Raw genomic sequence first — 56,530 nt, 5'->3', positions numbered from 1 at the left:
CGCTGAATCTGGGCAAGGCCAACAAGGCCTCCTATCAGATGGACCCGGCCAACAGCAACGAAGCCCTGCACGAAGTGGCGGCGGACTTGTCAGAAGGTGCAGACATGGTCATGGTCAAGCCAGGCATGCCGTACCTGGACATCCTGTGCCGGGTAAAAGAAGAATTCAAAGTGCCGACTTTTGTTTATCAAGTCAGCGGCGAATACGCCATGCACATGGCGGCGATCCAAAATGGCTGGTTGGGCGAAGGGGTTATCCTCGAGTCCCTGACCGCTTTCAAACGTGCAGGGGCTGATGGCATCCTGACGTACTTCGCCGTTCGTGCCGCTCAATTGTTACGAGAGCAAAAATAGCCCTCCCAGGAACATTCGATGAATACCGAAGTGCTCACTGAAGTTGCCGTAAAAGACGCTCAACCTGTGGTGGAGCAAGTCGACGAGACCCCGCCGGAGCTGGAGCCAGCTCCGCCCGCGGCGGTCGTCGAAACCGCCGTGACAGCGCCGGCGCCAGTGCTGGCCATTCCCGGCCTGGATGACAGCAGCCTGTACATCCACCGCGAGCTCTCGCAACTGCAGTTCAACATCCGCGTGCTGGAGCAGGCGCTGGACGAGTCCTATCCATTGCTGGAGCGGCTGAAGTTTCTGTTGATCTTCTCCAGCAACCTGGACGAGTTCTTCGAAATTCGTGTCGCCGGCCTCAAGAAGCAGATCACCTTCGCCCGTGAACAGGCCGGCGCCGATGGTCTGCAACCGCATCAGGCCCTGGCCCGCATCAGCGAACTGGTCCATGGTCACGTCGATCGCCAGTACGCGATCCTCAACGACATCCTGTTGCCGGAACTGGAAAAGCATCAGGTCCGCTTCATCCGTCGCCGTAACTGGACGGCCAAGCTCAAGACCTGGGTCCGTCGCTATTTCCGTGACGAGATCGCGCCGATCATCACCCCGATCGGCCTCGACCCGACGCACCCGTTCCCGTTGCTGGTGAACAAGAGCCTGAACTTCATCGTCGAGCTCGAAGGCATCGACGCCTTTGGCCGCGATTCCGGTCTGGCGATTATCCCGGCGCCACGCCTGTTGCCGCGCATCATCAAGGTGCCGGAAGAAGTCGGCGGCGCCGGCGACAACTATGTCTTCCTGTCGTCGATGATCCACGCCCACGCCGATGACCTGTTCCAGGGGATGAAGGTCAAGGGCTGCTACCAGTTCCGCCTGACCCGTAACGCCGACCTGGCGCTGGACTCCGAAGACGTCGAAGACCTGGCCCGTGCCTTGCGCGGCGAACTGTTCTCCCGTCGCTATGGCGATGCGGTGCGTCTGGAAGTGGCCGACACCTGCCCGAAACACCTGTCCGACTACCTGCTCAAGCAATTCAACCTGAGCGAGACGGAGTTGTATCAGGTCAACGGTCCGGTGAACCTGACGCGGCTGTTCAGCATTACCGGCCTGGACAGCCAGCGCGAGCTGCAATACCTGCCGTTCACCCCGCAGATTCCAAAACTGCTGCAGAACAGCGAGAACATTTTCAGCGTGATCAGCAAGCAGGACATCCTGTTGCTGCACCCGTTCGAGTCGTTCACTCCGGTGGTCGACCTGCTGCGCCAGGCCGCCAAGGACCCGCACGTGCTGGCGGTGCGCCAGACCCTGTACCGCTCCGGCGCGAACTCGGAAATCGTCGATGCGCTGGTGGATGCGGCGCGTAACGGCAAAGAGGTCACCGCGGTGATCGAACTGCGCGCACGGTTCGACGAAGAGTCCAACCTGCAACTGGCCAGCCGTCTGCAAGCGGCCGGTGCGGTGGTGATCTATGGTGTGGTCGGCTTCAAGACCCACGCCAAGATGATGCTGATTTTGCGGCGCGAAGCGGGTGAAATCGTGCGTTATGCACACCTCGGTACGGGTAACTACCACGCCGGCAACGCTCGCCTGTATACCGACTACAGCCTGCTGACCTCCGACGACGCCTTGTGCGAAGACGTCGGCAAACTGTTCAGCCAGTTGATCGGCATGGGTAAGACGCTGCGCATGAAAAAACTGCTGCACGCGCCGTTCACCCTGAAAAAGGGCATGCTCGACATGATTGCCCGCGAAACCCAGTTCGCCCTCGATGGCAAACCGGCGCACATCATTGCCAAGTTCAACTCGCTGACCGATCCGAAGATCATCCGCGCACTGTACAAGGCCAGCCAGTCGGGCGTGCGCATCGATCTGGTGGTGCGTGGCATGTGCTGCCTGCGACCGGGCATCGCCGGGGTTTCCCACAACATCCACGTGCGTTCGATCATCGGCCGCTTCCTGGAACACACCCGGGTCTTCTATTTCCTCAACGGTGGCGACGAGCAGATGTTCCTGTCCAGTGCCGACTGGATGGAGCGCAACCTCGACAAGCGCGTCGAGACTTGCTTCCCGGTGGAGGGGAAGAAGCTGATCATGCGGGTCAAGAAAGAGCTGGAGTTGTATCTGACCGATAACACCCACAGTTGGAGCCTGCAGTCGGACGGCCGTTACATCCGTAACACTCCGACCGGCAACCAGAACCCGCGCAGCGCCCAGGCGACATTGCTGGAGCGTTTGGGCAGTCCGATCCTGGCTGTTCGGTAACGACTGCAACCTGTGGGAGCGAGCTTGCTCGCGATGACGGTGTGTCAGGCAACGATGTGTTGATTGACCATCCGCCATCGCGAGCAAGCTCGCTCCCACAGGGGATAGTGGCGTTTGCAGAATCGCAGACAAAAAAAGGCCTTCCGAAGAAGGCCTTTTTTCAATTTCAGCGAGCGCTCAACACGATGTCGACCCGGGTCAGCCATTGCGCTTCGATTTCGAAGTCGGCCTGGGTCAGCTGGTTTTCGTCCAGCCAGTTCTCCGGGAACACCACTTCCAGGCTATTGCCATTGGCATTCAGTTCCACCTGGGGCATTTGCTGGGTGCCACGGATGTGGTGGAACAGGATCGCAAAGCGCAGCAGTACGCACAGGCGAATCAGCTTGATGCCGTCATCGCCGAAATCGGCGAACTTGTCCTTGGGAATGTTGCGTCGGTGGCCGCGTACCAACAGCGCGAGCATCAACTGGTCTTCGCGGGAGAACCCGGCGAGGTCCGAGTGCTCGATCAGGTAGGCGCCGTGCTTGTGGTACTGGTAGTGAGCGATGTCCAGGCCCACCTCATGGACCTTGGCCGCCCAGCCGAGCAGTTCGCGCCAGACGCCGTCTTCCAGATCCCAGTCCTCGGCCACCTGATCGAACGCATGCAGCGCCTTGCGCTCGACTCGTACCGCCTGTTCCTGGTCGACGTGGTAGCGCTCCATCAGCGAAGTGAGGGTGCGTTCGCGCACGTCTTCGTGATGATGGCGGCCCAGCAGGTCATAGAGCACGCCTTCGCGCAGGGCACCTTCGCAGTGATCCATGCGTTGCAGTTCCAGGGAGTCGAAGATCGCTTCGAGGATCGCCAGGCCCGCCGGAAAGATCGCCCGGCGATCCGGCTTGATACCTTCGAAATCGATTTTTTCGACGTCGCCCAGCTTGATCAGTTTGCGCTTGAGCCAGGCCAGGCCCTCGGCGTTGACTTCACCGGTGCCGTAGCCGCCAGCCTTCAGCGCCAGGCCGATGGCGCGGATGGTGCCCGAGGAACCGATGGCTTCATCCCAGGTCAGGCGATGCAGGGCATGCTCGATGCTCATGATCTCCAGCCGTGCTGCCGTGTACGCCTGGGCGTAACGGGCCGGGGTGATCTTGCCGTCCTTGAAATAGCGCTGGGTGTAGCTGACGCAACCCATCTGCAGGCTTTCGCGCAGCAGCGGTTCGAAGCGCTGGCCAATGATGAACTCGGTACTGCCGCCACCGATGTCGGCCACCAGGCGCTTGCCCGGGGTGTCGGCGAGGGTGTGGGACACGCCGAGATAGATCAGGCGCGCTTCTTCACGACCGGAAATGACTTCCACCGGGTGGCCGAGAATTTCTTCGGCGCGACGGATGAATTCGGCACGGTTGCGGGCTTCACGCAAGGCGTTGGTGCCCACGATTCGCACGGCGCCGGTGGGCATACCGCTGATCAGTTGGGCGAAACGCTTGAGGCAATCGAGCCCGCGTTGCATCGATTCTTCATTGAGGTGGCGCTCTTCGTCGATGCCGGCGGCCAGCTGAACCTTCTCCCCGAGACGCTCGAGAATACGGATCTCGCCGTTCTGGGCCTTGGCCACGACCATGTGAAAACTGTTGGAGCCCAGGTCGATTGCGGCGATCAGGGACAGATTCTTGGCTTTGGATTGCGGCATGGTCAGGGGTCTCGGTCGATAACCTCGACATCGTGCCACGATCAAAGGCTGGCGCCAACGCGCAGTGTTCAAAGCCTTGATCCAGTGCATGAAAACCGGTGACCGCTTCGCGGTCAATCGCGAGCAAGCTCGCTCCCACAGGGTTCCAGGGTGTTTCTAATCCCGCGACCGACGCAGGCCCTCTGTGGGAGCGAGCTTGCTCGCGATGACGGCCTCGCTGGCGCTGAAGCTCTGTCAGCCCACAGCTTCAACCGTCCCGATGAAATTCGCCAGCTCCGCCGTCTGCGGGTTGGCGAACAGTACTTTCGGATCCCCAACCTCATGCACCTTGCCCTGGTGCATGAACACCAACTTATCCCCAACCTCCCGGGCGAAGCGCATTTCGTGGGTGACCATGATCAGCGTCATGCCTTCCCTGGCCAGTTGCCGGACCACGCTCAGCACTTCGTTGACCAGTTCCGGGTCCAGTGCCGAGGTGATTTCGTCACATAGCAAAACCTTCGGCGACATCGCCAGTGCCCGGGCAATCGCTACCCGCTGTTGCTGCCCGCCCGACAGTCGATCAGGGAAGGCATCGAACTTTTCCCCCAGTCCGACCCTTTCCAGCATCTGCCGCGCCAGTTCGGCGGCCTTGGCTTTCGGCACTTTTTGCACCACTTGCGGCGCGAGCATGACGTTTTCGCCCACGGTCAGGTGCGGGAACAGATTGAACTGTTGGAACACCATGCCGACTTTCTGCCGCAGGCTGCGCAGGTCGGCGCGGGCGGCGTCGAGGTACTCGCCGTCGACTTCGATCACACCGTCATTGATTGACTCCAGGCCGTTGAGGGTGCGCAGCAAAGTGGACTTGCCCGAGCCACTACGGCCGATGATCGCCACCACCTGGCCTTCCTCGATGCTCAGGTCGATGCCTTTGAGCACATGGTGATCGCCATAGTATTTATGCAGGGCGGAAATTCTAAGCAGAGGCATGCAGTCTCCTTTCCAGGTATCGCGCACTGAGCGACAAGGGGTAGCAGAGCAGGAAGTAGCCGAGGGCGACGAGGCCGTAGACCATGAACGGTTCGAAGGTGGCGTTGGCGAGCATGCCGCCGGTCTTGGTCAGCTCGGTGAAGCCGATGATCGAGGTGACGGCGGTGCCCTTGACCACTTGCACCGAAAACCCCACTGTCGGCGCCACGGCGATGCGCAGGGCCTGGGGCAGGATCACATGGCGCAATTGTTCCAGCGGGTTCAGCGCCAGGCTCGATGAGGCTTCCCACTGACCGTTGGGAATCGAATCGACGCAACCGCGCCAGATCTCCGCCAGATAAGCACTGGTGAACAACGTCAGTGCAATCGCCGCGGCCATCCACGGCGAAATCTCGATCCCGGCCAACGCCACGCCGAAAAACACCAGGAACAGCTGCATCAATAGCGGTGTGCCCTGAAACAGTTCGATGTAAGTGCGGGCGAAACTGCGCGGCAAGGATTTTTTCGAGATGCGCATGACCATGATCAGTAAGCCAATCAGTCCGCCGCCAATGAACGCCACCAGCGACAGCGCCAGCGTCCATTGCAGGCCCGTGAGCAGGTTGCGCACGATGTCCCAGAAAGTGAAGTCGCTCATCGGCTGCTCCTTGCGATGAAGCGGTGGCCAAGCCAGTTCAGCAACTGACGGATCAGCAGCGCCATGCACAGATAGAGCAAGGTGGTCAGTGCATAGGTTTCAAAGGCGCGGAAGTTGCGCGACTGAATGAAGTTGGCGGCGAAGCTCAGTTCCTCCGTCGCGATTTGCGAACACACCGCCGAGCCGAGCATCACGATGATGATCTGGCTGCTCAGGGCCGGCCAGACTTTGCCCAGTGCCGGCAGCAGCACCACATGACGGAACGCTTCGAAGCGCGTCATCGCCAGTGCCGCTGCGGCTTCCAGCTGACCCCGAGGGATCGCCTGGATGCCGGCGCGGATGATCTCGGTGGAATAGGCGCCGAGGTTGATGACCATCGCCAGCACCGCCGCCTGCCATTCGGAAATCTGCACGCCCAGGGACGGCAAGCCGAAGAAAATGAAAAACAACTGCACCAGAAATGGCGTGTTGCGGATCAACTCGACGTAGACCGCGAAAATCCCCGCGAAAGGCCGGATGTTCCACGCCCGCACCAGCGCCCCGACGATGCCCAGCCCCACGCCGAGCACAGCGCCGATGGCGGTCAGCTCAAGGGTGAACAACGCACCGCGCAGCAACAGATCGGTGTTGTTCACCACCGGCAGGAAATCGAACTGATAAGCCATAAAACGTCTCCAGCGCGCCGAATCAGAGATCGGCCGGCAGCGGTTCTTTCAGCCAGGTCAGGGCGTTCTTTTCCAGTGCGCCGTCGCTCTTGGCGGTCACAAGAATCTGGTTGACCTTGTCCAGCAGCGCCGACTCGTTCTTGTTCACGCCGACGTAGACCGGTGAGTCCTTGAGCTTCACTTTCAGCGCCGGCACGCGTTTCGGGCTCTTCTCGCTGATGGCGACCATCACCACATTGCCGCTGGCGATCAGGTCGACTTGCCCAGCCAGGTACGCGGCAATGGTCGAGTTGTTGTCTTCGAAACGCTTGATGGTCACGCCTTCGGGGGCGACCTTGGTCAGCTCGATATCTTCGATGGCACCACGGGTGACGCTGATGGTCTTGCCCTTGAGATCGTCCAGGCCCTTGATGTCGGCGTCTGGCGGACCGAACACGGCAAGGTAGAACGGCGCGTAGGCGCGGGAGAAGTCGATGACTTTTTCGCGCTCCGGGTTCTTGCCGAGGCTGGAGATCACCAGGTCTACCTTGCCGGTGGTGAGGAACGGGATGCGGTTGGTGCTGTTGACCGGGGTCAGTTCGAGTTTGACCTTGAGCTGGTCGGCCAGCAGTTTCGCAGTGTCGATATCGAGGCCGCGGGGTTTCATGTCCGGGCCGACCGAGCCGAATGGCGGGAAGTCCTGGGGCACGGCCACCTTGAGGACGCCGCGCTTGACCACATCCTCCAGACCATCGGCGTGGGCGGGTGCCTGGCTCAGCATCAGGCTGGCGAACAAGGCTGCGAGGAGGGCGCTGTAACGCTGGGTCATGGCAAATCTCCGGATCGGCAAGAAGTGATTTCTGCGGATCGACAGAGCATGGGCCATGCCAACATGGGGTTTTGAGGGCGCCAGGGCACGGTTTTACTGGCGTCGCACGGTCTTACTGGTCTGAACAGTCAGGTTGCTTTTCGCACCCCGATGGCGCAGCCGTGAAAATCTCCGAACCCCCATGGGGCACGACTTGCCGGACGTCACGAATAGCTTTACAACTGAGCGCACATTGGCTGGTTCGTCTGGAAAACCATGAACTCGATCTCCCGCGCCGTACCTGAAGTGGCGCTGCAAGCCATCCGCAAACTGATTACCGAACAGGGCTTCGGGCCGGGGGATGCCTTGCCCTCGCAACGGGACCTGGCGGTGCAATTGGGGGTCAGTCGGGCGTCGTTGCGCGAGGCGTTGTCATCGCTGAGTGCGCTGGGGGTCATCAGTATCCAGCCGGGCAAAGGCGTATTCGTGCAATCGCCCGTGGAGCTACCGCGGGGCGATGCGGCGCCGGGCTGGCCGTTCGCGGCGCAGGCTTCGCCGTTGGACATCTTTCAGTTGCGCTATGCGCTGGAGGGTTTTGCTGCGGGGTTGGCGGCCGGAACCTTGAGCACCGACGAACTCGATGCGCTGGAAGACAATGTCGCCGTCATGCGCAATGAGCTGAAGTCCGGCGACTTCGAAGCCGCGGCCCGCCTGGATTTCGAATTCCACCGCCGCATCCTGCTGGCCAGCGGCAATCAGGCGATGCTGAGCATCCTGACCGCCAGCGCCGACATCTTCCTGGAAAGCCAGAAGCTACCGTTCATCCGGGTCGAGCGGGCCATGGAAACCTGGCAGGAACACCGCAAAATCCTTCGTGCGCTGGCTCGCCGAGCGTCTGGCGCCGCGCAAAAGGCCATGCAAGAGCACGTACGTAACGCCGCGTTGCGCACCGGAATCGCGTTCATCGCTCCCGCCACTTCATGACCTGAGCTATACCCAAACTCATGGATCACCATAGCGAGACTCAATCATCTGCACCTTCCTGAACGGGGGAAGGACCGCTATGATGGGCCACGTTTTTTTGCTTACAACCTGGAGAATTCCATGAGCAGCGATCTTATCAAACACGTTAGCGACGCTAGCTTCGAGGCCGACGTACTCAAGGCCGAAGGCGCTGTACTGGTCGATTACTGGGCTGAATGGTGCGGCCCTTGCAAAATGATCGCTCCTGTTCTGGACGAGATTGCCGAGACTTACAAAGGCAAGCTGACCGTTGCCAAGCTGAACATCGACGAAAACCAGGAAACCCCGGCCAAGCATGGCGTGCGCGGTATCCCAACCCTGATGCTGTTCAAGAACGGCAACGTTGAAGCGACCAAGGTCGGCGCACTGTCGAAGTCGCAACTGGCTGCATTCCTCGACGCCAACATCTAAGCGTCGTTGCAAAGTGTCCTGAAAAAGCCCCGCAAATAGCGGGGCTTTTTGCGTATTCAGGGCTAGACGCTCCTAAACTCAGATGGTACATTCGGCCCCGCACTGGTTTCTCCATTGCCCCCTGCTAGCCGTCGCCGACGCACTCCTTTTCGAATAAGTACGCGATCCTGTCGCCTTCTCCGCGGCGCGGCCTCATTAAGCCAAAAGCTTAATTTCCCCCCTCCATAAATGATTACGTCATTCCTATATGAATCTGACTGAACTCAAGCAAAAGCCGATTACCGAACTGCTCGAATTGGCCGAACAGATGGGCATAGAAAATATGGCCCGTTCGCGCAAGCAGGACGTGATTTTCTCCCTGCTCAAGAAGCACGCGAAAAGCGGTGAGGAAATCTCCGGTGATGGCGTGCTGGAGATTCTCCAGGACGGCTTCGGCTTCCTGCGCTCCGCTGACGCTTCCTATCTCGCAGGTCCAGACGATATCTACGTCTCGCCGAGCCAGATCCGCCGTTTCAACTTGCGCACCGGTGACACCATCGTTGGCAAGATCCGCCCTCCAAAGGAAGGCGAGCGTTATTTCGCGCTGCTCAAGGTCGACACGATCAACTTCGACCGTCCGGAAAACGCGAAGAACAAGATTCTCTTCGAGAACCTGACCCCGCTGTTCCCGACCGTGCGCATGAAGATGGAAGCCGGTAACGGTTCCACCGAAGACTTGACCGGTCGTGTCATCGACCTGTGCGCCCCGATCGGTAAAGGCCAGCGCGGTCTGATCGTTGCACCGCCGAAAGCCGGCAAGACGATCATGCTGCAGAACATTGCCGCGAACATCGCGCGTAACAACCCTGAAGTTCACCTGATCGTGCTGCTGATCGACGAACGTCCGGAAGAAGTAACCGAAATGCAGCGCACCGTGCGCGGTGAAGTGGTTGCCTCGACGTTCGACGAGCCGCCAACCCGTCACGTGCAGGTTGCCGAAATGGTGATCGAGAAGGCCAAGCGCCTGGTCGAGCACAAGAAAGACGTGGTGATCCTGCTTGACTCCATCACTCGTCTGGCTCGCGCCTACAACACCGTGATCCCGAGCTCCGGCAAGGTACTGACCGGTGGTGTCGATGCCCACGCCCTGGAGAAACCGAAGCGTTTCTTCGGCGCCGCGCGGAACATCGAAGAAGGCGGCTCGCTGACCATCATCGCCACCGCGCTGGTTGAAACCGGCTCGAAGATGGACGAAGTGATCTACGAGGAATTCAAAGGCACCGGCAACATGGAGCTGCCTCTGGATCGCCGCATCGCTGAAAAACGCGTGTTCCCGGCCATCAACATCAACCGTTCCGGCACCCGCCGCGAAGAGTTGCTGACCGCCGACGACGAGCTGCAGCGCATGTGGATTCTGCGCAAACTGCTGCACCCGATGGATGAAATTGCTGCCATCGAGTTCCTGGTCGACAAGCTGAAAACGACCAAGACCAACGACGAATTCTTCCTGTCGATGAAGCGCAAGTAACATCGCCCGTTGAGTTCAAGAGAATGGCGCCCCGGTGGGGCGCCTTTTTTTTGCCTGGGCCATGGGAGGTTTTTGATTGGCCAAGGTCAGTTGGTTAGCACTTCAACCAGCCGCGTTTGCAGTCATCTCCGGGGGCGATGCTCAAGCGCGCTGAAAATAACGATCTGACTGGTTTAATGCTTATGAGCTCACTGGCTTATCGAAGGGATATCGACGGCTTGCGCGCAGTGGCGGTGATCGCCGTCGTGCTGTTTCACTTTGGCGTTCCTGGGTTTACCGGCGGCTTTGTCGGCGTGGACGTGTTTTTCGTGATTTCCGGTTACCTGATCACGTCGATCATCTGGAGTCAGCGCCAGGCCGGGCAATTCAGCTTCGTCGATTTCTGGGCCCGGCGTGCGCGGCGGATTTTGCCGGCGTTGTTCGCGATGATCATTGCGGTGCTGGCGGTCGGCTGGTTTTTGCTGGCACCGAAGGATTACGAAGAGCTGGGGCGATCGGTGCGTTACCAGGTGATGTTCGTCTCCAACATCCTGTTCATGCGCCAGGACGGCTATTTCGATGTCGCCTCCGATCTCAAGCCTCTGCTGCACACCTGGTCGCTGGCGGTGGAGGAGCAGTTTTACATCGTCTTCCCGTTGCTGCTGACACTGCTGTCGAGCCGTCTCAAGCATTGGCGACTGGCACTGTTCAGCGTATTGCTGCTGTCCTTTGGTTTGAGCGTGTGGGCTGTCGCCCATCATCCGGAAAAAGCTTTCTTCCTGTTGCCTATGCGTGCGTGGGAGCTATTGGCCGGTGCGATGCTGGCGGTAGCGCCCAAGTCTGCATGGCGTCTCAAGCCGATGGCGGCGCAGTGGCTGAGCCTGCTCGGTATGTTGCTGATCCTGTTGGCGGTGTTCGGTTATGACAAGGCCACGCCATTCCCGGGTGTCGCGGCGTTGCTGCCGGTGCCGGGTGTGGTGCTGCTGATTCTGGCCAACGGTCATCGTGAAACCTGGGTTGGTCAGTTTTTGAGCAGTCGGATAATGGTCGGCCTCGGTCTGATTTCATATTCCTGGTACCTGTGGCACTGGCCGGTGTTCGTATTCTCCAGCTATGCCAGCGTCGGTGAAACGAGTGTTTTCGACAGTGCCGGGTTGATTTTACTGACGCCGTTGCTGGGTTATCTGTCCTGGAAATTCGTCGAGACCCCGTTTCGTGAGCGTCGCCTGCTCGCCGGGCGCCGGCAGATTCTGCTCGCTGGCGCCTGCGGCGTCCTGGTGCTCGGCCTGGCCGGACAAGCCTTGCGATGGACCGACGGCTTGCCATGGCGTCTGTCTGACCAGGCCCTGCAATACGCCAAGGGTCGCGAATGGCGGCCAGAGCTGATGGCCTGCCTGGCCGATGACAAGACGCCGGATGACAAGTTGTTCTGCCGTTATGGCGCGCAAAACCGCCTGCCCCCAGCGCTTGTCTGGGGCGATAGCCATGCCACGGCGTTGATTCCGGTTTTCGACGAGGGTGCCAAGGCCCATGGCGTCAATGTGATGCTCGCCAGTTCTGCTGGCTGTTTGCCTGTCGAAGGCCTGGAGCACGATGCGCGTTGTGCGCGGTTCAATCAACGCGTTGAGCAGGCCCTGAAGCCGCAAGCTGTCAGCGATGTGGTGCTGGTTGCGCACTGGAGCCTATACCTCTACGGCGATGCCAAAGGTGATCTGGGCCACGTTCTGAAAAGCCCTGACGGGCATTACGACCGCGCAATTGCCGAACAACGTCTGGCCGATGGCTTGCGTACCCGGGTCGCGCAATTGCGTGCCGGCGGGCATCGGGTCTGGTTGGTAAAAGAGGCGCCGTTGCAGGCCTTCAGCCCACCGTATCGCCTCACCCGTCTGGCAATGCTGGCCCGTTCGGTCGACGATGTCGGGCTGGCGCTCGCAGAGCATCACAAGCGCCAGGCATTCATCAGTCAATTATTCGCACAACTGGCGCAGGACCCGGCGGTACAGGTGGTGGACCCGGCGCCAAGACTGTGTGATGCGAGCGGCCTGTGCCGCGCCGAACGCGGCGGCTACTCGTTGTACACCGATGACAATCACCTCTCGGAAGTCGGTGCGCGGTTCGTGGCGCCGATCCTCGAACCGCTGTTTGTCAGCCTGCAAGCCAGGGCAAACCCGGGGAAACCGCAGGTGAATGCATCCAGATAAGCAGCGATAAGCTGCCAGCGGCTGGCAGAGCAGGTAGGATGTACGCCTATTTTTCGGGTGCCATCATCAATGAAATTCAAGGATCTTCGGGATTTCGTGCAGCAGCTTGAGCAGCGCGGAGAGTTGAAACGCATCCAGATCCCCGTCTCTCCAGTGCTGGAGATGACCGAGGTGTGTGATCGCACGCTGCGTGCCAAAGGCCCGGCGCTGTTGTTCGAAAAGCCGACAGGCTATGACATCCCGGTGCTCGGCAACCTGTTCGGTACCCCCGAGCGGGTCGCCATGGGCATGGGTGCCGAGTCGGTCAGCGAGCTGCGCGAGATCGGCAAGCTGCTGGCGTTCCTAAAGGAACCCGAGCCGCCCAAAGGCCTGAAGGATGCCTGGTCCAAGCTGCCGATCTTCCGCAAGATCATTTCGATGGCGCCGAAAGTCGTCAAGGACGCGGTGTGCCAGGAAGTGGTCATCGAAGGCGACGACGTCGACCTGGCCATGCTGCCGGTGCAGACCTGCTGGCCGGGCGACGTCGGTCCGCTGATCACCTGGGGCCTGACCGTCACCAAAGGCCCGAACAAGGATCGCCAGAACCTCGGCATCTACCGTCAGCAAGTGATCGGTCGCAACAAGGTCATCATGCGCTGGCTGAGCCACCGTGGCGGCGCGCTGGATTACCGCGAGTGGTGCGAAAAGCATCCGGGCCAGCCGTTCCCGGTTTCCGTGGCCCTGGGCGCTGACCCGGCGACCATCCTCGGTGCCGTGACCCCGGTGCCCGACAGCCTTTCCGAATACGCCTTCGCAGGCCTCTTGCGCGGTAACCGCACTGAGTTGGTGAAGTGTCGCGGCAACGACCTGCAAGTGCCGGCCACCGCCGAAATCATCCTCGAAGGCGTGATCCATCCGGGCGAGATGGCCGATGAAGGCCCATACGGCGACCACACCGGTTACTACAACGAAGTCGACAGCTTCCCGGTGTTCACCGTCGAGCGCATTACCCATCGGATCAAGCCGATCTACCACAGTACCTACACCGGCCGTCCGCCGGATGAGCCGGCGATCCTCGGCGTGGCATTGAACGAAGTGTTCGTGCCGATCCTGCAGAAGCAGTTCCCGGAGATCACCGATTTCTACCTGCCGCCCGAAGGTTGCTCGTACCGCATGGCCATCGTGACCATGAAAAAGTCGTATCCGGGCCACGCCAAGCGGGTAATGCTGGGTGTCTGGTCGTTTTTGCGACAGTTCATGTACACCAAGTTCGTTATCGTCACCGACGACGATATCAACGCCCGGGACTGGAACGACGTGATCTGGGCCATCACCACGCGCATGGACCCCAAGCGCGACACCGTGATGATCGACAACACGCCGATCGACTACCTCGACTTCGCCTCGCCGGTTTCCGGCCTGGGGTCGAAAATGGGCCTCGATGCCACGCATAAATGGCCGGGCGAAACTACTCGCGAATGGGGCCGGGTCATCGTCAAGGACGATGCCGTGACCCAGCGGATCGATGCCATCTGGAATCAGTTAGGAATAGATTGATGCGTGTAACCTTGCAGCCCTCCGGAGCAGTGCTTGAGATATTGCCCGGCGAGCGGATTCTCGATGGCGCACGACGTCTGGGCTACGAATGCCCGCAAAGCTGCCGCAACGGCAATTGCCACGTGTGCGCGGCGCTGCTGGTGGAAGGCCGGGTCGAGCAGGCTGGCAATGTGCGTGACCATGGCGAGTTCTACACTTGCATAGCGGAGCCGCTGGAAGACTGCATCGTGCTGTGGGATGGCGTGCTCGCGCTGGGAGAACTGCCGGTGCGCAGCGTGTCGTGTCAGGTCATTGAGTGCAAGGAGGTGGGCGGCGACACCTGGCGCGTGCGTCTGCGGGCTCCGGCTGGCAAACCGCCGCGCTACCACGCTGGCCAGTACCTGATGATCGAACGGGAGAACGGCGAAAAGTCCGCATTCTCCCTCGCCTCGGCACCGCATGCGGGACGCGACCTGGAAATCCACGTACTGGCGCGCGAATCCAGTGCGCTGAGCCTGATCGAACAGCTCCAGCGCAACAGCATGGTGCGGATCGAATTGCCGTTTGGCGATACCCACCTGGAGGAGTTGCCATACGGTCCTCTCGTGCTGATCGCCGCGGGTACCGGCATGGGCCAGATCCATAGTCTGATCGAGCATTGCCGGGCCTCGGGTTTCAAGCACCCGGTGCATCTGTATTGGGGCGTGCGTCGTCCTGAAGATTTTTATCAGATCGAGCATTGGGACGAATGGCTGAAGTTGCCCAACCTGTTCCTGCACAAGGTCGTCAGCGATCAATGCGGTTGGGAAGGGCGGTGCGGCATGTTGCATGAAGCGGTCTGTGAAGACTTCCCTGACCTCAAGCCGCTACACGTGTACGCCAGTGGCTCTCCGGCCATGGTCTACGGCACGCTGGATGCGCTGGTGGAAGCGGGAATGGATGCCCACCAGATGCGTGCCGACGTATTTGCCTACGCACCAAGATCCTGATGCTGCACACCCTGTAGGAGCGAGCTTGCTCGCGATGGGCCCAAGAACACCGCGGGCAGCCTGACTTCCCGCGTAATCGTTAACGACCATCGCGAGCAGGCTCGCTCCTACAGGTTATCCTGTTATAACTCTCTATATAGCCCATCGGTATTTATAAAATCATATAAATGCCGGTAGGTTATATGTTGTCCAGGCAATTCATTAAGAACTGTGCCATGGCATTTAAATTGCCTTAAAACTTATGTGCCTTATTGTTACAGCCGTGCGTTCTATTAAGTAATTCTTCACCCGCGGGGAGCTGAACGCTATTCGCCATGAGCGCCATTGAATCTGCTGTTTTGAATCTGGCTTACCCTCCGCGGCTCGATCTGGGGCCGCAGCTCACTCACGAACAACTGCTCAGCTCGATGCAATCGACCATGGCGCGCCACAAGGGCGGGCCGGTGTGGCTGTTTGCGTATGGCTCGCTGATCTGGCGCCCTGAATGCACGGCGGTTGAGCGGGTTCGCGGCCGGGTGCATGGCTACCATCGCGGGTTGTACCTGTGGTCCCACGAACATCGCGGCACCCCGGAAATGCCCGGCCTGGTGTTTGGCCTGGATCGCGGCGGTTCTTGCAGCGGTTTCGCCTATCGCTTGCCCGAAGAGCAACTCGAAGCCTCGCTCTACGCACTTTGGCAGCGCGAGATGCCTTTCCCTTCCTACCGCCCGCACTGGCTCAACTGCCGCCTCGACGATGGCAGCCAGGTTCAGGCATTGGGCTTTGTGCTGGAACGACACCTGCCCAGCTATGCCGGCAACTTGCCGGACCATGTGCTGAGCCATGTGTTCGAAAACGCTTGCGGGCGCTACGGTACCACTCGCGATTATGTCGAGCAGACCGCGCACGCCCTGCGCAGCCACGCCATGCCAGACCGGAATCTGGAGGCGCGGCTCAAGCGCTGTAAATCAAAGACCGATCAAGCGAGTGCTTCGCGGCCCTGACTGGCGATTTGTTTGTGCCGTAGTGTCGGGGCCAGGAAGGCCATCGCCAACAGGCAGGCACCGACCAGCAGCACGAAACCGCCGTCCCAACCGAAATGGTCCACGGTGTAGCCCATCGCTGCACTGGCCGCGACCGAACCGCCCAAGTAACCGAACAGACCGGTAAAGCCCGCCGCCGTACCGGCAGCTTTCTTCGGTGCCAGTTCCAGCGCCTGCAGGCCGATCAGCATCACCGGACCGTAGATCAGGAAGCCAATGGAAAGCAGCGCGATCATGTCGACCATCGGATTGCCGGCCGGGTTGAGCCAGTAAACCAGCGTCGCGACCGTCACCAACGCCATGAACACCATGCCGGTCAGGCCACGGTTGCCACGGAAGATCTTGTCCGACATCCAGCCGCACAGCAGCGTGCCCGGAATACCTGCCCACTCGTAGAAGAAGTACGCCCACGAGGTTTTATCCACAGTGAAACCCTTGGCTTCCTTCAGGTAGGTCGGTGCCCAGTCCAGCACGCCGTAACGCAGCAGATAGACAAAGACGTTGGCCAAGGCGATGTACCAGAGCATTTTGTTGCGCAGCACGTATTTGACGAAGATTTCCTTGGCGCTGAATTCCTCTTCGTGGCTGGCGTCGTAGCCTTCCGGGTAGTCGTTCTTGTATTGCTCGATCGGCGGCAGGCCAACCGATTGCGGGGTGTCGCGCATGGTCACAAAGGCAAACACCGCTACTGCCAGCGCCACGGCTGCCGGCACGTAGAACGCGGCGTGCCAGTCATTGAACAGCCCCATGCCGATCAGGAACAACGGGCCGATCAGGCCACCGCCGACGTTGTGCGCCACGTTCCAGACGGACACCACGCCGCCACGTTCCTTCTGCGACCACCAGTGCACCATGGTCCGGCCACTCGGCGGCCAACCCATGCCCTGCGCCCAGCCGTTGATGAACAGCAAAATGAACATCATGGTCACGCTGGACGTCGCCCAGGGCGCGAAACCGAAAATGAACATCACCCCAGCCGATACCAGAAGACCGAATGGCAGGAAGAAGCGCGGGTTGGAACGGTCGGACACCAGGCCCATGAGAAACTTCGACAGACCGTAGGCAATCGCGATGGCGGACATCGCCAGACCCAGCTGGCCACGGGAGTAGCCCTCATCGATCAGATACGGCATGGCCAGGGAGAAGTTCTTGCGCAGCAGGTAGTAACCGGCATAGCCAATGAAAATGCCGGCGAAAATCTGCCAGCGAAGGCGTCGGTAGGTGCTGTCTATTTTTTCTTCAGGCAATGGAGCCTGATGTGCGGCAGGACGAAAGAAAGCAAACATTCAAGAGCTCCAGATTTCTTGTTTTGACTGCGGATACGAATATTACAGTTTCGTTACCGAAAATAGCACCGGTTCTCATCGGCAAAACAGCGGAAATGTTGGAAGTCGCGCGTTCCTTTATGAACATGTCGCTCAGATGTAAGTGAAGGGCGGTGTAGGAAGTGTTACCTGCTTTCGGTTTTCAGCTGGACTCGCAGTTACCTGACCCACTCGCTTTCACCGACTCAATTGCCGGAAGAGAAACGTCTGGCTCTGATTGCCAAGCTCAATGCCAGCGTCCGTTCGATTGTGCAGCGGTGTAGCGCACATCCGGCGAGTCGGTATGTGCGGTTTTTGCCGGAGGAGATTCGGGTGTTGCTTTGACGGCAATAAAAGCGCGGCTACATGGCCGCGCTTGTTTGCAGAGAGATTCAGCGAACCTGCACCACCACTTTCCCCACCGCTTTACGCTGGCCAAGGTCATTGATCGCCTGCGCCGCATTGCTCAGCGGATACACCCGGGACACCAGAGGTTTGAGCTTGTCTTCGGCAAACCAGCCAAACAACTGCTGGAAGTTCGCCGCGTTGTCCTGCGGCTGGCGTTGGGCGAACGAGCCCCAGAACACGCCGAGCACTGCCGCACCTTTAAGCAAGGCCAGGTTGACCGGCAATTCGGGAATGCGACCGCTGGCGAAGCCGACCACCAGCAAGCGGCCGTTCCAGGCGATGGCACGGATGGCCTGGTCGAACAGGTCGCCGCCGACCGGGTCGTAGATCACGTCGGCACCCTGGCCGTCGGTCAGGCGCTTGATTTCGTCCTTCAGGCTGGTTTCGCTGTAGTTGATCAGTTCGTCGGCGCCGGCGGCCTTGGCCACGGCGAGTTTCTCTGCGCTGCTGGCCGCCGCGATCACCCGGGCGCCCATGGCTTTGCCGATTTCCACCGCCGCCAGGCCGACACCACCGGAAGCACCCAGTACCAGCAGGGTTTCACCCGGTTGCAGGTTGCCGCGTTGCTTGAGGGCATGCATCGAGGTGCCGTAGGTCATGCTGAAGGCGGCGGCGGTGTTGAAGTCCATCGATGGCGGGATCGGCAGTGCGTTGTAGCTCGGCACGGCGACCTGCTCGGCAAAGCTGCCCCAGCCGGTCAGGGCCATGACCCGGTCACCGACTTTCAAGTGGCTGACTTTTTCACCCACTGCGCTGACCACGCCGGCCGCTTCACCACCCGGCGAAAACGGGAAGGGCGGCTTGAACTGGTATTTGCCCTCGATGATCAACGTGTCGGGGAAGTTCACCCCGGCGGCGTGCACGTCCAGCAGGATTTCATTCTTCTTCGCGACAGGACTGGCGACGTCTTCCAGCACCAGCGATTCGGCAGGGCCGAAGGCTTTGCACAGCACGGCTTTCATCAGGGCTATTCCTTTGGGAGTGATGGCCGATAAGTGTAGGTGTGTGGGTCGATGGGTCAACGAGCATGCCCGGCCCTGATAGTCAGCCATAAGCTTGTGCTTGCGCGGCGGGTCGTTATGCTAGGCCGCAAACCGGATAAGGAGCGAATTTTGAAAGCGTGGATCATGTTGATGCTGGCCCTGTCTCTGCCTGTGGCAGCGGTGGCCGAAGAAGCCAAAGAAGATGCAGCTCCGAAGGTCAGTTACATCACCCTGAGCCCGCCGTTCGTGGGTAACTACGGACTGGACGGCACGCCGAAACTCAAGGTCTACAAGGCCGATGTGGCGTTGCGGGTGACCGGTGACGAGGCTGCCAAGGCGGTGAAGGCCAATGAACCCTTGATCCGCAATCAATTGGTCGCACTGTTCGCCCAGCAGACCACCGAGACGATGAACAACGTCGAGGCCAAGGAAAAGCTGCGTCAGGAAGCCCTGAAACAGACCCAACAGGTGATGAACGACGAAACCGGTAAGCCGGTGGTTGAGGATTTGTTGTTCAACAACTTGATCATTCAGTAAGACTTCAATTGCTTGAGCTGGCGTCATCGCGAGCAAGCTCGCTCCCACAGTGGATTGGTGTTGAAGCACAATCACATGTCCACCGCAGAACCTTGTGGGAGCGAGCTTGCTCGCGATGAGGCCAGTCCAGGCGACAAATGACTCAAGGCTTTAAGGCAATCACCGCTGCCCATTGCTCCGCCGTCACCGGCATCACCGATAACCGCGAGCCTTTCTGCACCAGTGGCAACTCGGCCAGCGCCGTCTGCTGTTTCAGATAATCCAGTTTCAGCACCCGGGCAAACGTTTCCACATGTGCTACGTCGATCGCACTCCAGGCGTTTTTATCCGGGGTGGCCTTAGGGTCAAAATAATGGCTCTCTGGCTCCAGCGCCGTCGGGTCCGGATACGCGGCTTCGACAATCTTGCCGATTCCGGCGATGCCAGGCTCGGGGCAGCTGGAATGATAGAAAAAGAACTCATCCCCCACCGCCATGGCACGCAAAAAATTACGCGCCTGATAGTTGCGAACCCCGTCCCAGCGCGCTTTGCCGAGCTTTTCCAGCCCTTTGATCGAGAGTTCGTCGGGCTCGGATTTCATCAGCCAATAGGCCATGTCTTTTGCTCCTTGCGTGGTGATTGAGCAGCTTGTCGGCGATTTTATGACAAACCGACAGTCGGTTGACGTCAGCATTTGCGCAGCGGTTCACGTTGTCGCAAAATGCCGGCCTTTAAAGCTTGACGCTGCTGCACGGCCTACAAACGGAAACCGCTGCTGTCATCGTGTTGATGTGCCTTTGGGGGGCAATCGATGAAACGCAAACCGGATTTACTATGGATTTTGGTCATTTTGTTTGGCCTTGGCGTCGTGACCACTGGCTATGCCCAAAGCCTATGGGCCAACAAGACCGATGCGCCGGTCGAACTCGCCCAATTGCAGCAACAGTCGACAGCCTTCAAGCGCTGATCCTGTTGCCTCGGCGCCACTGATCGAAGTGGCGCCTAGCCTGCGTAATACCAGGCCTTGTCCGTCACCGTTCCTTGCAGCGGCACATCCCAGCTCGCCTGAGCCAATCGCGCCACTTTCTGACATTCATGGGCCAGCCCCAACAGCGTCGGCTTGCGCCAGTCATTTCGTCGTGCCAGGTAGGCCAGGCTCCGGTCGTAGAAACCACCGCCCATTCCCAGGCGTCCGCCGACATCGTCAAAACCCACCAATGGCAACAGCACCAGATCCAGCGCCCAGATCTTGCGCTGCCGGGCGAGGTTGGCCCGTGGTTCGAGAATACGGAAGCGGTTGGGTTTGAGTTTTTCCCCGGGACGGATGCGCTGGAACACCATTTTGGTTCGCGGCCAGGCGCTCAGCACCGGTAGATAGGTGGCTTTGCCCCGGCGTTGCGCGGCGCGCAGCAACAGACGCGGATCGATTTCACCATCGGTCGGCAGATAGAGCGAGATGTGTCGGGCGCGGCGGAACAGCGGTTGCTGGGCCAATTGCTTGTACAGCCCGCGAGCGGCCTGGCGTTGCTGACTGGGTGTCAGTGCGCGGCGGGCCTTGCGCAGCATGCGTCGAAGTTGCGGGCGGGGGAGCAGCGCAGGTTCGGTCATGTATTCGGGCTTCAACAATGCGGATACGTGAAGCGTACCCGTAAAAACGCCAATGCCGGTATCAAAACCGGCATTGGACTGAAATCAGGCTCCCCGAATGTGCCGCTGTCGACTTAGCCCTTGAACCCGAAAGTTCAAGGTGGAAGATGCAGTAGGCTTTAAGGCTTTCCGTCTAGCGGACATGCACACCAGCCCAACGTGCAACCTCCAGGGTATAGCAAATCGGCTCAGGGACATCGCCAACTGGCAAGCACCCCAGGGAGTGAGGGGATTATACCGCAAGCGGCGGCGCGAATCAGCCTTTGGTGACATCCGGATCGGTGGCGAGCGCCAGATCGACGCGATCGAGCAGGTCACGCACTTGTTCGCGGGTCGAGCCGCTGGCCTGGATATCCGGCCGTTCTTCCTTGTGCAACAGGTCGTGGGTGATGTTCAGCGCGGCCATCACGGCGATACGGTCGGCGCCGATGACTTTGCCGCTGCTGCGGATCTCGCGCATCTTGCCGTCCAGATAACGGGCGGCGCTGATCAGATTACTGCGCTCTTCCTGTGGGCAGATGATCGAATACTCTTTGTCGAGGATCTGCACGGTGACGCTATTGCTTGAACTCATGAGTCTTGCTCCAGGGCCTTGAGGCGCGAAATCATCGATTCGACCTTACGCCGGGCGATTTCGTTTTTTTCAATGAGGTGCGCGCGTTCCTCGCGCCAGGTCTTTTCCTGAGCTAGTAAGAGTCCGTTTTGACTCTTAAGTTGCTCGACTCGGGTAATCAGCAGTTCGAGTCTGGCCATCAGCGCTTGCAGGTCGGTGTCTTCCATTGTCTTCACTGTCTGATGGGTGACGGACTGTAGGAGCGAGCTTGCTCGCGATGAACCCGAGAACGCCGCAGGGTGTCAGGTACCCAGCGTTATCATTGACGACCATCGCGAGCAAGCTCGCTCCTACAGGGGTAGTCGATGTAGGATACAAGGCCTTCATTCTAGACATAGCGCCGTCTGGCGCCTAGCTGCCCATGACCATTCAGAATTCCCCGTACCAAGCCTTCGCCACCCTGCTGACTTCCAGCGGTCATAACGTCTCGCCTGCCGAACTGCATGGCCTGCTGCTCGGCCGCAGCTGTGCCGGCGCCGGTTTCAATGCCGAAGAGTGGTTGATCGACGCCGCCGAACTGCTCGAAAGCGAGCCGCAGGACAACGTTCGCAACGCCTTGATCGGCTTGCAAGAGATGGTCAAGGGCGAGCTAACGGGCGATGACGTGACCGTCGTTCTGCTGTTGCCGACCGATGACGCCCCCCTCACCGACCGTGCCGTCGCACTGGGCCAGTGGTGCCAGGGTTTCCTCAGCGGCTTCGGCCTGAACTGCCGTGACAGCAGCGCCCTGAGTACCGAGGCCACCGAGGTGCTGCAGGATCTGGCGGCCATTTCCCAGGTGCAGGATGCCCTGGAAGAGTCCGACGACGGCGAAAACGACTACATGGAAGTCATGGAGTACCTGCGCGTCGCACCGCTGCTGCTGTTCTCCGAGACCAAAAAAGACGTACCGGCCGCCGCCAAACCGTCGCTGCACTAATCGTTTGCCAGGGAACGCCATCTGCCCATGATCCATATCCCGAAATCGGAATACAGCCGTCGCCGCAAGGCCCTGATGGCGCAGATGGAACCCAACAGCATCGCCATCCTGCCCGCCGCCGCGGTGGCCATTCGTAACCGCGACGTCGAGCACGTCTACCGCCAGGACAGTGACTTCCAGTACCTCAGCGGCTTTCCCGAGCCCCAGGCCGTATTGGTGTTGATGCCGGGGCGCGTACATGGCGAATACATCCTGTTCTGCCGCGAACGCAATGCCGAGCGCGAGCTGTGGGATGGCTTGCGTGCCGGGCAGGAAGGCGCGATTCGCGACTTCGGCGCCGACGATGCCTTTCCGATCACTGATATCGACGACATCCTGCCGGGCCTGATCGAAGGCCGTGACCGGGTGTATTCGGCCATGGGCAGCAACCCCGAATTCGACCGCCACCTGATGGAGTGGATCAACGTGATCCGCTCCAAGGCCAACCTCGGTGCCCAGCCGCCGAACGAATTCGTTGCCCTGGATCATCTGCTGCACGACATGCGCCTGTATAAATCGGCGGCAGAAGTGAAAGTGATGCGCGAGGCGGCGCGGATTTCCGCCCAGGCGCACGTACGGGCAATGCAGGCCTGTCGCGCCGGATTGCACGAATTCAGCCTGGAAGCCGAGCTCGATTACGAATTCCGCAAGGGCGGGGCGAAGATGCCGGCCTACGGGTCGATCGTCGCGGCGGGGCGCAACAGCTGCATCCTGCATTACCAGCAGAATGACGCGCTGCTCAAGGACGGGGATCTGGTGCTGATCGATGCCGGTTGCGAGATCGACTGCTACGCCAGCGACATCACCCGGACCTTTCCGGTCAGCGGCAAATATTCAGCGGAGCAGAAAGCGATCTACGAATTGGTGCTGGCCTCCCAGGAAGCCGCCTTTGCCGAAATCGCCCCGAACAAGCACTGGAATCAGGCGCACGAGGCCACGGTCCGGGTCATCACGGCCGGGCTGGTCGAGCTGGGTCTGCTGCGTGGTGACGTTGACGAACTGATCGCCAGTGAAGCCTACAAGGCGTTTTACATGCACCGCGCCGGCCATTGGTTGGGCATGGATGTGCATGACGTCGGCGAATACAAGGTCGGCGGCGAGTGGCGCGTGCTGGAAGTCGGCATGGCGCTGACCGTTGAGCCGGGGATCTATATCGCCCCGGACAACCAGAATGTTGCGAAGAAATGGCGCGGCATCGGCGTGCGCATCGAGGACGACGTAGTGGTTACCAAAACCGGCTGTGAAATATTGACGAGCGGCGTGCCGAAAACCGTCGCCGAGATAGAGGCCCTGATGGCCGCCGCGCGGGCACAGGCAGCATGAGTCGAGTCAATCTGGCAATCATTGGTGGCGGGCTGGTCGGTGCAAGTCTGGCACTGGCGCTTCAGGCCGGGGCCAAAGCCCGAGGCTGGAAGATCGTGTTGATCGAGCCGTTTGCTCCTGGTGACACCTGGCAACCGAGTTACGATGCCCGTTCCTCGGCGTTGTCCTTCGGCTCGCGGCAAATCTATCAACGGTTGGGTGTCTGGCAGGAAGTCTCGCGCCGAGCCGAGCCGATCAAGCAGATTCATGTTTCCGACCGTGGTCGATTCTCGACGGCGCGGTTGTCGGCGATGGAAGAGGGTGTTCCAGCGCTGGGTTATGTCGTTGAAAACGCCTGGCTCGGCCAATGCCTGTGGCAAGGCCTGGACAAGGACGTGATCAGATGGCACTGCCCGGCAGAAGTCACCCGCATGGAGCCGCTGACCGACGGCTACCGCCTGACCCTCAATGATGAAACCACCCTGGAATGCGACCTCGCGGTGCTCGCCGATGGTGGCCGCTCTGGCCTGCGCGAGCAACTTGGGATCGGCATCCGCAAGCGTCCGTACAACCAGAGCGCGCTGATCGCCAACATCACCCCGAGCGAAGCCCACAACGGCATGGCTTTCGAGCGCTTCACCGACGAAGGCCCGATGGCGTTGCTGCCGCTTCCGGATAATCGCTGCGCATTGGTCTGGACCCGCCTGGGCATGGACGCGCAACGCCTGGCAGCCCTCGACGAGCGCAGCTTCCTCAGCGAGTTGCAGGGTGTGTTCGGTTATCGCCTTGGCACATTGAATCAGGTGGGTGCGCGGCATCTGTATCCGCTGACACTGGTCGAGGCCGAAGAACAGGTGCGCCCGCATCTGGCGGTGCTCGGCAACGCGGCGCACAGCCTGCATCCGATTGCCGGCCAGGGATTCAACCTGTCCCTGCGCGACGCTCAGGCCCTGGCCAATGCCTTGCTCGCCAGTGAAAAACCATTGGGCGACTTCGCCACGTTGCAGGCCTATCGCGAACACCAGCGTCTCGATCAGGACCTCACCGTGGGTTTCTCCGATCAGGTTACGCGCCTGTTCGGCAGTACCCAGCCGCTGGTGTCCCTGGGGCGCAACATCGGCTTGCTCGGCCTCGATCTTCTGCCACCGGCCAAACGCTGGTTTGCCCGGCAGGCGATGGGGCTGGGTACGCGTCCAGATGCGTAACTGGCTGATCCGCCGATTCGGCAAGGCGCGATTGATAAAATACCTGCCTTGCAGGTTCGACATTCATGACAGCGCCGGCCACTGGGTGGCGCGGGTCGGGAAAACCCTTTACGTGCGGCTCAAGCCGCAAGAGAGACAGGCTTAAAGCATGGAAATGCGCGCAGATCTGCTGATTGTCGGGGCCGGAATGGTCGGCAGCGCCCTGGCGCTGGCGTTGCAGGACAGCGGGCTGGAAGTCCTGCTGCTGGACGGCAGCCCCATGAGCGTCAAACCGTTCAACGCTCAGGCAGCGTTTGAGCCACGGGTGAGCGCCTTGTCGGCCGCCAGCCAGCGGATTCTCGAGCGCCTGGGCGTGTGGGACGGCATCGCCGGGCGGCGCAGCAGCCCCTACACCGACATGCAGGTCTGGGATGGCAGCGGCACCGGGCAAATCCACTTCTCGGCGGCCAGCGTGCATGCCGAGGTGCTGGGGCATATCGTCGAGAACCGCGTGGTCCAGGATGCCTTGCTCGAGCGCCTGCACGATTGCGACCTGGGGTTGCTGGCCAATGCTCGCCTGGAGCAGATGCGCCGCTCCGGCGATGACTGGCTGCTGACCCTGGCCGATGGCCGCACCCTGCGCGCGCCGCTGGTGATCGCGGCAGATGGCGCCAACTCGGCGGTGCGACGCCTGGCCGGAGTGGCGACCCGCGAATGGGATTATTTGCACCATGCCATCGTCACCAGCGTGCGTTGCGCCAAACCGCATCAGATGACGGCGTGGCAGCGCTTCACCGACACCGGCCCGTTGGCGTTTCTGCCCCTTGAGCGGGACGGCCAACAGGATTGGTGTTCGATCGTCTGGTCGACCACACCCGGCGAAGCCGAACGTCTGATGGCGATGGATGAGCAAGGTTTCTGCAAGGCATTGGAGCGGGCCTTTGAAGGTCGGCTCGGCGAAGTACTGAGCGCCGATCCGCGCCTGTGTGTGCCCCTGCGTCAGCGGCATGCCAAGCGGTATGTGGCTGAAGGCCTGGCATTGATCGGCGACGCGGCCCACACCATTCACCCGTTGGCCGGGCAGGGGGTGAATCTCGGATTCCTCGATGCCGCCGTGCTGGCCGAAGTGTTGCTGCAAGCGGCAACACGTGGCGAACGCCTGGCGGATGTGAAAGTCCTCAGCCGTTACGAGCGTCGGCGCATGCCCCACAACCTGGCGTTGATGGCGGCGATGGAAGGCTTCGAGCGGTTGTTCCAGGCCGATCCGTTGCCGGTGCGCTGGTTGCGTAATACCGGGTTGAAAATGGTGGAGAAAATGCCGGAAGCCAAGGCGTTGTTCGTGCGTGAAGCGCTGGGGTTGATCGGGGATTTACCGGCACTCGCCAAGGCCTGAGATTTTTGTTGAGGTTAAAGGCCCCATCGCGAGCAAGCTCGCTCCCACAGGAATTCAGGTGTTAATGCAATTTGTGTGAACGCTGGAGAACCCTGTGGGAGCGAGCTTGCTCGCGATGGCGACAGTTCGGCCACCCAATATTCCCGCTTGTGCAACATCTGGTAACTCCTCCGCAAGCGGGTTCGATTGAGAAGCTAAATGTGAGTCCTTATCATTTGTCCTCATTTTTCAATCGAGAGACCGCTCCCATGTTGGCACCGAAGCGTCTACTGACTGCACTGGCCTTGACCCTGATCGGCAGCACCGCCGCCCAGGCCGCTGACGAAGTGGTGGTCTACTCCTCGCGAATCGACGAGCTGATCAAGCCAGTATTCGATGCCTACACCGCCAAGACCGGCGTGAAGGTGAAGTTCATCACCGACAAGGAAGCGCCGTTGATGCAGCGGCTCAAGGCCGAGGGCGCGAATACGCCGGCCGACCTGCTGCTCACCGTCGATGCCGGTAACCTCTGGCAAGCCGAGCAGATGGGCATCCTCCAGCCGTTCACCTCGAAAACCATCGACACCAATATTCCGCTGCAATACCGGGCAGCCTCCCACGCCTGGACCGGCCTGAGCCTGCGGGCGCGGACCATTGCCTACTCCACAGATCGGGTGAAGCCGGGTGAACTGACCACCTACGAAGCGCTGGCCGACAAACAATGGGAAGGCCGCCTGTGCCTGCGCACGGCGAAGAAGGTCTACAACCAGTCCCTGACCGCGACCATGATCGAAGTACACGGCGCCGGGAAGACCGAGGAAATCCTCAAGGGCTGGGTCAGGAACCTGTCCACCGACGTGTTCTCCGACGACACCGCCGTGCTGGAAGCGATCAACGCCGGCCAGTGTGACGTCGGTATCGTCAACACCTACTACTACGGCCGCCTGCACAAGCAGAAGCCAGACCTGCCGGTGAAACTGTTCTGGCCGAACCAGGCTGACCGTGGCGTACACATCAACCTGTCGGGTATCGGCCTGACACAACACGCGCCACACCCGGAAGCGGCCAAGGCTCTGGTGGAGTGGATGACCACCCCTGAAGCGCAGAAAATCTTTGCCGACGTGAACCAGGAGTTCCCGGCGAATCCGGCCGTGCAGCCATCGGCTGAAGTCGCCGCATGGGGCAAGTTCATTGCTGATACCTTGCCTGTGGAAATCGCCGGCAAGCGCCAGGCTGAGGCGATTCGCATGATGGACAAGGCTGGCTGGAACTGAGCCAGCTGTTATGCTGCGCCCCGCCTAGGCGGGGCGTTTGTTTTTGCGTTACGCACCCCTGACGCTGTAGGAGCGAGCTTGTTCGCGATGAACGTCAGGGCGCCGCGGACCGTCAGGCTACCCGCATTATCGTTGACGTTTTTCGCAAGCGAGCTCGCTCCTGCCAGTGTCGATCTCATCCATTAGATAGTAGAGAACCAAGCCTGTGGCCCATCCCGCCCAACGCCGCTGGTATCCAGTCGTCTTCGCCATTGCTGCGCTGGTCCTGTTGCCCCTGAGCGTGCTGCTGCTGTCCTGGCAAACTATCGATCAACAGATCTGGTCTCATCTCTGGGACACGCAGATGCCGCGTTTGCTGGGCAATACCCTGACCCTGGTGCTAGGCGTCGGTGTCGGCGTGACAGTCCTGGGTGTCAGCCTGGCCTGGCTCACCAGCCTTTGCGAATTCCCCGGTCGGCGCTGGCTGGACTGGGCATTGATGCTGCCCTTCGCGATCCCGGCCTATGTGCTGGCCTTTGTCTTCGTCGGCCTGCTGGATTTTGCCGGGCCCGTGCAAACCCTGCTGCGCGAGTGGTTTGGCAGTGGCCTGCGGCTGCCGCGCGTGCGCTCCACGGGTGGCGTGATCGTCGTGCTCGTGCTGGTTTTCTATCCCTATGTTTACCTGCTGGCCCGCACAGCCTTCCTTGCCCAGGGCAAAGGCCTGATGGAAGCCGCGCGGGTCCTTGGCCAATCGCCCTGGCAAGCGTTCTGGCGGGTGGCATTGCCCATGGCGCGGCCAGCCATCGGTGCGGGCGTGGCATTGGCACTGATGGAAACCCTGGCGGACTTCGGCGCAGTGTCGGTGTTCAACTTCGATACCTTCACCACGGCCATCTACAAGACCTGGTACGGTTTTTTCAGCCTGTCGTCCGCCGCGCAACTGGCCAGCCTGTTACTGCTGGTGGTGATGCTCGTGCTCTACGGCGAACGGCGTGCCCGTGGGGCGAACAGGGCAAGTAACGAGCGACCTCGGGTCAAGGCGCTGTATCACCTGCGAGGCGTCAAGGCGCTGGCGGCCACGACGTGGTGCTGCCTGGTGTTCGCCTGTGCTTTCGTTATCCCGATGCTGCAATTGGTGGTGTGGTTCTGGCTGCGTGGGCGCTTCGATCTCGACGAGCGCTACACCGGGTTGATCGTCCATACCTTGTACCTGGGGGCGATGGCGGCGTTGATCACCGTCAGCGTCGCCTTGTTACTGGCGTTTGCCCGACGACTGGCGCCCACCCGGGTCATTCGTTCCGGGGTCAGTCTGGCCAACCTGGGCTACGCCTTGCCCGGTTCGGTGCTGGCGGTGTCGATCATGCTCGCGTTCAGTTACCTGGACCGCGAACTGGTGATCCCGCTCTCGAGCTGGCTCGGTGGCGCGGGCAAGCCGCTGCTGCTGGGCAGCCTGTCGGCATTGTTGCTGGCGTATCTGGTGCGCTTCATTGCGGTGGCTTACGGACCGCTGGAAAGCAGCCTGGCGCGTATACGGCCATCTTTGCCCGAAGCGGCACGTAGCCTTGGCGTCAGTGGGCCACGACTGTTTTTCAAAGTGTATCTGCCACTATTGCTACCCGGCACGTTGAGCGCCGCGCTGCTGGTGTTCGTCGATGTGCTCAAGGAAATGCCCGCAACCTTGCTGATGCGCCCGTTTGGCTGGGACACGCTGGCGGTGCGAATCTTCGAAATGACCAGCGAAGGCGAATGGGCGCGGGCGTCTTTGCCGGCATTGACCCTGGTACTGGTCGGGCTGTTACCGGTCATCGGATTGATCCGACGCTCAGCACATCGAAACAGCTAGGTGTCAGTCCTACACCTTGCGGCTACAATGCGCGGCATTCGGTGCGGTCCGTCTGACAGACCAGGTAGCTGAAATCGGCTGAAGGCCCTTTGTTTCAAGGCATTCAGTCCGTGCAGCACCTGCCCGCATCTTCGCCACGCCCGGAAGGAGAAACCCATGGGACAGCGTACGCCTCTGTATGACCTTCATCTCGCACTCGGCGCGAAGATGGTCGATTTTGGCGGTTGGGACATGCCTCTGCATTATGGATCGCAGGTCGAGGAACACCATCAGGTGCGCCGCGATTGCGGTGTCTTCGATGTATCCCACATGACCGTAATCGATGTCGGTGGCGCCCAGGCAAAAGCCTGGCTCCGGCATTTGCTGGCCAATGATGTCGAACGCCTGCACAGCCCCGGCCGTGCGTTGTACAGCACCATGCTCAACGAGCAGGGCGGGATTGTCGACGACATGATCGTCTACCGTCTCGATGAGGGTTATCGCCTGGTGGTCAACGCCTCCACCCGCGATCAGGACATGGCCTGGATGCAAGCGCATCTCGACGGTTTCGATGTGCAACTTCGCGAGCGTACCGAGTTGGCGATGCTGGCCATCCAGGGCCCCCACGCCCGGCAGAAAATTGCCGAACTGGTCAGTCAGTCCCGCGGCAACCTGATCCAGCTCCTCAAGCCTTTCGAAGGCCTGTCCGATGGTGACTGGTTCATCGCACGCACCGGTTATACCGGCGAAGACGGCCTGGAAATCATTCTGCCGGCCGATCAGGCGCCAGGCTTTTTCAACGATCTGGTCGGAGCTGGGATTTCTCCCATCGGCCTCGGCGCGCGAGATACCTTGCGGGTCGAAGCCGGCATGAACCTTTACGGTCAGGACATCCAGCAGGATATTTCACCCTTGGCCTCCAATATGGCCTGGAGCATTGCCTGGGAACCTGCCGCCCGGCAGTTCATCGGGCGCAAGGCGCTGGAAACCGAGCAGGCCGCCGGCGTACAGCACAAACTGGTCGGTCTGGTCCTTGAGGAGCGTGGTGTTTTGCGTGCTCATCAGGTGGTCCGCATCGCCGATGTTGGCGAAGGGGAGATCACCAGTGGTAGTTTCTCTCCTACGCTAAGCAAGTCGATTGCACTGGCGCGCGTGCCGATGGCAACAGCCGACCGCGCTGAAGTGGAAATCCGTGGCAAGTGGTACCCGGTCCGGGTGGTCAAACCGACCTTCGTACGCCACGGCAAAACCTTGATCTAATCTTTTCTGGCGGACATGACCGCCGACCATTTCCTGAGGACACAGAACATGAGCGATATCCCTGCCGACCTGCGTTTTGCCGAAAGTCACGAATGGGCACGTCTGGAAGCCGATGGCACCGTCACCGTGGGCATCAGCGATCACGCGCAGGAAGCGCTGGGTGATGTGGTGTTCGTCGAGCTGACTGAAGTCGGCAACGTGTTTGCCGCTGAAGATCAGGCCGGTGTCGTTGAATCGGTGAAAGCCGCTTCCGACATCTACTCCCCGATTGCCGGTGAAGTGATCGCGGTCAACGAAGACTTGAGCGCTTCGCCGGAACTGCTCAACAGTGACCCGTACGGCGCGTGGATCTTCAAGATCAAGCCAAGCAACGCTGCAGACCTGGAAAAACTGCTGGATGCCGCCGGCTACAAGGCCGCCATCGGCGAGTAAGCCTTCAGCGTCATCCAAAGCCCCGACTCGTCGGGGCTTTTTGTTGTCTGGCGAATTTCCCTTGTAGGAGCGAGCTTGCTCGCGATGGTCGTTAACGATAACGCTGCAACTTGAGACCCCGCGGCGCGCTCGGGGTCATCGCGAGCAAGCTCGCTCCTACAGAGTGGCTGCTATGCTGGTTTGACCGTGTTGCATCGACGCTGAGCGCCAGTCAAGAGAGAGCCCGTCATGTCCCAATTGCCGTCCCTGAGCCAGTTACGCGACCCCAATGCCTTTCTGCGCCGCCACCTCGGGCCCGATGCCGCCGAGCAACAGGCGATGCTCGACAGCCTCGGCCTGGGCAGTCGGGTCGATTTGATCGAGCAGACGGTGCCGCCGGGCATCCGCCTCAACCGGCCGCTGGACCTGCCCCCGGCACTCGATGAAGAGGCCGCGCTGGCCAAGCTGCGCGGTTATGCCGAGCAGAACCAGGTCTGGACCAGCCTGATCGGCATGGGCTACCACGGCACCCTCACACCGGCGGTCATTCTGCGTAATGTGCTGGAAAATCCCGGCTGGTACACCGCATACACCCCCTATCAGCCAGAGATCGCCCAAGGGCGACTTGAAGCGCTGCTGAACTTCCAGCAACTGACCATCGACCTGACCGGCCTGGAACTGGCCAATGCCTCGCTACTCGATGAAGCCACCGCCGCGGCGGAGGCCATGGCCCTGGCCAAGCGGGTCGCCAAGTCCAAAAGCAACCTGTTCTTTGTCGACGAAAACTGCCACCCGCAAACCATTTCCGTGGTGCAGACCCGCGCTGAAGGTTTCGGCTTCGATCTGATCGTCGACACTGTGGATAACTTGAAACGGCACCAGGTGTTCGGCGCGCTGTTGCAATACCCTGACACCCACGGTGAAATCCACGACCTGCGACCGCTGATTGATCACCTGCACGCGCAACAGGCCCTGGCCTGTGTCGCCACGGATTTGCTGAGCCTGTTGTTGTTGACTCCGCCGGGTGAACTGGGTGCCGATGTGGTGTTCGGCTCGTCCCAGCGATTTGGCGTGCCCATGGGCTACGGTGGGCCTCATGCGGCGTTTTTTGCCAGCCGCGATGAATACAAGCGTGCGATTCCCGGGCGGATCATCGGTGTTTCGAAAGATGCGCGGGGCAACACCGCCCTGCGCATGGCCCTGCAAACCCGCGAGCAACACATTCGCCGGGAGAAGGCCAACTCCAACATCTGCACGGCCCAGGTGCTGCTGGCCAATATCGCCAGTTTCTATGCGGTCTACCACGGTCCCGAAGGGCTCAAGCGAATTGCCCAGCGGGTTCATCGGCTGACCTGCATCCTTGCCACCGGGCTTGAGCGCAACGGTATCGTCCGGGTGAACCGGCACTTCTTCGACACCCTGACGCTGGAAGTCGGCGGGACCCAGACCGCCATCATCGAAAGTGCCCGGGCTGCGCAGATCAACCTGCGCATTCTCGGGCGCGGCCAACTGGGCTTGAGCCTCGACGAGACCTGCGACGAAGGCACCGTGGCGAAGCTGTTCGACGTGTTCCTGGGGGCCGATCACGGGCTCAGCATCGACGACCTGGATGCCGAAGTCTTGCCTGGCGGAATTCCCCAGGGGCTGGCGCGAACCTCACCTTATCTGCGTCACCCCGTGTTCAGCGCCCATCACAGCGAAACCGAGATGCTGCGCTACCTCAAGCAGCTGGAAAACAAGGACCTGGCGCTCAATCAATCGATGATCCCATTGGGCTCCTGCACCATGAAGCTCAACGCCACCAGCGAGATGATCCCGATTACCTGGCCGCAGTTCGCCAACCTGCACCCGTTCGTGCCCAAGGAGCAGGCCGCCGGTTATGGGCTGATGATCGAGGAACTGGAGCGCTGGTTGTGCGCGATCACCGGTTTCGACGCGATTTGCATGCAACCCAACTCCGGTGCCCAGGGCGAATACGCCGGGCTGCTGGCGATCCGCAAATACCATGAGAGCCGGCAACAGGGCGGCCGCGATATCTGCCTGATTCCTTCGTCGGCTCACGGCACCAATCCCGCGTCGGCGCAAATGGCCGGGATGCGCGTGGTGATCGTCGAGTGCGACGAGGCGGGCAACGTCGACCTGGATGACCTCAAGGAAAAAGCCGCGCAGGCCGCCGAAAAACTCGCCTGCCTGATGGCGACCTATCCTTCGACCCATGGGGTGTATGAGGAAGGCATCAGCGAAATCTGTGAGGTGATCCACCAGCACGGGGGGCAGGTGTACATGGATGGCGCCAACCTCAACGCTCAGGTGGGGTTGGCGCGGCCGGCCGATATTGGTGCCGATGTCTCGCACATGAACCTGCACAAGACCTTCTGCATTCCCCATGGTGGCGGTGGGCCGGGCATGGGGCCGATTGGTGTTCGGGCACATCTGGCGCCGTTCGTGGCCAACCATCCGGTGGTGCCAATCGACGGGCCGCACCCGCAAAATGGCGCCGTCAGCGCAGCGCCTTGGGGCAGCGCAAGCATTCTGCCGATCAGCTGGATGTACATCGCCATGATGGGGCCGCAACTGGCGGACGCCAGCGAAGTGGCGATCCTGGCCGCGAATTATCTGGCGCGGCATTTGTCCGGTGCTTTCCCGGTGCTCTATACCGGGCGCAACGAACGGGTGGCCCACGAATGCATCCTCGACCTGCGACCGCTCAAGGCGTTGACCGGCATTACCGAGGAGGACGTGGCCAAGCGTCTGATGGATTACGGCTTCCATGCCCCGACCATGTCGTTTCCCGTGCCGGGGACGCTGATGGTCGAGCCGACCGAAAGTGAATCGAAGGCGGAGCTGGACCGGTTCATCGGGGCGATGCTGAGCATCCGCGCGGAAATCAACGAGGTGCAGAACGGTAATTGGCCGGCTGAAGAAAACCCGTTGAAAGGTGCGCCGCATACGTTGGCCGATATCACCGGCGTGTGGGAACGACCCTACAGCATCGTGCAAGCGGTCACGCCGGACGCGCACACCAAGGCTCACAAATACTGGCCGGTGGTGAACCGGGTGGACAACGTGTATGGGGACCGGAACCTGTTTTGTGCGTGTGTGCCGGTGGATGATTACCGCTGACATCTCAGGCAACACATAACCCCTGTAGGAGCGAGCTTGCTCGCGATTGCGGTGTGACAGTCAATGAAGTTTTTACTGATCCACCGCTATCGCGAGCAAGCTCGCTCCCACAGGGCGGCTCGGTGAACATGAGATTTGTGTTCGCAAGGCAAAAAAATGCCGCTCAATTGAGCGGCATTTTTCATTCGCAACGGTTACTCCGAAGCCACGGCATTCTTCGCCAGGATCGCGTTCGCCAGTTCCATGTCCGTGGCTTGCAGGCCCGGGTTTTCGGCGCGGACCTTCTGCATGGCCGCTTCCAGGTACGGACCGCGGATACCGCCGTCACTGGCGACGAAGCTGCTGGCATCGTCCTGGGCCGCGACGACCAGCTTGTTATCCTTGGATGTCAGATAGCTCGAACCGGTGGTTGCACCGGACGTAAGAACGTTACGCCAAAAAGTATCGGCCATCGCCGAACCGACAGGCAGGGACAACAGCGCGACGGTAGCGACAGCAAGTTTGAAACGCATGACAGGGTGACTCCACTGGGTTGACTACGCGGTTGGATTGCCAACCCCCAATCGAGTTCCGTGGTCGCTTAATCCGCCGCTTCGACCAACAGGATGGCGCCTTGCTGGCCGACCACCCGCACGCGGCTGCCAGTGGCGGTGTCCGGCCCGCGGGCCATCCACACGCCGTCAGCCACCTTGATCTTGCCGCGACCGTCGACAATCGCTTCATGCACCACGAAGGTTTTGCCGATCAGTTCCTGGCCGCGCAGATTCAGGTGCGGCTGATCACTCGGACGCATTGCCGTGCGCTGACGCCGCCACCAGTACAACGCGGTGGTGATCGACAGCAGGCCGAACAACAGAAACTGCCATTCCCAGGACAGGTCCGGCATCAGGAAGGTCAAGACGCCCACGGTTGCCGCGGCCATACCGATCCACAGCAGATAACCGCCGGCGCCGAACACTTCGAGAATCAACAGTACCGTGCCCAGCGCCAACCAGTCCCAGAATGAAAGGTGCTGCAAAAATGCCCACATGGCGTGCCTCAGGCTTTCTTGTTATCGAAAGTGGCCTTGACGATTTCGCCAATGCCGCCCACCGCACCGATCATCGAACTGGCTTCCAGCGGCATCAGGATCACCTTGCTGTTGTTGGCCGAGGACAACTTGCCCAGCGCATCGATGTACTTCTGCGCCACGAAGTAGTTCACCGCCTGCACGTTGCCGCTGGCGATGGCTTCGGACACCACTTTGGTCGCCTGGGCTTCTGCCGCGGCTTGCCGCTCGCGGGCTTCGGCTTCCAGGAAGGCGGCCTGGCGACTGCCTTCGGCTTCGAGGATCTGCGCCTGCTTCTTGCCTTCCGCGGTCAGGATCGCTGCGGCGCGCAGGCCCTCGGCCTCGAGGATCTGTGCACGCTTGATTCGCTCGGCTTTCATCTGCCCCGACATCGCCGCCATCAGGTCGGCGGGCGGGCTGATGTCCTTGATCTCGATCCGGGTGATCTTGATGCCCCAAGGCGCGGTCGCTTCGTCGACGGTGCGCAGCAGTTTTTCGTTGATCCCGTCACGCTGGCTGAGCATGGCGTCGAGCTCCATCGAGCCGAGCACGGTGCGGATGTTGGTTTGCAGCAGATTGCGGATGGCGTGTTCGAGGTTGTTGACCTCGTAGGCCGCCTGGGCGGTGTTGACCACCTGGAAGAAGCACACGGCGTCGATTTGCACCGTGGCGTTGTCGGCGGTAATGACTTCCTGTGGCGGAATATCCAGCACGCTTTCCATCACATTCATCTTGCGGCCGATGCGGTCCATGACCGGAATGATGACGTTCAGCCCCGGCTTGAGCGTGTTGGTGTAGCGACCGAAACGCTCGACGGTCCATTCAAAGCCTTGGGGCACGACCTTGAAACCCATGAACAGAATGGCGACCACCAGGCCGACAAAAAGCAAAAGCACACTACCGATCTGCATAACGATTCCTTGTTGATGTGTGGATCTGTGGAGTTGCAATGGCTGAAGTGTAGCTGTGCCGATGCCGGATCAGTACAGCCAGGCTCAGTTCTGCTCGCTCTGGGGAGTCACGCGCAGAATCTCCTCGATAGTCGTCAGCCCGGCGGCGACCTTTTGCGCTCCTGACAACCGCAGGCTGCGCATGCCCTCCTTGAATGCCTGGCGCCGCACGGCCAGCAGATCGGTGTCGGGACTGATCAACGCCTTGATGCCATCGCTCAGTTGCATGATTTCGTAGACCCCGGCGCGACCGCGATAACCGGTGTCGCGGCATTCCACGCAACCGATGGCACGCTGGGCATTGGCCGGCAACGGTGCTTGCCAGGGACGGGTCAGGGTTTGCCAGTCGTCTTCGCCCAGCGTCAGCGGCGCCTTGCAGTGCGGGCACAGGGTTCGCACCAGTCGCTGGGCCATGACGCCAAGCACTGTGGCCTTGATCAGGTAATGCGGCACGCCGAGCTCCAGAAGACGGCTGATGGCGCTGGGCGCGTCGTTGGTGTGCAGGGTCGACAGCACCAGGTGCCCGGTGAGCGCCGCCTGGATCGCCATTTCCGCGGTTTCGAGGTCGCGGATCTCGCCGATCATGATGATGTCCGGGTCTTGCCGCATCAACGCGCGCACGCCGGCGGCGAAGGTCAGGTCGATGTTGTGCTGGACCTGCATCTGGTTGAACGCCGGCTCGACCATTTCAATCGGGTCTTCGATGGTGCAGAGGTTGACCTCCGGCGTCGCCAGTTTTTTCAGGGTGGTGTAGAGGGTGGTGGTCTTGCCCGAGCCCGTCGGCCCGGTAACGAGGATGATGCCGTGGGGTTGGCGGGTCATGTCTTGCCAGCGGCGCAGGTCGTCGGCGGAGAAACCAAGCTGGTCGAAGTCCTTGAGCAATACTTCCGGATCGAAGATCCGCATGACCATTTTTTCGCCGAAGGCCGTGGGCAGTGTCGACAAACGCAATTCGACTTCACCGCCGTCCGGAGTCTTGGTTTTCACCCGGCCGTCCTGGGGTTTGCGTTTCTCCGCGACGTTCATGCGCCCCAGGGTTTTCAGGCGACTGACGATGGCCATGGTGACCTGGGGCGGGAATTGATAGACGTTGTGCAGCACGCCGTCGATGCGAAAGCGCACCGTGCCTTGCTCGCGCCGGGGCTCGATATGGATGTCGCTGGCGCGTTGCTGGAACGCGTACTGGAACAGCCAGTCGACGATATTGACGATGTGTGCGTCGTTGGCGTCCGGCTCCTGGTCGCTGGCGCCGAGGTTGAGCAGCTGTTCGAAATTGCCGAGGGTACTGACGTGCGGGTCGGCGCTGTTCGCCCCGGTGACCGATTTGGCCAGGCGGAAGAATTCGACGCTCAAGCGCTGGATGTCCACGGGGTTGGCCACCACGCGCTTGATCGGCAATTTGAGCACGTGGGTCAGGTCAGCCTCCCAGCCGCTGACATAAGGCTGGGCGCTGGCCACGGTTACCGCCTCGCGGTCGATGGCTACCGCGAGGATCTTGTGGCGCTGGGCGAAGGCATAGGACATCAGCGGGGTCACGGCCGCGACGTTGATTTTCAGTGGGTCGATGCGCAGGTAAGGCTGGCCGGCCTGCCGGGACAGCCACAGGGTCAGGCTCTCGAGGTCCAGCGGTTTGCCGGGGCGGCTGAGATCGTCCAGCTGTTGGCTGGCAATGAACTCCAGCGGATGCATCTGCCCAAGGGAGGCGTTGCGGCGGCGGGCATTGAGTGCGTGTTCGGCCGAATCCTGGCTGATAAAGCCCTGGGCGACGAGTTCGCGCAGTAGATCATTGAGATCCAGCCAGCGGTCCTGAAGGGCGATTTGTACGGACATGCGGGCTCCTTTTGAACGACAGTGCGCAAAGGATAGCCGTGGCCCGGCTGACCGCTGGGCCACTACCCGACAAAGCCGTTTCGGAGTTTTTCAGCCCGCCGCTTGAACCGCTTCGGTCCATGGGGCATCAGCTTCTTGCAGCTCCACCGAGCAGACGCTGATCAGGTTGCGAAGTTTTTCCGCAATCACTTGCGCGCGGTGCCAGCTCAAACCGTCGATGACAACTTCGATGGTCAGCCAGTCGTCCTGGCGCTGCGCGTTGACCTGCTCCGGCGTGAGCAATTGCAGGGCGAACAGATTGAGGGCGCGACACAGCAGGTCCGGTTCAGCCTCGGCCGTCATTTGATAGCGAACCCGGCAATGGGCGTTGCCGACGTTCCAGACATCGGCGCGGGCAGGTGGGGTGTTCACGGCTTCGAGATACGGCATGGTCAGGCTCCAGAATCATTGGAGAAATGTTTACATCCTGTGCCGGGTATTTCTTCTCTATGATTGGCTGTATTGCAGGAATGAAGAATAAATCAATTCACTTATTACGCAGTTAAGGGTTTTTTTATGCATAGCGAACTGGACAGCTACGACCGCAAGATCCTCGCCTTGCTGCAAGAGGACGCTTCGCTTTCCAGCGCACAGATCGCCGAGCAGGTGGGGCTCTCGCAATCGCCGTGCTGGCGGCGGATTCAGCGGATGAAAGAGGAGGGCATCATTCGCGGCCAGGTGACCTTGCTCGACCGCAAGAAAATCGGCCTGAACACGCAGATCTTCGCGGAGGTGAAACTCAATGCCCACGGGCGTTCGAACTTCACCGAATTCACCGAGGCGATTCGCGGCTTTCCGGAGGTGCTGGAGTGTTACGTGCTGATGGGGGCGGTGGATTTCTTGCTGCGGATTGTCACGGCGGACATCGAGGCGTACGAGCGCTTCTTCTTCGAGAAACTGTCGATGGTGCCGGGGATTCAGGAGGTCAATTCGATCGTGGCGTTGTCGGAGATCAAGTCGACCACCAGTTTGCCGGTCTGAAATTTTGCGGTGACTGTGCCGGCCTCATCGCGAGCAAGCTCGCTCCCACAAGGACCGCATAAATCCTGTGGGAGCGAGCTTGCTCGCGATGGCGGTATTACAGGCGCAGCAACATTTTCCAGGCGCGGTTCTGATACACCGCAATCGCCTGCTGCTTACGTGCATCCAGGACTTCGTCGGTGATCGACTCGTTGGCCAGTTGCGCCAGCTTGTTCAACTCGCCGTACAGGCGATCCATTTCCGGGATCTCCAGCACGTTACGCGCATGGTGCAGCCAGACCTGGATGCGTTCGATGCGCGGCAGTTGCTCGGCCAGGTCTTCCGGTTGTTGCTGGTAACGTTGCAGTTGCAACGAAGTGGCTTCTTCGCCCAGCAGGCGCGGCAACCAGCTGCCCAGTTGCGCAGCGCCCTGGCGATTGCCACGGGTGTTGCGGTCGGCGGCCCAGGTGCGGGCCAGCAGCCAGCGCGAGGTGGTCAGGGAGAACAGGCCCCAGCGCGGGTCTTCGAGCTCTTCGAGGAACTGCTCGGGCGCGGCTTTGCGCACGTCTTCATCGTCCAGGCCGGCTTGTACCAGCGGACGCCAGTCTTCCAGCAAGGCATCGAGGGCGATACGCAGATCGTGGGTCGACTGACGCGGAGCGGCCTGGCCCAGGCTGCTGATCAGCGCGCGCATTTCCGCGAGGCACTCGACCCAGTCCTGCAACAGGCGCCAGTGACCGTTGAAGCGATACTGCTCGGCCAGACGCTGGCTGCTGCCCAGCAAATGCCAGCTCAGCGCGGCGAACGCGTCGTCCAGCGGCGTTTCAGCGGTGATCTGCGGTGCCGGCAGGCTCAACGAATAGCTGTGGGCGTCGTACAGGCGATAACCGCGCTCGGCCTTGCTGATATCGCATGGCATCAGGGCCAGTTTCTCGGCCAGCTCGGCGGCCAGTTCCAGCAGGGCTGCCGGTTCGCCTTCGCGCAGTTCCAGTTCCAGCTCGCAGATTTCTTCTTTCTGCTTGCCGACCACGACGTGACCCAAGTCCAGCGCTGCTTCGATGACCACTTTGGTCTTGCCGCGACCCCAGGCGAGTTCCGCGCGTTCGCGGACGAAGTCGGTGGTGAAGATTGGCTTCAGGGTCTTCTTGTCCAGTTCGGCCAGTTCCTCGGGCCAACATTCGCCGTCGAGTTTCTTCAGGTCGAGCTTGGCCTTGGGCAGGTTCCAGTCGTATTCGTTACGAACGGACAGACCGGCGACGCTCTGGCCGCGGGTCTTGAGGGTCTGAATCACTTCTTCGCCATCCTTGCGCAGGCGCAGGGCGACTTTTGCCTGGGCCAGGTCACGCTCGGGCGTGTCGAAGTACTGATTCATCAACTCACGGCGTTCCCAGCCACTTTTGTTGCGTTTTTTCAGTAACGGGTGCTCGCGCAGTGCGGCGAGGGTTTCGCGGCTGACGCGGAGTTTGATTTCGGTTTCTTTCTGCATGGCCGGAAAATCCAGGATCGGGAGCGCAGCCGGGGGAATGTGTGGCTGCCAAGGTCGTGCAGTGTACAGGACTCAAGGTTAGTACGCGCCGAGACGGTTTATTCCTGTCATCGGTTGGTTCTATGATGGACTTCAATTCAGGTGCCGGGAGTCAGCGATGCCATTGCCGTCGATGAAAGAACAATTCGCTGCGTTGATCGCTGCACCGTCCGTCAGTTGCACCCAACCCAGTCTCGATCAAACCAACCGCCCGGTCATCGATCTGCTGGCGACGTGGCTCGGTGAGCTGGGTTTTACCTGCGATATCCAGCAAGTCAGCCCCGGCAAGTTCAACTTGCTGGCCAGTTTCGGCTCCGGCCCCGGCGGCCTGGTCCTGGCCGGGCACAGCGACACCGTGCCGTTCGACGGTGCGCTGTGGCAAACCGACCCGCTGAAGCTCACTGAAGTCGACGGTCGTTGGGTCGGCCTGGGCAGTTGCGACATGAAGGGCTTTTTCGCCCTGGCCATCGAGGCGGTCATACCGCTGCTCGATCAGCCGTTCAAACAGCCGTTGCTGATTCTCGCCACTTGCGATGAAGAAAGTTCGATGTCCGGTGCCCGCGCGCTGGCCGAAGCGGGGCGACCGCTGGGGCGGGCGGCGGTGATCGGCGAGCCGACAGGGCTCAAGCCGATCCGCATGCACAAGGGCATCATGATGGAGCGCATCGACATCCTTGGTCAGAGCGGTCATTCCTCCGACCCGCGCCTGGGGCACAGCGCCCTGGAAGCCATGCACGATGCCATCGGTGAACTGCGTGGCCTGCGCTTGTTATGGCAGCGCGAATTCCGCAATCCACAGTTTGGCGTGCCGACGCCAACGATGAATTTCGGCTGCATCCATGGCGGCGACAACCCCAACCGCATCTGCGGCCAGTGTTCGCTGGAATTCGATTTGCGGCCGCTGCCCGGCATGGATCCCAAGGTCCTGCGCGCCGAGATCCTGCAGAAGCTCAAGCCGGTTGCCGAGCGGCATCAGGTCAAGATCGATTACGCGCCGTTGTTCCCCGAAGTGCCGCCGTTCGAGCAGGCCGAGGACGCAGAGTTGGTGCGCATTGCCGAAAAGCTCACCGGTCACAGCGCCGAAGCGGTGGCGTTCGGCACCGAAGCACCTTATCTTCAGCGTCTTGGCTGTGAAACGCTGGTGCTTGGCCCGGGTGATATCGCCTGCGCCCATCAGCCGGGGGAATACCTCGAAATGTCACGTTTGCAGCCTACGGTGCATCTATTAAGGCAACTGATCGAACACTATTGCCTGACACCCGTGTAGGAGCGAGCCTGCTCGCGATGGACGTTAACGATGACGAGGGCTGCCTGGATGAGCGCGGTGCCCTCATATCCATCGCGAGCAAGCTCGCTCCTACAGGGTTTTGCAGTTAAATTGCCGATGTCCCAACCCGTATTCATGAGGAGAGCGCGCGTGTCGCCAAGCCTGTTCCGACGATAACCATCAGCCCGCTGTGCGTTTTCAGTTTCGCCCTTTTTTCGGCTGCTATTTATTACAGGCCCAGGTTCATGCCCGAATACGTCAATTGGCTTCGTCACGCTTCGCCTTACATCAACGCCCACCGCGATTGCACCTTTGTCGTCATGCTGCCCGGCGACGGCGTTGAACACCCGAATTTCGGCAATATCGTCCATGACCTGGTGCTGTTGCACAGCCTGGGCGTGCGTCTGGTGCTGGTTCACGGTTCCCGCCCGCAAATCGAAGCGCGCCTCGCGGCCCGTGGCCTGACCCCGCATTACCACCACGGGATGCGCATCACCGATGCCGCGACCCTGGAGTGCGTGATCGACGCGGTTGGCCAGTTACGCATTGCCATTGAGGCTCGCCTGTCGATGGACATGGCTTCGTCGCCGATGCAGGGTTCGCGCCTGCGGGTGGCCAGCGGCAACCTGGTGACGGCACGGCCGATCGGCGTGCTTGAAGGCGTCGACTATCACCACACCGGCGAAGTGCGCCGGGTCGACCGCAAGGGCATCAACCGTCTGCTGGACGAGCGTTCCATCGTGCTGTTGTCGCCGCTGGGCTATTCGCCGACCGGGGAGATTTTCAACCTGGCCTGCGAAGACGTCGCCACCCGCGCGGCCATCGACCTGGGCGCGGACAAACTGCTGCTGTTCGGCGCCGACCTGGGCCTGATCGACGAACACGGGCGCCTGGTGCGTGAACTGCGTCCGCAGCAGGTGCCGGCGCATCTGCAACGGTTGGGCAGTAACTATCAGGCAGAATTGCTCGATGCAGCGGCCGAAGCTTGCCGTGGCGGCGTGGCCCGCAGCCATATCGTCAGTTATGCCGAAGACGGTGCACTGCTGACCGAGCTGTTCACCCGCGACGGTGGCGGTACGCTGGTGGCCCAGGAGCAGTTCGAAGTCGTACGCGAAGCGGCCATTGAAGACGTCGGTGGTTTGCTGGATTTGATCAGCCCGCTGGAAGAGCAGGGCATCCTGGTGCGCCGTTCCCGCGAGGTGCTGGAGCGCGAGATCGAACAGTTCAGTGTGGTCGAGCGCGAAGGCATGATCATCGCCTGTGCGGCGCTGTATCAGATTGCCGATTCGGATGCCGGTGAACTGGCGTGCCTGGCGGTGAATCCAGAGTATCGCCATGGCGGTCGCGGTGATGAATTGCTGGAGCGCATCGAGACCCGCGCCCGGGCTCAGGGTTTGAAGACATTATTCGTCCTTACTACCCGCACCGCTCACTGGTTCCGCGAGCGTGGTTTTGTGCCGAGCAGCGTTGATCGTCTGCCGTCGGCGCGGGCGTCGCTGTACAACTATCAGCGTAATTCGAAGATCTTCGAAAAAGCCCTTTGATCAGGATACGGTCCTTGTAGGAGCGAGCTCGCTCGCGAAAATCGTGAACGATAACGCGTAAAACCAGATGCCCCTTGGCGTCCTTGGGTTTTTCGCGAGCAGGCTCGCTCCTACAGAGGTCGGTGATGTTACTCGGCGACAAACTTCGCGCTGACATACGGCGAGTAATCCGGCAGCACCGTCTCCACCTTCCCTTGTTCCTTCAAGAATTTCGCCGTCTCGCCAATGGCCTTGGCCGTGCCGCCGTCCAGCAGCGCGGCGCTCTGTTGCGCCTTGGCATCCGGGAATGCGGAACCGGCCAATAACTCCGGCACATCGGCGGCATTGGCACCGGTCAGTTTGGCGATTTTCTGCACCGGTACCGAGTCGGCAGTCCAGCTGGCTTTATGCGCCGCGTAATCAGCAAAGGCATCGAGGGTGACCTTGGCGAATCTGGCCACCACCTCCGGGTGCTTCTCGGCGTAATCCTTGCGTGCCACCCAGACCTCGAAGGTGGGTGCTCCCCATTGGCCTACCTGTGCAGCGTCGGTCAGGGTCTTGCCACTCTTGCGGATTTCCCCCAGAGCGGGCGACCAGACAAACGCGCCATCAATATCTCCCCGCTTCCAGGCTGCCGCGATTTCCGCCGGCTGCAGGTTCACCACTTTGACTTTCGAACTGTCCAGGCCCCAGTGCTTCAACGCACCGAGCAGGCTGTAGTGGGAGGTTGAAACGAAAGGCGTGGCGATGGTCTTTCCGATCAGATCTTGTGGTTTTTCGATGCCGCTGCCATTGCGCACCACCAGCGCTTCGGCGGCATTGATCTGGGCCGAGACGATGAACGCGACAATCGGCAGCTTGCGCGAAGCGGCAGCGGCCAGCGGACTGGAGCCGAGATTGCCGATTTGTACATCGCCGGAGGCAATCGCCGTGACCACTTCCGGGCCGCTGTTGAAGCGTCGCCAGTCGATGGGCTGGCCGATGGTTTTTTCATAAAGGCCATCGGCCTGGGGGACTTTGCTGGGGTCGATTCCGGTTTGATAACCGACGGTGAGGTTCGCCGCTTGGGCGGTGAAAGAAAATGCGAGAGATACACAAACTGTAACAATTGGTCTGGATAGTGCGCGCTTGATCGTCATGGGGCTGCCTTTCGGTAAGGATTTGTTTCCGGATTGCGTAAGAAACTAATCGATCTAAAAAAGCAAAAATAAATACCTTTTAGGAATTAGCTTATGAGCCGAACCCTTTGTTCTGGGGGGGGCTGGAAATTGAGCGCTAAATTCCTAAACGGTATTAGAAAAGAATCGGGTAATTCTTTTCAGGTTCATGACGAATTCATGACCCGGCAGGGACCAAAAAATCGGGGGTTAGACAAAGGTCGTAGACATACATGGTTACGATTGACTTGTGGGTCACGGTCTGGCGCTAATCGCGCATCTTAGGATTTCGGGCGACGACTCGAGACCAGGAATACAAGAATTAGAATCGAGAGGAGCTACACAATGAACAAGTCCACCTTGGCTTTGGCCGTGGCCGTAGGGGTTTTGGCGCAGCAGGCAGGCGCCGCAGGTTTCCTGGAAGACAGCAAGGCGTCCATCAGTTCCCGGACCATGTATTACAACAACGATAACCGTGAAGGCGGTGCGGATCAGAAAGAGTCCGCAGAAGGCCTGAAATTCGATTATATGTCCGGTTTCACCCAAGGCACTGTCGGTTTCGGTATCGACGCCCAGGCACTGCTGGGTATCCACCTGGACGGCGGCAAGGGTCACCACCCGGACAACAACACCTTCTTCCCAAGCGACAGCGATGGTTCGGCCGTGTCCGAATGGAGCCGTGCAGCCGCTAACGTCAAGGCGCGCTTCTCGAAGACCGAAGCCCACCTGGGGGGCGCCCTGGCACCCAACTTGCCGATCCTGGTCGCGAACGACAGCCGTCTGCTGCCACAGACCTTTGACGGTGGCACCATCACTTCGAAAGAAATCGACAACGTGACCTTCAACGCAGGTCAGTTGGAGCATTCGGCGGGTCGCGCCTCTTCGAACTCCACCGGCCTGGCCGTGGCTGGCGGCACAGAGGACAGCAACAAGTTCTACTACGGTGGTGCTGACTGGAAGGTCACCAAGGACCTGACCCTGCAGTACTACCACTCGAATCTGAAGGACTACTACAAGCAGGACTTCCTTGGCCTGATCCACGTGTTTCCGATCGACGCCAAACAGTCCTTCAAGACTGATATTCGCTACTTCGACAGCAGCTCCGACGGCAAGAACGGTGATCCGGGTTTCCGTTTCAACAATAACAACGGTTTCGCCAAGACCCCGGGCGAGGTCGATAACAAGACCTGGAGCGCCATGTTCACCTACACCCTGGGTGGCAACGCCTTCCTGCTCGGTCATCAGCGCGTCAGCGATGACGGTGGTTTTGTCTACCTGAACCAGGGCAACGTGGTTGATGGCAATGGCCGTCCGGAAGGCAACGGCGGCGCCAGCTTCTACCTGTTCACCGACTCCATGATCAACGGATTTGTTCGTGCCGGTGAAAACACCACCTTCGGTCAGTACTCGTATGACTTCGCCGGACTGGGCGTGCCGGGCCTGAAAACTTCGATCGCCTACCTGCATGGCGACAACATCAAGGCTACCAACGGCAGCGGCCCTGATGGCTCCGAGTGGGAACGCGACATGCGGATCGACTACACCATCCAGCAGGGCGCTCTCAAAGGCTTCGGCGTAACGCTGCGTAATGGTGTCTACCGTGGCAGTGAAGTCTCCAACAACCCTGATGTTGACCAGACTCGTCTGATCTTCAACTACACCTACAGCTTCCTGTAACAAGCCTTGTAAAAAAGCCTCGCCTGCTGGCGAGGTTTTTTTTGTCTGTTTTTTAATATTCCATAAAGATCTTTGCTGATTATTTATTATTCTTTTTAGTTTTTAAATATCCCGCTTAAAGTGCGCCTGTCCGGCACTCATCCCTGAGCCCGGATTTGGCGATTTCGTCCCTCGACAATAGGTCAGGTGCAGGAATCGGCCTTGCCGCCGATACCTCGGATCTGTCGTGGGAAGTCATATTCCTAAGTGATATTAAAAAAAATCAAAAAATTCTTTTTGGCTTTAAGGCCATGTATCCTGCGGCCCGCCAAATGACCGGCCTAGACGGTTTGCCGCGAATTTATGCATTCAGGATCCCGGGCAATCGATTCGGGACCAGGAACATCAGAACTAGAAACGAGAGGAGCGAAACATGAACAAGTCCACCTTGGCCATGGCTGTGGCCGTCGGGGTTTTGACCCAGCAGGCAAGCGCCGCGGGTTTTATCGAAGACAGCAAGGCAACATTGGGGCTGCGTAACTTCTACATCAATACCGACTACCGTGACGGAGTCGGTGCCAACAAAAACGAAGAGTGGGGCCAAGGCTTCGATCTGCGTTTCATCTCCGGTTACACCCAGGGCACCGTCGGCTTCGGCATCGATGCGATCGGCCTGTTGGGCGTGAAACTGGATTCGGGCGGCGGTACCAACGGCGCCACGGCGACCTCTTACGGCGGCACGGTTTTCCCGAGCAAATCCAACGGCGAGGCAGTTGATGATTTCTCCAGCCTGGGCCTGACGGCCAAAGCCAAGGTTTCCCAGACCGAATTGAAGCTGGGCACCCTGCAGCCGAAAAACCCGGTGATCGTGACCAACGATGGTCGTCTGCTGCCGCAAACCTGGCAGGGTGGCCAGATCACGTCCGGCGACATCAAGGATCTGACCCTGGTTGGTGGCCAGATCGAAGCCGTTAAAGGCCGTAACTCCAGCAACAATGAGCAGATGTCGATTTCGGGCGCGAACACTCGCGGCACCAAATTCCGCGACAGCAACAAGTTCATCTATGCCGGTGGCGACTACAAGATCACCAAGGACCTGACGGCCCAGTACTACTACGGCAATCTGGAAGAGTTCTACAAGCAACACTTCCTGGGTCTGGTGCACAACTGGGCAATCGGCCCTGGCGTGTTGAAGTCGGATTTCCGTTATTTCAACAGCTCTGATGATGGTGCCAACGGTCACGACCCGCTGTACTTCACCACTGGCAACTACAACGCGCCAAACGGTAAAGGCAAGGTCGACAACAACCTGTACAGCGGCCTGTTCCTGTACACCGTTGCCGGTCACACCTTCGGTGGCGGTTATCAGGTCAGCAACGGCAGCAGCGATTTCCCTTGGCTGAACCAGGGCGACGGTTCGTCGAACTACACCATCACCGATGCGCAAATCCAGAAGTTCGGCCGTGCCGGCGAGCGTACCTGGCAAGCACGCTACTCCTATGACTTCGCTAAGGTCGGCGTACCTGGCCTGACGGCGGGTCTGGTTTACCTGCACGGCGACAACATCGATACCGTTAACGCCAAGGGTGGCGAGGCGGCCAATGGTGCTTCCGAGTGGGAGCGCGATCTGAGCGTGGCTTACGTCGTTCAGGAAGGTCCGCTGAAAAACCTGGGCCTGGCGTGGAAAAACGCGACCTGGCGCACCGACCTGCCGAACACGCGTTCGCAGGACGAAAACCGCCTGATCGTCAGCTACTCGATCCCGCTGTTGTAATAGCGCTCGCGTAACCGAGACAAAAAAGCCCCGCCCGGTATTGCACCGGGCGGGGCTTTTACATTTTCAAGACGGGTTCACCCCCGTAATCCCGCCTTGAACTTCCCTCTTTGCAGCAACTCAAGGCCTTCTCGAACCTTGGGGGCGATGTTCGGCCGGTTGTGCGGGGTACGTCCAGTGAATAGATATTTAATATTTCTTTATGATCTAAATAAATCGATATTTATTCTTTTTAATAGATAAAAAACACAGGCACAGTTGAACCCATCAAGCACTCACAAGGAGCAGCACCATGGGTCTCAGACTTGGCGATATCGCCCCCGATTTCGAACAGAACTCCAGCGCCGGCACCATCCGTTTCCATCAGTGGCTGGGCGATAGTTGGGGCGTGCTGTTTTCCCATCCAGCGGACTTCACGCCGGTGTGCACGACTGAATTGGGCTTCACCGCCAAGCTCAAGGATGAGTTCGCAGCGCGCGGCGTCAAGGCCATCGCTTTGTCGGTGGACCCGGTGGAGTCGCACCACAGGTGGATCGAGGACATCAACGAAACCCAGGACACCGTGGTCAACTTTCCGATCCTGGATGACGCCGACCGCAAAGTCTCGGACCTTTACGATCTGATCCACCCCAACGCCAACGACACCCTGACCGTGCGCAGTCTGTTCGTGATCGACCCGAAGAAAAAGGTCCGGCTGACGATTACCTACCCGGCGAGCACCGGCCGCAATTTCAATGAAATCCTGCGGGTGATCGACTCGCTGCAACTCACCGACAACTACAAGGTGGCCACACCGGCCAACTGGCAGGACGGTGATGAGGTGGTGATCGTGCCGTCGCTTAAAGATGAGGATGAAATCAAACAGCGTTTTCCCAAGGGCTATCGAGCGGTTAAGCCTTACTTGCGCCTGACGCCGCAGCCGAACCGGTAAGTCTTCAGCATTTTTGGCGCAACTGATGCCGCCATCGCGAGCAAGCTCGCTCCCACATTTGTCCGCGTACCCCTGTGGGAGCGAGCTTGCTCGCGAAGGCGTCGGGTCAGACACCACAGGTTTCACAGTTAACAGCATCCACAAAGCAGGGGATTTCAGGCCGTTTCGACGGCCTGTTTTTTTGCCTGGAAGAAACAGCTTTCTATATTTCTTTAAGGTATAACCAAATGAATAAATATGATTTATGGATATATAAATCAACTGTTAAGGTCACTCCATCGAAGCGAGATCGCAAACCGCGAATCGCCAACACCGTGCAAGGAATCGTCTGAATGTTGGTTGTCTCACTCGGTGGCAGTCCCAGTCAGCGCTCTCGATCCGGGGTGCTGCTGGATCGCTCCCAGCGTTGGTTACAGGGGCAGGGCGTGGAAGTGGTGAGTTATCAGGTACGGGACTTCCCGGCCGAGGACTTGCTGCACGCACGCTTCGACAGCCCCAAGGTGATCGACTTGTTGCAACAAATTGAAAACGCCGATGGCCTGCTGATCGCCACACCGGTTTACAAGGCATCGTTTTCCGGAGCACTGAAGGTCGTGCTGGATTTGCTGCCCGAACGCGCCTTGAGCCACAAGGTGGTTCTGCCGATGGCCACTGGCGGCAGCATCGCCCACATGCTGGCGGTGGACTACGCGCTCAAGCCGGTGCTGTCGGCATTGAAGGCCCAGGAAATGCTGCAGGGGATTTTCGCCGTCGACAGCCAGATCGCCTACGGCGAAGGCAGCGCCCTGGCGCAGTTGGCGCCGGAGCTGGAACAACGACTGAATGAATCGCTTGAGCTGTTTTTCAGCGCCATGGCGCGACGGCCCAAGCCGCTCGATCCGAACCTGTTGAATGATCGTTTGTTGAGTGCTCGCTGGAGCATTTAAGCCTCACCGAAAATTGAAGTACTGGCCTTACTCGCCCGCCAACGGGCAAGCAGGTGCAGCCAAAACCCAACTGCAAAAAGGAGAGCGCCATGCGCCCTGTCATTTTGCGTCGTGGTCTGGTCGCTCTGTTTGCTGCGGCTGTCACCTTCGGCGCCATTACTCAAGCTCAGGCCGAGACTTTACGAATCGGCTATCAGAAATACGGCACCCTGGTGCTGCTCAAAGCCAAAGGCACCCTGGAAAAACGCCTCGCCGCCCAAGGCGTGGACGTGCAATGGACGGAATTCCCCGGTGGCCCGCAACTGCTTGAAGGCCTGAACGTCGGTTCCATCGACTTCGGCGTCACCGGTGAGACGCCGCCCGTGTTCGCTCAAGCGGCTGGCGCCGATTTGCTCTATGTCGCCTATGAACCGCCAGCGCCGCACAGTGAGGCGATCCTGGTGCCGAAGGACTCGGCGATCAAATCGGTGGCGGACCTCAAGGGCAAGAAAGTCGTCCTCAACAAAGGCTCCAACGTGCATTACCTGCTGGTGCGTGCGCTGGAAGACGCCGGCCTCAAATACACCGACATCCAGACCGTATTCCTGCCGCCGGCCGATGCCCGCGCCGCGTTCGAGCGTGGCAGTGTCGATGCCTGGGTGATCTGGGACCCCTACCAGGCCGCCGCCGAACAACAGTTGCAAGCGCGCACCCTGCGCGATGGCCAGGGCATCGTCGACAACCATCAGTTCTACCTGGCGACCAAACCTTATGCGCAGAAAAATCCCGAGGTGATCAAGACCTTGGTGGAAGAAGTGCGCGCGGTGGGCGAGTGGTCCAAGGCTAACCCGCAAGAGGTGACTCAACAGGTTTCACCGCTGCTCGGCCTGCCAGCCGACATCACCCTGACCTCGGTGAAACGCCAGGGCTATGGCGCGTTGTTCCTGACTCCGGAAGTGGTCGCGGCGCAGCAGAAAATTGCCGACAGCTTCTACCAGCTCAAGCTGATTCCCAAGCCGTTGAGCATCAAAGACGTGATCTGGACGCCGCCGGCCGCCGTTGCCAAAGCCCAATAAATCGATTCCCCAAGGAGACCACTCCATGAGCCTCAATATTTTCTGGTTCCTGCCTACCCACGGCGACGGCCATTACCTTGGCACCGCCGAAGGCGCCCGCGCCGTTGATCACGGATACCTGCAACAAGTCGCGCAAGCCGCTGACCGCCTGGGTTTTGGCGGGGTGCTGATTCCGACCGGACGCTCCTGCGAAGACTCTTGGTTGGTGGCGGCATCGCTGATTCCTGTGACCCAGCGTTTGAAGTTCCTTGTCGCCCTGCGCCCCGGGATCATTTCCCCGACGGTGGCGGCGCGTCAGGCCGCGACCCTGGATCGACTGTCCGGCGGTCGTGCGCTGTTCAACCTGGTGACGGGCGGTGACCCGGAAGAGTTGGCGGGCGATGGTCTGTTCCTCAGCCACGAAGAACGCTATCAGGCCTCGGTGGAATTCACCCGCATCTGGCGCCGGGTACTGGAAGGTGAAACCGTCGATTACGACGGCCAGCACATCAGCGTGAAGGGCGCGAAGTTACTCTATCCGCCGATCCAGCAGCCGCGTCCGCCGCTGTACTTCGGCGGCTCCTCGGAAGCCGCGCAAGACCTGGCCGCCGAACAGGTGGAAATGGTCCTGACCTGGGGCGAGCCACCGGCCGCCGTCGCGGAAAAAATCGAACAGGTTCGAGCCAAGGCCGCCAAGCTCGGACGCACCGTGCGCTTCGGCATTCGCCTGCACGTGATCGTGCGCGAAACCAACGATGAAGCCTGGAAAGCCGCGGATCGGCTGATCTCCCATCTCGACAACGAGACCATCGCTCGTGCCCAGGCTTCGCTGGCGCGTTTCGATTCGGTCGGTCAGCAACGCATGGCCGCATTGCACGGCGGCAATCGCGACAACCTGGAGGTCAGCCCTAACCTGTGGGCCGGCGTTGGTCTGGTGCGCGGCGGTGCCGGTACGGCGCTGGTGGGCGATGGTCCGACCGTGGCCGCCCGCGTGAAGGAGTACGCGGACCTAGGCATCGATACCTTCATCTTCTCCGGTTATCCACACCTGGAAGAGTCGTACCGGGTGGCCGAGTTGCTGTTCCCGCACCTCGATGTCGAACGTCCTGAACTGCCGAAGAGCGCCGGTTACGTCAGCCCGTTCGGCGAGATGGTCGCCAACGACATTCTTCCCAAAGCCGCGTCCCAGAGCTGAGGCGCGGTCATGAAGAAAATCATCCACAGCCTGGCGCCCTGGGCGTTGCCGGTGTTGCTGCTGGCGGTATGGCAATTGAGTGTGTCGGCGGGTTGGTTGTCGACACGGATCCTGCCGGCACCCATCGCCGTCATCGAGGCCGGTGTAAGTCTGGTGCGCAGTGGCGAAATCTGGACACACCTGGCGATCAGTGGTTGGCGTGCCGCGCTGGGCTTCACCATCGGTGGTGGTATCGGCCTGACGCTCGGCTTCATCACCGGCCTGTCGAAGTGGGGCGAACGCCTGCTCGACAGTTCGGTGCAGATGATCCGCAATGTGCCGCACCTGGCGCTGATTCCACTGGTGATCCTGTGGTTCGGCATCGACGAGTCGGCGAAGATTTTCCTGGTGGCGCTGGGCACGTTGTTCCCGATCTACCTCAACACCTATCACGGCATCCGCAACGTCGACCCGGCGTTGGTGGAGATGGCGCGTAGCTATGGCCTGAGCGGTTTCAGCCTGTTCTGGCAGGTGATTCTGCCGGGGGCGTTGCCTTCGATTCTGGTCGGCGTGCGCTTCGCCCTGGGCTTCATGTGGCTGACCTTGATCGTGGCGGAAACCATTTCCGCGAGTTCCGGCATCGGCTATCTGGCCATGAACGCCCGGGAGTTCTTGCAGACCGACGTGGTGGTGCTGGCGATTCTGCTGTACGCGGTGCTCGGCAAACTGGCCGACCTCGCGGCCCGTGGACTTGAGCGTGTCTGGCTGCGCTGGCACCCGGCCTATCAGGTTGCCAAGGGAGGTGCGGCATGATTGCGGAGCAACCTCCACGCCTGCTGCGCGGCATTCCGCTGGCGGTGCGCAAGCTGCAAAAAACCTTCGGCACGCGGCAGGTGCTGCGCGAGATCGACCTGCACATTCCGGCGGGCCAGTTTGTTGCCGTGGTCGGTCGCAGTGGCTGCGGCAAAAGTACCTTGCTGCGCTTGCTCGCCGGTCTTGATCAACCAACCGGCGGTGAGTTGCTCGCCGGTGCCGCGCCATTGAGCGACGCGCGGGAGGACACGCGGCTGATGTTCCAGGAAGCGCGCTTGCTGCCGTGGAAAAAGATCATCGACAACGTCGGTCTGGGCCTCAAGGGCAACTGGCGGCCGCAAGCGCTTGCAGCTTTGGAAGCGGTGGGCCTGGCCGATCGCGCCCACGAGTGGCCGGCAGCGCTGTCCGGTGGACAGAAGCAACGCGTGGCGTTGGCCCGTGCGTTGATTCATCAGCCGCGCCTGCTGCTGCTCGACGAGCCCTTGGGTGCGCTGGATGCCCTGACCCGAATTGAAATGCAGCAACTGATTGAACGGCTCTGGCAGCAGCACGGTTTCACGGTGTTGCTGGTGACCCATGACGTCAGTGAAGCCGTGGCGATTGCCGATCGGGTGATCCTGATCGAAGACGGCGCAGTCGGCCTCGACCTGCACGTGGAACTGCCGCGCCCTCGGGTTCGTGGCTCCCATCGGCTGGCGGCACTGGAAACCGAAGTCCTCAATCGCGTGCTGGCGCTGCCCGGCCAACCGCCGGAACCGGAACCTGTTTCACCCTTGCCTACGCAATTGCGCTGGGCTCAATAACTCAAGTCTTACCCAACGACAGGAATCAACATCATGACTATCAAGGCCATCAACGTTCGCAACCAGTTCAAAGGCTCCATCAAGGAAATCGTCCTCGGCGACGTGCTGTCGGAAATCGACGTGCAGACCGCGTCCGGCATTGTCACTTCGGTGATCACCACACGCTCGGTGAAAGAGCTGGAACTGGCGGTCGGCAGTGAAGTGATCGCGTTTGTGAAATCCACCGAGGTGTCGATCGCCAAGTTGTAAGCCACATGCGTAAACAACAACCCCGAAGGGTTTGAGCCCTTCGGGGTTTTTTCATGTGTGTTTGTCTTGAGCTGAGCGGTGCGGCCATCGCGAGCAAGCTCGCTCCCACAGGATTATTTGTCGTTCACAGAATCTGAATTCACTGAAGATCCTTGTGGGAGCGAGCTTGCTCGCGATGAGGTCAGTGAGCGCACTAGAGGTTCCGCTTGGGCAGATACGGTGGCAAATACAACCCCACATAAGCATCAAACACCCGCATCCCTTCCTCGGCCATGCGCGGCGTAATCTGCCCGTGCTGCTGCACCGAGCGCGCATACACCCGGTCGCCCAGCTCCATGGCCAGGGCGAACACATCGACATCACTCGGCAAGGTCGGCAGCTCGAAGTGATGGTCGAACAGCTTGTGCATCAGGTCGCCCAGTTCGATGTCGTGCTGGCGGTCGGCCTGGGTGACTTCGGTCAGGCCGTGCTGGGCCAGAATGAGTTGGCGGGCGGCGGCGTCCTCTGCATAGATGTCGAGCATGCGTTGTTCCACCAGTCGCGACAGATCGCGCCAGCCATTCAAGGCGTGGTGGTCGATAGGGGCTTGCAGGCAGGCGCGGAAGGCCGCATGGACGTCGGCGGTCAAGGCTTCGAGCAACGCCGGCACGCTGGCGAAGAAGTGGTAGACCGAGGAGGGCGGAATCTCCGCGCGCTCGGCGACGCTGTAGATCGACAGGCTGGCCACGCCCTCGGCAGCCAGCAGCGTGCGGGCCGCATCGAGTATCGAATCGATCCGGGCCTGGCTGCGTGCGCGGGGTTTGCGGGGGGTGGCTACGCGTGTCATGGGAGTCTCCTGCGGGGCTGCGGGCATTGTACGCAGAGCGCGAGGATGATCCATACCCTGTGGCGAGGGGGCTTGCCCCCGTTTGAGGGCGAAGCACTCCCAAACCCGGTAATCGTGGTATGTCTGATACACATGAGGGTGCATTTTTTGGGGCTGCTGTGCAGCCCAACGGGGCGGTGCGGCGTCCCGACAAGCCCCCTCGCCACAGGAGGCGGTGTTGGCCATAAAAAAACGCCGCAGGCTGTGAGGCCGGCGGCGTTTCTTCACTACTGCAACCGCTTACACGGTATGCAGGTACCAGTTGTACTCGAGGTCGGAGATGGAGTGTTCGAACTCCTCCAGCTCGCTCTCTTTACAGGCCACGAAGATATCGATGTATTTCGGATCGATGTACTTGGCCATGACTTCGCTGTCGTCCAGCTCGCGCAGTGCATCGCGCAGGTTGTTCGGCAGGCTCTGCTCGTTCTGCTCGTAGCTGTTGCCTTCGACCGGGGCGCCAGGCTCGATTTTGTTGGTCAGGCCGTGGTGCACGCCTGCCAGGACCGAAGCCATCAGCAGGTACGGGTTGGCATCGGCGCCGGCTACACGATGTTCGATGCGCACGGCGTCGGCGGAGCCGGTCGGTACGCGAATCGCCACGGTGCGGTTATCCAGGCCCCAGCACGGCGAGTTCGGCACGTAGAACTGTGCGCCGAAACGACGGTAGGAGTTAACGTTCGGGCAGAGGAAAGCCATCTGCGCCGGTAGGGTCTCGAGCACACCGCCGATCGCGTGACGCAGTGCGGCGTTCTGCTCGGGATCCTCACTGGCAAAAATGTTCTTGCCGTCTTTGTCGAGAATCGAGATGTGGACGTGCAGACCATTACCCGCCTGGCCTGGGTAAGGCTTGGCCATGAACGTGGTGTCCATTTCATGGTCGTAGGCGATGTTCTTGATCAGGCGCTTGAGCAGGACCGCGTAGTCGCAGGCCTTGATCGGGTCAGCCACGTGGTGCAGGTTGACTTCGAATTGCGCCGGCGCACTTTCCTTGACGATGGCGTCGGCCGGAATGCCTTGCTCTTTGGCACCCTCCAGAATGTCCTGGAGGCAGTCGACGTATTCGTCGAGGTCGTCGATCAGGTAGACCTGAGTCGAGTGCGGACGTTTGCCGGAAACCGGCGAGCGCGGCGGTTGCGGACGACCGTTCACGTTCTCCTGGTCGATCAGGTAGAACTCCAGTTCGAACGCGGCACAGATGGTCAGGCCCATTTCGTCGAACTTGCGCACCACATTGGCCAGCACTTCACGCGGGTCGGCGAAGAATGGTTCGCCTTCGAGTTCGTGCATGGTCATCAACAGTTGCGCGGTCGGGCGCTTCTGCCATGGCTCGTTGCATAGGGTATCGGGGATTGGATAGCAGATTCGGTCAGCATCGCCGATGTCCAGGCCCAGGCCGGTGCTTTCCACCGTCGAGCCATTGATATCCAGAGCAAATAGAGAGGCCGGCAGGTTGATGCCTTTCTCGTAAACCTTGTGGAGGCTGGTGCGTTCGATGCGCTTGCCGCGCACCACACCATTCATATCCGCAATCAGAAGGTCAACGTACAGAACCTCAGGATGTTCCTTAAGGAACGCGTTCGCTTCGTTAAGCTGAACGGCACGCGGGGGTACCGACATGATGCAACACCTTTGTTGTTAAAAATATCAATCATTGATCTTTTCAGATTCCAGTCAACCCGAACGGCATGCCGAAGTCAAGCGAGGCCTTTTTTGCCCTAAAAAAGCGCCCGTGTGGCTTTTTTGAGGCACTTTGGGGCGTTTTTATGCCCTTGGCCTCTATGGCGCCCGCAGGCTTGAGCGGGCCGTGTTGTATTTTTTACGGGGGTGTTGTGTAAAAAAATGAACAAGGCTAAGCTCGAATCAAACCCATAAC

Annotated in this window: 52 protein-coding genes, 1 other RNA gene and 1 pseudogene (1 of these 54 cut by a window edge); 33 read left to right on the top strand and 21 right to left on the bottom strand. The window is 60.2% G+C overall.

What is annotated here, in order from left to right; genetic code table 11:
- Both hemB and ppk1 read left to right on the top strand, forming a co-directional pair.
- A protein-coding gene (gene hemB / locus J4D25_RS24395) for a porphobilinogen synthase (protein ID WP_057712807.1) crosses the window boundary here: on the top strand, window positions 1-353 show its 3' portion. 661 nt of this gene lie to the left of the window's left edge; only the last 353 of its 1,014 coding nucleotides appear in the window; the start codon falls outside the window, past its left edge; the stop codon is at window positions 351-353.
- A gap of 18 nt (window positions 354-371) precedes the next feature.
- Entirely contained in the window at window positions 372-2,600 is a 2,229-nt protein-coding gene (gene ppk1, locus J4D25_RS24390) for a polyphosphate kinase 1 (protein WP_057712808.1), read from the top strand.
- A gap of 166 nt (window positions 2,601-2,766) precedes the next feature.
- Here ppk1 and ppx read toward each other — a convergent pair whose 3' ends face one another.
- The 5 genes from ppx to J4D25_RS24365 all read right to left on the bottom strand — a co-directional run bounded on the left by ppx (window position 2,767) and on the right by J4D25_RS24365 (window position 7,351).
- The gene (gene ppx / locus J4D25_RS24385; protein WP_057712809.1) at window positions 2,767-4,269 is read right to left on the bottom strand and encodes an exopolyphosphatase; all 1,503 of its coding nucleotides are present in this window, start codon (window positions 4,267-4,269) and stop codon (window positions 2,767-2,769) included.
- 234 nt (window positions 4,270-4,503) lie between these two features.
- Window positions 4,504-5,241, bottom strand: a complete 738-nt coding sequence (locus tag J4D25_RS24380) for an amino acid ABC transporter ATP-binding protein (RefSeq protein WP_057712810.1) — start codon at window positions 5,239-5,241, stop codon at window positions 4,504-4,506.
- On the bottom strand, window positions 5,228-5,878 hold the full coding sequence (locus J4D25_RS24375; RefSeq protein WP_057712811.1) for an amino acid ABC transporter permease: 651 nt from the start codon (window positions 5,876-5,878) through the stop codon (window positions 5,228-5,230). The genes J4D25_RS24380 and J4D25_RS24375 overlap by 14 nt, the downstream gene beginning before the upstream one ends.
- Entirely contained in the window at window positions 5,875-6,543 is a 669-nt protein-coding gene (locus J4D25_RS24370; RefSeq protein WP_057712812.1) for an amino acid ABC transporter permease, read from the bottom strand. Before J4D25_RS24370 ends, J4D25_RS24375 begins: the two co-directional genes overlap by 4 nt.
- Window positions 6,544-6,565: 22 nt before the next feature.
- Window positions 6,566-7,351 carry a transporter substrate-binding domain-containing protein gene (locus tag J4D25_RS24365; protein ID WP_057712813.1) on the bottom strand — a complete coding sequence of 262 codons (786 nt, stop codon included), beginning with the start codon at window positions 7,349-7,351 and terminating at the stop codon, window positions 6,566-6,568.
- Between the two features lie 255 nt (window positions 7,352-7,606).
- On the opposite strand from J4D25_RS24365, the gene J4D25_RS24360 reads away from it, so the two are divergent.
- From J4D25_RS24360 to J4D25_RS24330, 7 genes are all read left to right on the top strand, one after another.
- Window positions 7,607-8,314, top strand: a complete 708-nt coding sequence (locus J4D25_RS24360) for a FadR/GntR family transcriptional regulator (protein WP_057712814.1) — start codon at window positions 7,607-7,609, stop codon at window positions 8,312-8,314.
- 120 nt (window positions 8,315-8,434) lie between these two features.
- Window positions 8,435-8,764 carry a thioredoxin TrxA gene (gene trxA / locus J4D25_RS24355; protein WP_003206727.1) on the top strand — a complete coding sequence of 110 codons (330 nt, stop codon included), beginning with the start codon at window positions 8,435-8,437 and terminating at the stop codon, window positions 8,762-8,764.
- A gap of 247 nt (window positions 8,765-9,011) precedes the next feature.
- The gene (rho, locus tag J4D25_RS24350) at window positions 9,012-10,271 is read left to right on the top strand and encodes a transcription termination factor Rho (RefSeq protein WP_057712815.1); all 1,260 of its coding nucleotides are present in this window, start codon (window positions 9,012-9,014) and stop codon (window positions 10,269-10,271) included.
- 182 nt (window positions 10,272-10,453) lie between these two features.
- Window positions 10,454-12,451 (top strand): acyltransferase family protein, encoded by a 1,998-nt coding sequence (locus tag J4D25_RS24345; protein WP_057712816.1) that lies wholly within the window; start codon window positions 10,454-10,456, stop codon window positions 12,449-12,451.
- A gap of 69 nt (window positions 12,452-12,520) precedes the next feature.
- A complete protein-coding gene (gene ubiD, locus J4D25_RS24340; RefSeq protein WP_008048693.1) occupies window positions 12,521-13,987 on the top strand; it encodes a 4-hydroxy-3-polyprenylbenzoate decarboxylase in 1,467 nt (488 codons plus the stop codon).
- Window positions 13,987-14,955, top strand: a complete 969-nt coding sequence (locus tag J4D25_RS24335) for a CDP-6-deoxy-delta-3,4-glucoseen reductase (protein ID WP_057712817.1) — start codon at window positions 13,987-13,989, stop codon at window positions 14,953-14,955. The genes ubiD and J4D25_RS24335 overlap by 1 nt, the downstream gene beginning before the upstream one ends.
- A gap of 314 nt (window positions 14,956-15,269) precedes the next feature.
- Complete coding sequence (locus tag J4D25_RS24330) at window positions 15,270-15,938, top strand: gamma-glutamylcyclotransferase (RefSeq protein ID WP_057712818.1); 669 nt, start codon at window positions 15,270-15,272, stop codon at window positions 15,936-15,938.
- Here J4D25_RS24330 and glpT read toward each other — a convergent pair.
- Entirely contained in the window at window positions 15,914-17,263 is a 1,350-nt protein-coding gene (gene glpT, locus J4D25_RS24325; protein WP_008048696.1) for a glycerol-3-phosphate transporter, read from the bottom strand. The genes J4D25_RS24330 and glpT overlap by 25 nt on opposite strands.
- Window positions 17,264-17,673: 410 nt before the next feature.
- Entirely contained in the window at window positions 17,674-18,651 is a 978-nt protein-coding gene (locus J4D25_RS24320) for an NADPH:quinone oxidoreductase family protein (protein WP_057712819.1), read from the bottom strand.
- A 150-nt stretch (window positions 18,652-18,801) separates the two neighbouring features.
- Between J4D25_RS24320 and J4D25_RS24315 the strand changes: the two genes are divergently transcribed.
- On the top strand, window positions 18,802-19,209 hold the full coding sequence (locus J4D25_RS24315; RefSeq protein WP_032829534.1) for a flagellar basal body-associated protein FliL: 408 nt from the start codon (window positions 18,802-18,804) through the stop codon (window positions 19,207-19,209).
- Window positions 19,210-19,351: 142 nt separating this feature from the next.
- On the opposite strand, the gene J4D25_RS24310 is transcribed toward J4D25_RS24315, so the two are convergent.
- Window positions 19,352-19,804, bottom strand: a complete 453-nt coding sequence (locus tag J4D25_RS24310; protein WP_057712820.1) for an EVE domain-containing protein — start codon at window positions 19,802-19,804, stop codon at window positions 19,352-19,354.
- A gap of 195 nt (window positions 19,805-19,999) precedes the next feature.
- Between J4D25_RS24310 and J4D25_RS24305 the strand changes: the two genes are divergently transcribed.
- Window positions 20,000-20,155, top strand: coding sequence for a hypothetical protein (locus J4D25_RS24305; RefSeq protein WP_007982896.1), 156 nt, complete (start codon window positions 20,000-20,002; stop codon window positions 20,153-20,155).
- 35 nt (window positions 20,156-20,190) lie between these two features.
- On the opposite strand, the gene J4D25_RS24300 is transcribed toward J4D25_RS24305, so the two are convergent.
- The 4 genes from J4D25_RS24300 to J4D25_RS24285 form a co-directional block, all read right to left on the bottom strand.
- Complete coding sequence (locus J4D25_RS24300) at window positions 20,191-20,796, bottom strand: 5-formyltetrahydrofolate cyclo-ligase (protein ID WP_008048703.1); 606 nt, start codon at window positions 20,794-20,796, stop codon at window positions 20,191-20,193.
- An 86-nt stretch (window positions 20,797-20,882) separates the two neighbouring features.
- Window positions 20,883-21,061: non-coding RNA, 6S RNA (gene ssrS / locus J4D25_RS24295), on the bottom strand.
- Window positions 21,062-21,091: 30 nt separating this feature from the next.
- The gene (locus J4D25_RS24290) at window positions 21,092-21,409 is read right to left on the bottom strand and encodes a cell division protein ZapA (RefSeq protein ID WP_057712821.1); all 318 of its coding nucleotides are present in this window, start codon (window positions 21,407-21,409) and stop codon (window positions 21,092-21,094) included.
- Window positions 21,406-21,615 carry a TIGR02449 family protein gene (locus tag J4D25_RS24285; RefSeq protein WP_007982902.1) on the bottom strand — a complete coding sequence of 70 codons (210 nt, stop codon included), beginning with the start codon at window positions 21,613-21,615 and terminating at the stop codon, window positions 21,406-21,408. Before J4D25_RS24285 ends, J4D25_RS24290 begins: the two co-directional genes overlap by 4 nt.
- A gap of 194 nt (window positions 21,616-21,809) precedes the next feature.
- Between J4D25_RS24285 and J4D25_RS24280 the strand changes: the two genes are divergently transcribed.
- From J4D25_RS24280 to gcvP, 10 genes and pseudogenes are all read left to right on the top strand, one after another.
- A complete protein-coding gene (locus J4D25_RS24280; protein ID WP_057712822.1) occupies window positions 21,810-22,367 on the top strand; it encodes a YecA family protein in 558 nt (185 codons plus the stop codon).
- Between the two features lie 27 nt (window positions 22,368-22,394).
- Window positions 22,395-23,729, top strand: coding sequence for a Xaa-Pro aminopeptidase (gene pepP / locus J4D25_RS24275; protein WP_057712823.1), 1,335 nt, complete (start codon window positions 22,395-22,397; stop codon window positions 23,727-23,729).
- Window positions 23,726-24,913 (top strand): 2-octaprenyl-6-methoxyphenyl hydroxylase, encoded by a 1,188-nt coding sequence (ubiH, locus tag J4D25_RS24270; protein WP_057712824.1) that lies wholly within the window; start codon window positions 23,726-23,728, stop codon window positions 24,911-24,913. The genes pepP and ubiH overlap by 4 nt, the downstream gene beginning before the upstream one ends.
- 37 nt (window positions 24,914-24,950) lie before the next feature.
- Window positions 24,951-25,058: pseudogene (locus tag J4D25_RS27110) on the top strand (tetrameric acyl-CoA thioesterase); the annotation flags it as partial.
- A gap of 9 nt (window positions 25,059-25,067) precedes the next feature.
- On the top strand, window positions 25,068-26,285 hold the full coding sequence (locus J4D25_RS24265) for a 2-octaprenyl-3-methyl-6-methoxy-1,4-benzoquinol hydroxylase (RefSeq protein ID WP_198530251.1): 1,218 nt from the start codon (window positions 25,068-25,070) through the stop codon (window positions 26,283-26,285).
- A 248-nt stretch (window positions 26,286-26,533) separates the two neighbouring features.
- Window positions 26,534-27,538, top strand: coding sequence for an extracellular solute-binding protein (locus J4D25_RS24260; protein WP_057712826.1), 1,005 nt, complete (start codon window positions 26,534-26,536; stop codon window positions 27,536-27,538).
- 205 nt (window positions 27,539-27,743) lie between these two features.
- A complete protein-coding gene (locus J4D25_RS24255) occupies window positions 27,744-29,360 on the top strand; it encodes an iron ABC transporter permease (protein ID WP_057712827.1) in 1,617 nt (538 codons plus the stop codon).
- A gap of 156 nt (window positions 29,361-29,516) precedes the next feature.
- A complete protein-coding gene (gene gcvT, locus J4D25_RS24250) occupies window positions 29,517-30,599 on the top strand; it encodes a glycine cleavage system aminomethyltransferase GcvT (RefSeq protein ID WP_057712828.1) in 1,083 nt (360 codons plus the stop codon).
- Window positions 30,600-30,647: 48 nt separating this feature from the next.
- On the top strand, window positions 30,648-31,031 hold the full coding sequence (gene gcvH / locus J4D25_RS24245; RefSeq protein ID WP_057712829.1) for a glycine cleavage system protein GcvH: 384 nt from the start codon (window positions 30,648-30,650) through the stop codon (window positions 31,029-31,031).
- 228 nt (window positions 31,032-31,259) lie between these two features.
- Window positions 31,260-34,133 carry an aminomethyl-transferring glycine dehydrogenase gene (gcvP, locus tag J4D25_RS24240; RefSeq protein ID WP_057712830.1) on the top strand — a complete coding sequence of 958 codons (2,874 nt, stop codon included), beginning with the start codon at window positions 31,260-31,262 and terminating at the stop codon, window positions 34,131-34,133.
- 194 nt (window positions 34,134-34,327) lie between these two features.
- On the opposite strand, the gene J4D25_RS24235 is transcribed toward gcvP, so the two are convergent.
- From J4D25_RS24235 to J4D25_RS24215, 5 genes are all read right to left on the bottom strand, one after another.
- Window positions 34,328-34,645 (bottom strand): DUF2388 domain-containing protein, encoded by a 318-nt coding sequence (locus tag J4D25_RS24235; protein ID WP_057712831.1) that lies wholly within the window; start codon window positions 34,643-34,645, stop codon window positions 34,328-34,330.
- Window positions 34,646-34,713: 68 nt separating this feature from the next.
- Window positions 34,714-35,163 (bottom strand): NfeD family protein, encoded by a 450-nt coding sequence (locus J4D25_RS24230; RefSeq protein WP_057712832.1) that lies wholly within the window; start codon window positions 35,161-35,163, stop codon window positions 34,714-34,716.
- A gap of 8 nt (window positions 35,164-35,171) precedes the next feature.
- Window positions 35,172-36,092, bottom strand: a complete 921-nt coding sequence (locus J4D25_RS24225; protein ID WP_057712833.1) for an SPFH domain-containing protein — start codon at window positions 36,090-36,092, stop codon at window positions 35,172-35,174.
- A gap of 84 nt (window positions 36,093-36,176) precedes the next feature.
- Window positions 36,177-37,961, bottom strand: coding sequence for a GspE/PulE family protein (locus tag J4D25_RS24220; RefSeq protein WP_057712834.1), 1,785 nt, complete (start codon window positions 37,959-37,961; stop codon window positions 36,177-36,179).
- Window positions 37,962-38,051: 90 nt separating this feature from the next.
- On the bottom strand, window positions 38,052-38,390 hold the full coding sequence (locus J4D25_RS24215; protein WP_057712835.1) for a hypothetical protein: 339 nt from the start codon (window positions 38,388-38,390) through the stop codon (window positions 38,052-38,054).
- A 126-nt stretch (window positions 38,391-38,516) separates the two neighbouring features.
- On the opposite strand from J4D25_RS24215, the gene J4D25_RS24210 reads away from it, so the two are divergent.
- Window positions 38,517-38,981, top strand: a complete 465-nt coding sequence (locus J4D25_RS24210) for an Lrp/AsnC family transcriptional regulator (RefSeq protein ID WP_007978926.1) — start codon at window positions 38,517-38,519, stop codon at window positions 38,979-38,981.
- A gap of 97 nt (window positions 38,982-39,078) precedes the next feature.
- Here J4D25_RS24210 and J4D25_RS24205 read toward each other — a convergent pair whose 3' ends face one another.
- Window positions 39,079-40,446: an inorganic triphosphatase gene (locus J4D25_RS24205; protein WP_057712836.1), complete on the bottom strand. Its 1,368-nt coding sequence runs from the start codon at window positions 40,444-40,446 to the stop codon at window positions 39,079-39,081.
- 157 nt (window positions 40,447-40,603) lie between these two features.
- On the opposite strand from J4D25_RS24205, the gene argE reads away from it, so the two are divergent.
- Together argE and argA are read left to right on the top strand one after the other, a co-directional pair.
- Entirely contained in the window at window positions 40,604-41,752 is a 1,149-nt protein-coding gene (gene argE, locus J4D25_RS24200; protein ID WP_057712837.1) for an acetylornithine deacetylase, read from the top strand.
- Window positions 41,753-41,997: 245 nt separating this feature from the next.
- Window positions 41,998-43,296 (top strand): amino-acid N-acetyltransferase, encoded by a 1,299-nt coding sequence (gene argA / locus J4D25_RS24195; RefSeq protein ID WP_057712838.1) that lies wholly within the window; start codon window positions 41,998-42,000, stop codon window positions 43,294-43,296.
- A 128-nt stretch (window positions 43,297-43,424) separates the two neighbouring features.
- Here argA and tauA read toward each other — a convergent pair whose 3' ends face one another.
- Window positions 43,425-44,414 (bottom strand): taurine ABC transporter substrate-binding protein, encoded by a 990-nt coding sequence (tauA, locus tag J4D25_RS24190; protein ID WP_057712839.1) that lies wholly within the window; start codon window positions 44,412-44,414, stop codon window positions 43,425-43,427.
- Between the two features lie 363 nt (window positions 44,415-44,777).
- Here tauA and J4D25_RS24185 point away from each other — a divergent pair, with 363 nt between their 5' ends.
- The 9 genes from J4D25_RS24185 to J4D25_RS24145 all read left to right on the top strand — a co-directional run bounded on the left by J4D25_RS24185 (window position 44,778) and on the right by J4D25_RS24145 (window position 53,792).
- On the top strand, window positions 44,778-46,109 hold the full coding sequence (locus J4D25_RS24185; RefSeq protein WP_057712840.1) for an OprD family porin: 1,332 nt from the start codon (window positions 44,778-44,780) through the stop codon (window positions 46,107-46,109).
- A 412-nt stretch (window positions 46,110-46,521) separates the two neighbouring features.
- On the top strand, window positions 46,522-47,862 hold the full coding sequence (locus J4D25_RS24180) for an OprD family porin (protein ID WP_057712842.1): 1,341 nt from the start codon (window positions 46,522-46,524) through the stop codon (window positions 47,860-47,862).
- Between the two features lie 292 nt (window positions 47,863-48,154).
- Window positions 48,155-48,793 carry a peroxiredoxin gene (locus J4D25_RS24175; protein ID WP_057712843.1) on the top strand — a complete coding sequence of 213 codons (639 nt, stop codon included), beginning with the start codon at window positions 48,155-48,157 and terminating at the stop codon, window positions 48,791-48,793.
- A 332-nt stretch (window positions 48,794-49,125) separates the two neighbouring features.
- Window positions 49,126-49,719: an NADPH-dependent FMN reductase gene (ssuE, locus tag J4D25_RS24170; RefSeq protein ID WP_007993145.1), complete on the top strand. Its 594-nt coding sequence runs from the start codon at window positions 49,126-49,128 to the stop codon at window positions 49,717-49,719.
- Window positions 49,720-49,808: 89 nt separating this feature from the next.
- Complete coding sequence (locus J4D25_RS24165; protein ID WP_057712844.1) at window positions 49,809-50,774, top strand: sulfonate ABC transporter substrate-binding protein; 966 nt, start codon at window positions 49,809-49,811, stop codon at window positions 50,772-50,774.
- A gap of 25 nt (window positions 50,775-50,799) precedes the next feature.
- Window positions 50,800-51,948 carry an FMNH2-dependent alkanesulfonate monooxygenase gene (ssuD, locus tag J4D25_RS24160; RefSeq protein ID WP_057712845.1) on the top strand — a complete coding sequence of 383 codons (1,149 nt, stop codon included), beginning with the start codon at window positions 50,800-50,802 and terminating at the stop codon, window positions 51,946-51,948.
- Between the two features lie 9 nt (window positions 51,949-51,957).
- Window positions 51,958-52,740, top strand: a complete 783-nt coding sequence (gene ssuC / locus J4D25_RS24155; RefSeq protein ID WP_057712846.1) for an aliphatic sulfonate ABC transporter permease SsuC — start codon at window positions 51,958-51,960, stop codon at window positions 52,738-52,740.
- Window positions 52,737-53,543, top strand: a complete 807-nt coding sequence (gene ssuB, locus J4D25_RS24150) for an aliphatic sulfonates ABC transporter ATP-binding protein (protein WP_057712847.1) — start codon at window positions 52,737-52,739, stop codon at window positions 53,541-53,543. The genes ssuC and ssuB overlap by 4 nt, the downstream gene beginning before the upstream one ends.
- 33 nt (window positions 53,544-53,576) lie before the next feature.
- Window positions 53,577-53,792 (top strand): molybdopterin-binding protein, encoded by a 216-nt coding sequence (locus tag J4D25_RS24145; protein WP_007967989.1) that lies wholly within the window; start codon window positions 53,577-53,579, stop codon window positions 53,790-53,792.
- A gap of 193 nt (window positions 53,793-53,985) precedes the next feature.
- Here the strand turns inward: J4D25_RS24145 and J4D25_RS24140 are convergent, their stop codons facing one another.
- A complete protein-coding gene (locus tag J4D25_RS24140; RefSeq protein WP_057712848.1) occupies window positions 53,986-54,618 on the bottom strand; it encodes a TetR/AcrR family transcriptional regulator in 633 nt (210 codons plus the stop codon).
- 279 nt (window positions 54,619-54,897) lie between these two features.
- A complete protein-coding gene (locus tag J4D25_RS24135) occupies window positions 54,898-56,274 on the bottom strand; it encodes a glutamine synthetase family protein (protein ID WP_053163627.1) in 1,377 nt (458 codons plus the stop codon).
- Window positions 56,275-56,530 lie beyond the last annotated feature (256 nt).

This window comes from Pseudomonas sp. GW456-L13 (assembly GCF_017350115.1).
GTDB classification, from domain to species: Bacteria; Pseudomonadota; Gammaproteobacteria; order Pseudomonadales; family Pseudomonadaceae; genus Aquipseudomonas; species Aquipseudomonas jessenii.
Note: the sequence above shows the minus strand (reverse complement) of the source record. Positions and strands in the feature narration are given on the sequence as shown.

Excerpts from the sequence above, each read along its gene's own strand:
- ppk1 (WP_057712808.1), top strand. The coding sequence starts at position 372 with ATGAATACCGAAGTGCTCACTGAAGTTGCCGTAAAAGACGCTCAACCT.
- ppx (WP_057712809.1), bottom strand. The coding sequence starts at position 4,269 with ATGCCGCAATCCAAAGCCAAGAATCTGTCCCTGATCGCCGCAATCGAC.
- J4D25_RS24380 (WP_057712810.1), bottom strand. The coding sequence starts at position 5,241 with ATGCCTCTGCTTAGAATTTCCGCCCTGCATAAATACTATGGCGATCAC.
- J4D25_RS24375 (WP_057712811.1), bottom strand. The coding sequence starts at position 5,878 with ATGAGCGACTTCACTTTCTGGGACATCGTGCGCAACCTGCTCACGGGC.
- J4D25_RS24370 (WP_057712812.1), bottom strand. The coding sequence starts at position 6,543 with ATGGCTTATCAGTTCGATTTCCTGCCGGTGGTGAACAACACCGATCTG.
- J4D25_RS24365 (WP_057712813.1), bottom strand. The coding sequence starts at position 7,351 with ATGACCCAGCGTTACAGCGCCCTCCTCGCAGCCTTGTTCGCCAGCCTG.
- J4D25_RS24360 (WP_057712814.1), top strand. The coding sequence starts at position 7,607 with ATGAACTCGATCTCCCGCGCCGTACCTGAAGTGGCGCTGCAAGCCATC.
- trxA (WP_003206727.1), top strand. The coding sequence starts at position 8,435 with ATGAGCAGCGATCTTATCAAACACGTTAGCGACGCTAGCTTCGAGGCC.
- rho (WP_057712815.1), top strand. The coding sequence starts at position 9,012 with ATGAATCTGACTGAACTCAAGCAAAAGCCGATTACCGAACTGCTCGAA.
- J4D25_RS24345 (WP_057712816.1), top strand. The coding sequence starts at position 10,454 with ATGAGCTCACTGGCTTATCGAAGGGATATCGACGGCTTGCGCGCAGTG.
- ubiD (WP_008048693.1), top strand. The coding sequence starts at position 12,521 with ATGAAATTCAAGGATCTTCGGGATTTCGTGCAGCAGCTTGAGCAGCGC.
- J4D25_RS24335 (WP_057712817.1), top strand. The coding sequence starts at position 13,987 with ATGCGTGTAACCTTGCAGCCCTCCGGAGCAGTGCTTGAGATATTGCCC.
- J4D25_RS24330 (WP_057712818.1), top strand. The coding sequence starts at position 15,270 with ATGAGCGCCATTGAATCTGCTGTTTTGAATCTGGCTTACCCTCCGCGG.
- glpT (WP_008048696.1), bottom strand. The coding sequence starts at position 17,263 with ATGTTTGCTTTCTTTCGTCCTGCCGCACATCAGGCTCCATTGCCTGAA.
- J4D25_RS24320 (WP_057712819.1), bottom strand. The coding sequence starts at position 18,651 with ATGAAAGCCGTGCTGTGCAAAGCCTTCGGCCCTGCCGAATCGCTGGTG.
- J4D25_RS24310 (WP_057712820.1), bottom strand. The coding sequence starts at position 19,804 with ATGGCCTATTGGCTGATGAAATCCGAGCCCGACGAACTCTCGATCAAA.
- J4D25_RS24305 (WP_007982896.1), top strand. The coding sequence starts at position 20,000 with ATGAAACGCAAACCGGATTTACTATGGATTTTGGTCATTTTGTTTGGC.
- J4D25_RS24300 (WP_008048703.1), bottom strand. The coding sequence starts at position 20,796 with ATGACCGAACCTGCGCTGCTCCCCCGCCCGCAACTTCGACGCATGCTG.
- J4D25_RS24290 (WP_057712821.1), bottom strand. The coding sequence starts at position 21,409 with ATGAGTTCAAGCAATAGCGTCACCGTGCAGATCCTCGACAAAGAGTAT.
- J4D25_RS24285 (WP_007982902.1), bottom strand. The coding sequence starts at position 21,615 with ATGGAAGACACCGACCTGCAAGCGCTGATGGCCAGACTCGAACTGCTG.
- J4D25_RS24280 (WP_057712822.1), top strand. The coding sequence starts at position 21,810 with ATGACCATTCAGAATTCCCCGTACCAAGCCTTCGCCACCCTGCTGACT.
- pepP (WP_057712823.1), top strand. The coding sequence starts at position 22,395 with ATGATCCATATCCCGAAATCGGAATACAGCCGTCGCCGCAAGGCCCTG.
- ubiH (WP_057712824.1), top strand. The coding sequence starts at position 23,726 with ATGAGTCGAGTCAATCTGGCAATCATTGGTGGCGGGCTGGTCGGTGCA.
- J4D25_RS24265 (WP_198530251.1), top strand. The coding sequence starts at position 25,068 with ATGCGCGCAGATCTGCTGATTGTCGGGGCCGGAATGGTCGGCAGCGCC.
- J4D25_RS24260 (WP_057712826.1), top strand. The coding sequence starts at position 26,534 with ATGTTGGCACCGAAGCGTCTACTGACTGCACTGGCCTTGACCCTGATC.
- gcvT (WP_057712828.1), top strand. The coding sequence starts at position 29,517 with ATGGGACAGCGTACGCCTCTGTATGACCTTCATCTCGCACTCGGCGCG.
- gcvH (WP_057712829.1), top strand. The coding sequence starts at position 30,648 with ATGAGCGATATCCCTGCCGACCTGCGTTTTGCCGAAAGTCACGAATGG.
- gcvP (WP_057712830.1), top strand. The coding sequence starts at position 31,260 with ATGTCCCAATTGCCGTCCCTGAGCCAGTTACGCGACCCCAATGCCTTT.
- J4D25_RS24235 (WP_057712831.1), bottom strand. The coding sequence starts at position 34,645 with ATGCGTTTCAAACTTGCTGTCGCTACCGTCGCGCTGTTGTCCCTGCCT.
- J4D25_RS24230 (WP_057712832.1), bottom strand. The coding sequence starts at position 35,163 with ATGTGGGCATTTTTGCAGCACCTTTCATTCTGGGACTGGTTGGCGCTG.
- J4D25_RS24225 (WP_057712833.1), bottom strand. The coding sequence starts at position 36,092 with ATGCAGATCGGTAGTGTGCTTTTGCTTTTTGTCGGCCTGGTGGTCGCC.
- J4D25_RS24220 (WP_057712834.1), bottom strand. The coding sequence starts at position 37,961 with ATGTCCGTACAAATCGCCCTTCAGGACCGCTGGCTGGATCTCAATGAT.
- J4D25_RS24215 (WP_057712835.1), bottom strand. The coding sequence starts at position 38,390 with ATGCCGTATCTCGAAGCCGTGAACACCCCACCTGCCCGCGCCGATGTC.
- J4D25_RS24210 (WP_007978926.1), top strand. The coding sequence starts at position 38,517 with ATGCATAGCGAACTGGACAGCTACGACCGCAAGATCCTCGCCTTGCTG.
- J4D25_RS24205 (WP_057712836.1), bottom strand. The coding sequence starts at position 40,446 with ATGCAGAAAGAAACCGAAATCAAACTCCGCGTCAGCCGCGAAACCCTC.
- argE (WP_057712837.1), top strand. The coding sequence starts at position 40,604 with ATGCCATTGCCGTCGATGAAAGAACAATTCGCTGCGTTGATCGCTGCA.
- argA (WP_057712838.1), top strand. The coding sequence starts at position 41,998 with ATGCCCGAATACGTCAATTGGCTTCGTCACGCTTCGCCTTACATCAAC.
- tauA (WP_057712839.1), bottom strand. The coding sequence starts at position 44,414 with ATGACGATCAAGCGCGCACTATCCAGACCAATTGTTACAGTTTGTGTA.
- J4D25_RS24185 (WP_057712840.1), top strand. The coding sequence starts at position 44,778 with ATGAACAAGTCCACCTTGGCTTTGGCCGTGGCCGTAGGGGTTTTGGCG.
- J4D25_RS24180 (WP_057712842.1), top strand. The coding sequence starts at position 46,522 with ATGAACAAGTCCACCTTGGCCATGGCTGTGGCCGTCGGGGTTTTGACC.
- J4D25_RS24175 (WP_057712843.1), top strand. The coding sequence starts at position 48,155 with ATGGGTCTCAGACTTGGCGATATCGCCCCCGATTTCGAACAGAACTCC.
- ssuE (WP_007993145.1), top strand. The coding sequence starts at position 49,126 with ATGTTGGTTGTCTCACTCGGTGGCAGTCCCAGTCAGCGCTCTCGATCC.
- J4D25_RS24165 (WP_057712844.1), top strand. The coding sequence starts at position 49,809 with ATGCGCCCTGTCATTTTGCGTCGTGGTCTGGTCGCTCTGTTTGCTGCG.
- ssuD (WP_057712845.1), top strand. The coding sequence starts at position 50,800 with ATGAGCCTCAATATTTTCTGGTTCCTGCCTACCCACGGCGACGGCCAT.
- ssuC (WP_057712846.1), top strand. The coding sequence starts at position 51,958 with ATGAAGAAAATCATCCACAGCCTGGCGCCCTGGGCGTTGCCGGTGTTG.
- ssuB (WP_057712847.1), top strand. The coding sequence starts at position 52,737 with ATGATTGCGGAGCAACCTCCACGCCTGCTGCGCGGCATTCCGCTGGCG.
- J4D25_RS24145 (WP_007967989.1), top strand. The coding sequence starts at position 53,577 with ATGACTATCAAGGCCATCAACGTTCGCAACCAGTTCAAAGGCTCCATC.
- J4D25_RS24140 (WP_057712848.1), bottom strand. The coding sequence starts at position 54,618 with ATGACACGCGTAGCCACCCCCCGCAAACCCCGCGCACGCAGCCAGGCC.
- J4D25_RS24135 (WP_053163627.1), bottom strand. The coding sequence starts at position 56,274 with ATGTCGGTACCCCCGCGTGCCGTTCAGCTTAACGAAGCGAACGCGTTC.